Genomic DNA, 57671 nt, shown 5'->3' on the forward strand with positions numbered 1-57671 from the left:
TATTGCCGGGGCTTCCGCACTCAAACAACCATTATCGCTGTCGCTGAATGGGTTGCCTTTGCTTTTTCTGGTTTGGTACCTGATCTGGAAGGGAAGCCAAAGTAAGAGAAAAAGCTGGAAAACTGTCTGGCACGGTTCGGCTTTGGTCTGCGTGTTTTTGATACCCGCAGTTGCCCAGACAGCGGGCATTCTTGTCAAAACAGGCGCAAGCTTGGTGGCTGTGGCCATTTATGGATTCTCGCGGATGTGGCAATACCGCATCCGGCGTGTGCAATTGACGAGTGCATCGGGCCTGCCCAACCTCCTGGCTTTAAGCGCTACCCCAATGCCGGTCGGGCAGGACCTGATTGTCGCGCTCATCGCCCGATATGAAGAAATTCTCGCCACCCTCCCAAAAGATTTACATGGTGAATGTGCCCGGCAAATCGCCCGAAGGCTCAGCGTCGGGTCGGGTGCATCAACCGTTTACAATGGTGAAGGTGGCCATTTCGCATGGGCGGAGGAAGCGCGCCCGTTAGAAATGCAACTTGATCATCTCGAAGGCTTGCGGGCCTTGTTTTCTGCGCCACTAGAGATCGGTCCATATACATTCGACACGAACGTTCATTTCGGCCTTGACCGTAATGAAGGGTTTGATGCTCTCACCCGCGTAAATTCTGCATTGGCTAGCGCCAACGATGCACTCGCCGGTGGCAGGGCGATAGAGCTTTTTGAAGCGGATCGTTTGGCTGATGCCAGCTGGGAGCTTTCTCTGCATGCCCGCATTGACGAGGGATTGCGCAATGGAGAAATCTGGTTGGCCTTCCAGAGCCAATGGGACAGCCGAACTGGTTCGATTTGCGGCGCTGAAGCTCTTATCCGTTGGAACCATCCTACCCGCGGTCCGATCCCGCCGGATGCATTTATTCTGCAAGCGGAACGTGCGGGCCGGATTGACGCACTGACATACTGGACCATGGAAGAAGCGATTACTGCTGCACTTGCGCTCAATGCAGCAGGACAGCGCTTTCAAATGAGCATCAATTTGTCAGCGCAGATGGTTGACAAGCCGGGATTGGTTTCCAGCATCACAGAGATTATCAAGCGACGCGGTATCGATCCGACTTTATTGACAATCGAGATCACCGAGACCTCCAGCGTACGCAATCGACCAGCCGCAGTTGCAAATCTGTCAAAATTGCGGAGCCTTGGGTTTCGCCTGTCAATCGATGATTTCGGAACAGGCGAGGCGAGTCTTGCTTACCTTGCCGATTTGCCAAGTGACGAGTTGAAACTCGACCGGCGATTCATCTCCCGCATCTTGACCCACGAGCGTGAATTGAAAATCGTGCAAAGCACGATTGATCTCGCGCACGCATTGGGACAGGTGGTCGTCGCTGAAGGCATTGAAGATGAAGCTACATGGCGCAAACTGATCAAATTAGGATGTGACATAGGGCAAGGATACCATCTCGGGCGACCGATGCCGTTCGTGGATTTCCAAAAAATAGCAACTCACGCAGGAACGCTAATACGCGAAAGCGGTTAATGCTTGTTAACCACTTAATTCGGTGTTAACCATCCACGGTCTAACCATGGATGGAGGCGTTTATGATGTCGATTTTGGTACGTGGCATTTGGGACTGGCTCTTCCGTTAATCGGAAGCCTTGGTTTTAGTTGAAATTGCCATTTTGCGTTAAAAACGCTGCATATCATTGAGATATGCAGCGTTTTTCATTTTTAGGTGCTTGAAAGTTTTTCAAGTTTTCCGTGGTTTTCAAACCATTTATCGGAACGGAGTTAGACGGTTCGCCATTTTGGGCTAATCAGCTATCAGTCCTCACCATGGCCCAATGCCAGATAATCCTCGCTCTGCATTTCCATTAAACGGCTGACCGTGCGGTCAAACATGAACCGCCCTTCTTCATCGCCCTTACCGCTCCAATCATAGAGTTCAGCCGGTTCCGCAGCAGCTGTGGCGATCAGCTTTACCTTGTTCTCGTAAAGCGCATCAATCAGCGTGATAAACCGGGCAGTCTCGTTGCGCAGATCCGGGCCGAGGCGCGGGATAGCCACGACGATGACTGTGTGGAAATGTCGGGCGATTGCCAGGTAATCCGCCGCACCGCGGGCTTCACCGCACAACCGCTTGAAGCTGAAAACACCCACACCTTTAAGGCTTTTGGGCACGTGCAGCATGCGCCCGCCACCCACATCAAGTTCCGCGCTGGGAACATGCAGACTGTCTTCGGGGGGGTAATCGGTTAAACGGAAGAATGCCTCGCGCACGGCTTCGGTTGACACCGGCCCGATAGGAATGTGCCATGTTCCGACGCCCTGCATGCGTTGCAGACGGTAATCCGTAGGCCCGTTTAACGTCAGCACATCGAGTCGCGCCTCAACCAGTGCGATGAACGGCATGAAGTGTTCGCGGTTGAGGCCATTTCTATAAAGATCGGATGGCGCCCGATTCGACGTCGTTATGATTGTCACACCGCCTTCGACCATGAGGGCTGTAAATAACCGGCTCATGATCATCGCGTCGGCGCTGTTATTGACGACCATTTCGTCAAAACAAAGCACCCGCGTTTCAGATGCGATTGCCGTGGCAACAGGCAGGATCGGATCGCCGCTTTCCTTTTTGCGTTCTTCACGCAGGCGGTCATGAACGTCGAGCATGAATTCATGAAAGTGTGCGCGGCGTTTTGCGGTGATGTTCAGGTTGTCATGAAACAAATCCATCAGCATCGATTTGCCCCGGCCGACACCACCCCACATGTAAACGCCACGCGGCGGCGGTGCGGCTTTGCGGCCAAGCAGCTTTCCGAAGAAACCTGAGGCCGGTGCTGGCGCTTCCAGTTCTTGTTGAAGCGCATCCAGCTTTGCCGCCGCAGCGGCTTGTTCTGGATCGGGCCTTAATTCCTCGGCTGCGACCAGTTCGTTATAGCGATTGAGAACGCTGTTCATCGCTTGGTTGGCTTGCGAATGGTGCCATTAAACGCGGCGATGGTATTGTCCCCTTGCACAACAAGTCCGCGCAGGAACATGAGGCGGCCTGTTTCGCGCAGTATTTCGACCACGGCATCAAGTGGACTGCCAATTTGGCCAGCGCCGATGAACTGCGTTGATAAATCCAGAGTAACTGATCCCGCCGCGTCACCACCGGTTAGCGTGCGCATGGCTGAAAACAGGGAAATATCGATCAGGGCCAAGGTTACCCCGCCGTGGACAGCATCAAGCAAATTTGAATGGCTACGCTCGGGGAACATGCGCAGCCGCGAGGCTCTGCCGCCATTGGGCAGGTCTTCGACACGGGTAAGCATTTTGCCCATTGCCTGGGGGTTGAAGCGGGTCTGATCGATCAGGTCCCATGTGAACCAGCCGGGGTCATCCACGGCTGGTTCATAACGAAATGCTTGATCTGTCACAGAATTAGACGAGGCGCTCAGCCTGCATCTTCTTGATTTCAGCAATGGCGCGGGCAGGCGAGAGGCCCTTGGGGCACACGTTCGCACAGTTCATGATGGTGTGGCAGCGATAGAGGCGGAATGGATCTTCCAGCTCGTCAAGGCGTTCGCCCGTCATTTCGTCGCGGCTATCAGCCAACCAGCGATAGGCCTGAAGCAGGATGGCAGGGCCGAGGAATTTGTCGGAATTCCACCAGTAGCTTGGGCACGAAGTGCTGCAGCATGCACACAGGATGCATTCGTAAAGGCCATCAAGCTGCTCGCGCTGTTCGGGTGATTGCAGGCGTTCCTTGCCTGATGGCGTGGGCGTTACGGTCTGCAACCAAGGCCGAATCGAAGCATATTGCGCATAGAAGTGGGTAAAGTCAGGGACGAGGTCCTTGATCACTTCCATGTGTGGCAGCGGCGTGATGCGCACTTCGCCCGAAAGGTCTTCGATCGCGGTGGTGCAGGCAAGACCGTTGCGGCCATTCATGTTCATGGCGCACGAACCACAGATGCCTTCGCGGCATGAGCGGCGGAAGGTTAGCGTGGGATCCTGTTCGCTCTTCATCTTGATCAGCGCGTCCAGCACCATTGGGCCGCACTGTTCAAGATCGATTTCAAACGTATCGTAGCGCGGGTTCTGGCCGCTGTCGGGATCGTAACGATACACCTTGAACTTGCGGACCTTTCCTTGCGTGGGCGCCGCGTGATGGCGTGCCTTGCCGGTGATCTTGGAGTTCTTCGGAAGCGAAAAGGTCGCCATCGTCATGTCCTGTGTTGCGCGTGCGAAAAATACGTCTGTGAGTCGTCCTTAGCAATTGCAGCGCGTTGGGCAAGGGGTGGCGGCGTGCACATTGGTCGGGGTTGTGACTGTTCAGGTCAGGATTGGCCAAGCTGAGCAAGTTTACGCAGTTTACAGTGTTTAATGAGGATCGTGCGAAGGGAGATTCGCGCGGCGGCTGCGTTGCGTGAAACGTACGGCTCCCAAGTCTTGCGAGCTTTGTTCCGGTAGGGCACTCTTGGCCAACGACAAAGGGGGCCGGGATGGGATTGAAGAATATTTGGGAGGCGCAAGTTGTGCCGCGCATGATCAAGTGCGGATGTGCGTCGCCGGGGATCATGGAACTGCGGGCGGGCGTCGTGCCACGTGCGCAAGGACGTGTTTTCGAAATCGGCTGTGGTGGCGGACTGAATCAACAGTTTTACGATCCGGCCCGCGTCACCACCTTCGCCGGGATCGATCCCTCGGGAAAGTTGCTGGATTATGCGCGGGAAGCAGCGGCACAAAAAGGTTGGAAGGCTGACATCCGCCAAGGTGTAGGAGAGGACATCCCCTTTACCGATGAAAGCTTTGACACGGTGGTATGCACATACACACTGTGTTCTGTGCAAGATCCGGAAAAAGTTCTGGGTGAATTGCGGCGGATTTTGCGGCGTGGCGGGCAGCTGCTGTTTTTGGAACACGGGTTGAGCCCGGATGCGGGCGTCGCCAAGTGGCAGCGGCGGATTGAGCCGATGTGGAAGCCGCTGATGGGTGGGTGCCACTTGGCGCGCATGGTAACGCGACCGGTTCAAGCAGCGGGATTCCACGTTGAGCATACCGGGCACCAGTACATGCCAAAGATGCCGAAGTGGGCGGCGTGGATGGAATGGGGCACGGCAATCAAACCGGTTTAGGCGTTGGGGTGATCCCCTTTGGCAACGCTTGCCGGATTAACGCAGAGACGCAGAGAAGAAGTTGAGACGCGGAGGCCTAAACTTGAGCCGTCAGGCATTTGAGATATCGGACCATGCACGAATTGGCTTCGTCAAGAACAATAAGCGGCTTTGACGTAAGGCAAACCCCTCCGCGTCTCCACTTCTTCTCTGCGCGAAACCCTTTCAACAGCGGGTGCGGTTGAGCAAGTTATGAACGCCACAAAAAAGGCCCCCGCCGGTTGTCCGATGGGGGCCTTTTTGTTGAGCAATCTAGCGGCGGCTATTCGCCGAAGGTGCGCTGCCACCAGCCGCGACGCGGGGAGGCGGTTGGCGTTTCTTCGGCTACCGGTTCCGCCGCAGGAGCTTCAGCACTGACCGTTTCAGCAGGTGCTGCGTCAGAAGCAACAGCGTCAGCCTTTTTCTTGCGCGGAGCACGCTTCGGCTTGGCTGGAGCGGCTTCCGCTTCAGCTTCGGCCTCAGCAGGGGCAGCTTCAGCAACCGGTTCGGCTGCAGGAGCGGCGTCTGCCTCGACGTCAGCTTTCTTTTTGCGCGGCGCGCGCTTCGGCTTGGCCGGGGCGGCTTCCGTTTCGGCTACAGGTTCCGCTGCAACTGGTGCTGGCGCTTCTTCTGCGATCGGCTCTGCTGCGGGGGCTGTATCGGTTACAGCATCAGCCTTTTTGCGACGAACGCGCTTTGGCTTGGCTGGCGCTTCTTCTGCAACGGGTGCAGGCGCAGCCTCGACAACGGCCTCAACGGCAGGTTCGGCCTGAGCTTCGACGGCATCGGCATAAGTGCCTTCGTCGCTTTCAGCCTGATCGGCATCACCCTCAGTGCCTTGGCCTTCTGCACCATCACGTCCACCGCGACGGCGACGACCGCGACGGCGGCGCTTGCGTTGACCGCGTTCGGCTTCGGTTTCAGCGTCTTGACCTGGTTCGCCAGCTTCGACGTTCGTTGCTTCATCCGAAGCTTCGTCATCGCCTTCTTGCGCGCCGTTTTCAGCATCCGAGCCTTGCGGGGCAGCGCCATCGTCATCACGGCGATCACGGCTGCGGCCACGACGGCGCTTGCGACGTTTGCGTCGGCCATCACGATCTGCAGCGTCCTCACCTTCGGGGCGAGGGCCGCGGGCAGGGCGCTCATCACGCTCTTCAACCTCTTCTTCGGCGTCGTAATCGTCCTCGACGATGTCGTCCTCTTCTTCAGGTTCGACAATCGGCTCGAAGCGGGGCACGAATTCAGGACGCGGCCCGCGTGAGGCGACGCGCATTTTCGCGCCTTCGTTTTCACCTTCAGGGATCACTTCGACAGTGACGCCATAGCGTTCTTCGATTTCGCCCAGATCAATACGCTTGGCATTCAGCACATAGATTGCAGCTTCTTGGCTTGCATAGAGCGTAACGATGTTGCCTTTGCCCTTGGCCGCTTCGTCCTCGATCATGCGCAGGGCCGAAAGGCCGGCGGACGATGCGGTGCGGACAAGGCCCGAGCCATCGCAATGCGGGCAGCCACGGGTGGTGGCCTCCAGAACGCCGGTGCGCAGGCGCTGGCGGCTCATTTCCATCAGGCCGAAGCCCGAAATGCGGCCAACCTGGATGCGCGCGCGATCATTGCGCAGCGCGTCCTTCATCGCCTTTTCGACCTTACGGATGTTTGAGCCGTATTCCATGTCGATGAAGTCGATCACGACAAGGCCGGCCATATCGCGCAGGCGCAATTGGCGGGCGATTTCGCGCGCAGCTTCAAGGTTGGTGGAAACCGCCGTCGCTTCGATGCCGTGTTCCTTGGTGGAGCGGCCCGAGTTGATGTCGATCGAGACAAGCGCCTCGGTCGGGTTGATGACGAGGTAACCGCCCGACTTCAACTGCACGACCGGATCATACATCGCGGTCAGTTGGTCTTCGGCACCATAGCGCTGGAACAGCGGCACCGGATCGGCATATTGCTGCACCCGCTTGGCGTGGCTGGGCATCAGCAGTTTCATGAAGTCTTTGGCGGCGCGATAGCCATATTCGCCTTCGACGACGACTTCTTCGATGTCACGGTTGTAGATGTCGCGGATGGCGCGTTTGATCAGGTCACTGTCCGAATGGATCAGGGCAGGGGCGACCGAGCCAATCGTACGTTCGCGAATTTCGTCCCACAAGCGGGCGAGGTAATCGAAGTCACGCTTGATTTCGGGCTTGGTGCGCTGAAGACCCGCAGTGCGCACGATGCAGGACATCGAACGCGGCAGTTCCATTTCGGTGATGATCGATTTCAGGCGCTTGCGGTCAGTTGCCGAGCTGATCTTGCGGCTGATACCACCGCCATGGCTGGAGTTTGGCATGAGCACGCAATAGCGGCCAGCAAGGCTGAGATACGTGGTGAGAGCAGCGCCCTTGTTCCCGCGCTCTTCCTTGACGACCTGGACGAGCAGAACCTGACGGCGCTGGATGACATCCTGGACCTTGTAGCGACGGCGCAGCGCCATACGCTTGGCGCGCAGTTCATCGGCTTCTTTGCCTTGGGCACGCCCGCCCTGACGGCGACCGCGACGCGGGCGACCGTTGTTGGACTGTTCACCGTTTTCGTCTTCGCCTTCGTCACCAGCGTCAGCGGCGTTTTCTTCGCCTTCTTCGCCTTCGTGATCAAAGCCGTTTTCGACGACGCCGCCTTCGATGGTGGCGACCTGGTCTTTTTCCGATGTGTCGACTTCGGTTACGCCGTCCCCGTTTTCATAGCCGTCAGAATCGTAACCCTCACCGTCGCCATATTCATCTTCATCGCCGTCTTCGGCAGCGCGCAACGCTGCTTCCTCTTCGGCGTGGGCGGCTTCTTCAGCCAGAAGAGCCTCACGGTCTTCCTTGGGGATTTGATAGTAATCGGGGTGGATTTCGCTGAACGCGAGGAACCCGTGCCGGTTGCCGCCAAAATCAACAAAAGCCGCCTGAAGCGAGGGCTCTACTCGTGTAACTTTGGCCAGATAGATATTGCCTTTGATCTGCTTGTGATCCGCAGATTCAAAGTCGAATTCCTCAATCCGGTTGCCCTTCAGCACCGCCACCCGGGTTTCTTCCTGGTGGCGCGCATCGATAAGCATGCGCGTTGTCATTATAAATTCTCCAGCCGCGCCGCCGCCGGGTTGCCCCTGCGTCGCTGGCGCGGATCGTTTGAGATAGGCGCGCGCTATTAGGCAGGACCAATGCTGAGATTGGGCGATTGCCATGAATGCGCGCGAATGCGGGTTTGCCGGATCGGAGCGTTGGGACGAGAGGCTTTGCGCCTGTCACGTCTTGTCGCTCGCCGCCCGGCGGCGGTTGGTTTGTGTCTGCTGTGACGATAACTCGCGGCGAAGTGCGCGCGCTGCCCATCGTCCACGCCAATGCTGCCCCGGTGGGGCTGGCAGGCAGGAACGAAACGCAGCTCATCATTACGGCATCAACCTTGTGGCGCGGGGAATGGGCGCGACCGCATCTTCATCCCCACGATAACGAGACTTCGTCAGCAATGTTATTTCTCTGCCCACCATAGCGCAATGAGGCGCTTTTTGGCGGTTTGAGAGGAAAGCACACTGACACTGACGTACCTCGGTAGACCATTGCTAGCACCCCAATTGCAAACCAGCAAATAAAACAATGCCGGACGTTTGCGCCTTGGAATGTGGCAGGCAACCTTCGCACGCAATATATTAGGGAACGGTTAACCATAACGCCGTTTTCGGACTAGACCGGGGCAAGCGTGGCAGGGCATAGGCCATTGAGAATGGTTGACCGGGGTATCTTTGGCACAGCATTGGCGGCACCGATCGTGGCGGCGGCCGCGGTATGGGCTGTTCTTGCCGCAGGCTTGGCACATGTTGAACCGCGTTATGTGGTGAAGCTGGCCATGCCGGATGATGCAGGCGTCATTGGCTTGCCAAAGGTTGAAGGCCCGGCTGATGCAAGCCGCCCGTTGGTCGTTATTGATGCAGGCCATGGTGGTCATGATCCCGGCGCAAGCGGGCAAGACGGTGAACGCGAAAAAGACCTGACATTGATGCTCGCGCAATCCATGCGCGATGCCTTGTTGGCATCCGGGCGTGTTCGCGTGGCTTTGACCCGCGATACCGACCGCTTTCTGGTTTTGGCCGAACGCGCCGATATTGCGCACCGGTTGAACGCAGATTTGTTCATTTCTGTCCATGCTGACGCGGCGAGTTCGGCCGAGGCGCGCGGGGCGACGATTTATACGCTCTCCGACAAGGCATCTGATTCGGTCGCAGAAGCGCTTGCTGCGCGCGAAAACCGGGCGGATGCGGTGAACGGCGTGTCCTTGGCGGGCAAGGGGCAGACGGTCTCGTCGATCCTTGTCGATCTGGCGCGGCGCGAAATGCGCGGCAGTTCACAGCGCTTTGGCGAACTGGTCGTGCGCGAAGGCACAGACGCAATCACCTTTCATACGCAACCACAGCGGGAAGCAGCGTTTGTGGTGCTGAAATCATTGGATTTGCCATCTGCGCTGATCGAGGCCGGATATATCAGCAATTCCGAAGACGCAAAGGCCATGCGTGACCAGACGTGGCGCAAAAGCTTTGCCCGGACAGTGGCGCGGGCCATCGAGATTTTTCTTGCAGAACGCCAGGCGCCTGCTCTGGCTGCACCCAACGATGTGCAGTGATTGGCAAGTTGCTGCGATAGTCCTCTGGCAAGGGGAGGCGTGACCATGCTAGAGGCGCTGCACGATGGCTGACGAGACACCTGAGCAAACCCGGTTCGTAACGCGGCGCGGCGGGGTGACCAACCGTTGGCGCGGAATTTCGCTGTGGTACCGCAGCAAGTGGCGTGACAGCCGCTTGTTCCGCCTTGCTAACTATCTGCTGGGCGCGGTGCTGCTGGGCTGGTTCGTGCTGTGGCTAACCGTTGCGCGGACGCTGCCTTCGGCGGACAAATTGCTGACATACCAACCACCTTTGCCCACCATGGTGCGCGGCAACGATGGCGAGATCGTATCAAGCTATGCCCGCGAACGTCGCGTGCAATTGCGGTTTGTCGATTTCCCCGAGCCGATGATCAACGCGTTTCTGGCAGCCGAGGACAAGACGTTCTGGTCGCATGGCGGCATTGATTATCTTGGTTTTGCAGGCGCTGTCGTCGACTATGCGACCAAGTTCGGATCGGATGAACGCGCGCGCGGCGGGTCCACCATCACGCAGCAGGTGGCCAAGAATATCCTGATCGGCGATGAATATTCGATCACGCGCAAGCTGAAGGAAATGATCCTCGCGCGCAGGATCGAAGGCGTGCTGACCAAGCAACAGATTCTGGAATTGTATCTCAACGAAATCCCGCTGGGGCGGCAAAGCTTTGGCGTTCAGGCAGCCGCGCGGGCCTATTTCGACAAGGATGTGGGCGATCTTGCGCTGCATGAAACCGCGTTTTTGGCGATTCTTCCCAAGGCGCCAGAGCGTTATGGCCGCGCCAAGTTTGAAGGTATGGCGATCACACGGCGCAATTATGTGCTCGATCAAATGGTCAAAAGCGGATGGGCGACGCAGGCCGAGGCCGCCGCTGCCGGCGCGATGCCGCTGGGGCTTCGCCCACGCCGCGCCGAAAGCTATACCGCAGATGCAGGCTATTTCCTTGAAGAAGTGCGCCGCCGCCTGATCGGCAAATTTGGCGAAAAAGCTGAAGATGGTCCGAACAGCATCTATGCGGGCGGATTGTGGGTGCGCACGTCGCTGGACACGCAATTGCAAACGGCGGCGCAAAAGTCCTTGCGCGCGGCCCTGCTGCGCTATGGTGGTGGGCGCGCTTGGCATGGACCCATTGCAAGGATCGATCTGGACGATGGCAATTGGCAAACACAGCTGATAACCAGCAACATCTCGATAAATTACCAGAATTGGCGTGTGGGCGTTCTGCTATCCCGCGATGGTAACAGCGGGAAAATCGGTTTCTCCGACGGCAAGACCGCTGGTTTGATCGGCGTTCCTGACAACATGAAGCCGGGCGATATTACAGCCGTTGCGCCGGTTAATTCGGGCACATTTGCGGTGCGGACCATCCCAGAAGTTTCGGGCGGCATGGTTGTGCAAGATCCGCAAAGCGGACGCGTATTGGCGATGCAGGGCGGATTCGACGCGCGCCTGGGCTCTTTCAACCGTGCGACGCAGGCCAACCGGCAGCCGGGGTCGACGATCAAGCCGTTTGTCTATGCCACCGCGCTCGACAACGGGATGACGCCTGCCTCTATGGTCGTGGACGGAACGTTCTGTGTTTATCAGGGCGCGGCGCTGGGCGAAAAGTGCTTCCGCAACTTCGGTAACGAAGGCGGATCGGGCAGCCACACTATGCGTTGGGGGCTTGAACAATCGCGCAACCTGATGACCGTGCGCGTGGCCAATGACGTGGGCATGGACAAAGTGGTGCGCACGATCAAGGCGGCGGGCGTGGGCGATTATCAGCCCTATTTGTCGATGGCATTGGGCGCGGGCGACACGACCGTGCTGAAGATGGTCAACGCTTATGCAGCGCTTGCCAATCAGGGGCGGCAGCATGATCCGTCGATGATCGACTATGTGCAGGACCGGAACGGCAAAGTGATCTGGCGGGCGGATAACCGGCGTTGCGACGGTTGCAGCATGGCGCAATGGGACGGCAAGCCGATGCCGCGCCTGAACGTCACCGGCAAGCAAGTGATCGATCCGCGCACGGCCTATCAAGTGGTCCACATGCTTGAGGGCGTGGTGGTTCGCGGTACGGCGATTACCCTGCGCGATCTGGGCCTGCCGCTGTTTGGCAAGACGGGCACGACATCCGGCCCGACAAATGTGTGGTTTGTCGGCGGATCACCTGACATTATTGCGGGCGTATATATCGGCTATGACCAGCCGCGCAGCCTTGGCGGTTATGCGCAAGGCGGACGGATTGCCGCGCCCGTGTTCAAGCAATTGGTGCAAGAAACGCGCAGCCGCTGGAAGGACATCCCGTTCCGCGTACCCGAAGGCGTACGCATGGTGAAAGTTGACCGGGTATCGGGCAAGCGCGTGTTTGGCGGAACGCCTGAAAATGACGTGGCCAAAGCATCGATCATCTGGGAAGCCTTCAAGCCTGATACGGAACCCAAGCGTACCGCGCAGCAAGGCGAGGTTAGTGCCAAACAGGCCGTCATTGATGCCTTGCGCAAGGCGCGGGCTGCGCGCGGGATTGCCAACCCGACGACAGAAGAAGCGCCGGTGGAAGAGAGCTTTATCGAAGAGCAAGGCGGGATTTACTAGAGCCCCTGACTGCCCTCAAAGGCATTGGCCGGGTGGCGCGATGTCTGGTAAGTCTTTGATCATGAACTTGCGCAAACTTGCCGCTGCCGGTGCAGCCTTCGCTCTTCTGGCCTCAACCCCGGCATTTGCCGAGCTTAAAAGCGGGGCCACGGCTCCTGACTTTACGGCCAATGGTGCATTGGCGGGCAAGCCGTTTTCGTTCTCGTTAAAGCAAGCCCTGCAAAAGGGACCGGTGGTGCTGTATTTCTACCCCAAGGCGTTCACCAAGGGTTGCACGCTGGAAGCCCATGCCTTTGCCGAAGCTAGCGACGAGTTCAAGGCCGCGGGCGCGACGGTTGTTGGCATGTCGAACGATGATATTGCAACATTGCAAAAGTTTTCGACCGAGGCATGCCGTGATAAGTTTGCTGTGGCCGCAGCAAGTCCTGCGGTGGTCAAGGCCTATGACGTTGCGCTGAAATTGCCTGCGGGAATATCGACAGGACTGACCAAGCGTACAAGCTATGTCATTGCCAAAAACGGCAAGGTGACGATGGTCCATTCGGATATGGATTATCGCGATCATGTAAAGTTGACGCTGGATGCCGTGCGCAAGTTGAAGGGCGCAAAATCCTGAGAATGCGCGCATTGCATCGCTGAGCAATACGCTCGGGGCTTTACATGCCTGTCCGCTGCGCTAAGCGCGGGCAGGCTTTTTTATGTTTTGAATATCGGGAGTGTGTTTGCCATGCGTGCCGAAGGGCAGGCCCATATTGACCGTATCAATGCTGCCTTGGCATTGGTGCGCAAGTTCCTCGACTGGGACCGCGCTGTGCGCCGTCTCGACGAGTTGAACGCCCGCGTCGAAGATCCCAAGCTGTGGGATGATCCGAAGAAGGCCGAAGAAGTGATGCGTGAGCGTCGGCGGTTGGAAGCGTCGATCGGCACGGTCAACGAAATCGGTCAGGAAATGGCCGACGCCATCGAGTTTATCGAGATGGGCGAGGCCGAAGACGACGAGCCGACCATCAACGAAGGTTTGGCCACCTTGGCCGCTTTGGCCGCGCGCGCAGACAATGATAAAGTGCAAGCGCTGCTGGCTGGCGAGGCTGATGCCAACAACGCCTTCCTTGAAGTGCACGCTGGCGCAGGCGGGACCGAAAGCCAGGACTGGGCCGAGATGCTCCAGCGCATGTATACCCGTTGGGGCGAACGGCACGGCTACAAGGTTGAACTGGTCGATTATCACGCAGGTGAAGCTGCCGGAATCAAGAGCGCGACGTTGCTGATCAAGGGCGAGAACGCCTATGGCTATGCCAAAACCGAAAGCGGCGTGCATCGTCTGGTGCGCATCAGCCCCTATGACAGCTCGGCACGGCGGCACACGTCTTTCAGCTCGGTCTGGGTGTACCCTGAAATTGATGACAACATCGAGGTCGAGATCAATCCATCGGACCTCAAGATCGACACGTATCGCGCATCGGGCGCTGGCGGGCAGCACGTGAATACCACCGATTCGGCGGTCCGTATCACGCACGTGCCGACAGGAATCATTGTCGCCAGCCAGAATGACCGCAGCCAGCACAAGAATCGCGCCACCGCGATGGGCATGTTGAAGGCGCGCATCTATGAGGCTGAACTGGCCAAGCGTGAAGCGGCGGCCAGCGGCGAATATCAGGCCAAGACGGAAATCGGTTGGGGCCACCAGATCCGCTCCTACGTGTTGCAGCCCTATCAGCAGATCAAGGATTTGCGCACCGGCGTGGTGTCAACCAACCCCGGCGAAGTGCTGGACGGGGCGCTTGACCCGTTCATGGCAGCCGCGCTTTCGCAAAAAGTGACCGGTGAAAAGGTGACGGTGGAGGACGACGATTGAGCAGGGCTGCGGCCCTTGTCACTCTTGCGCTGGCGGCGCTGGCTTCGTTTGTCGTGTCCGCATGCGATCAAGCGCCTGAAGATAATCGGCCCGAAACATCACGCGGATTTCCCACAGCGGATCGGCCTGTTTCCAAGGTTGTCAGCACCCAGTTTTCGAACGAGGCTGAGCGCGACAATCGTGACGAGGCCAACAAGGTGATGAGCCTTGCCGGGGTCACGCCGGGGATGAGCGTGGCCGACATTGGCGCGGGCGAAGGCTATTATACGGTGCGCCTTGCTGAACGTGTCGGGGCCAAAGGCCGCGTTTTGGCGCAGGATATTGACGGCGATGCGTTGCGCAGGCTGGGCGAACGCGTTGAAAAGGACCGGCTTGATAACGTATCAATCAAGCCGGGCGCTGCGGATGATCCGCGCCTTCCCGAACGCAGTTTTGACCGCGTATTCCTTGTCCACATGTACCACGAAGTTGCTGAGCCATATGCGTTTTTGTGGCGGCTTTGGCCATCGCTGAAGCCGGGTGGGCGCGTGGTGGTGGTGGATGTGGACAAATCCACAGCAAGCCACGGTATTCCGCCCGCATTGCTGTTTTGCGAGATGGAAGCGGCGGGCTTTCGTTTGGATCAATTTCACCGTAAGCCCGAGTTGGCAGGGTACTATGCGCAATTTGTGGTAGCACCGGTCAGGCCGGAGCCGAAGAAGATCAAGTCGTGCCGGTTGGCACCGGCGAAAGTGTGAGTGCGCAGAGGCGCTGAAAGGGAATTAATGTCTGCGTTCAAGGGGTTGAAGCCGATTCTCTATGGTGGCCGTGAAGTTTGGCCATTGGTTGAGGGCGGCAAGGGTGTTGCTGCAACGAACCACATGAGTTCAGGCGCATGGGCCGCCGCCGGGGGAATTGGCACGGTCAGCGCGGTTAACGCCGATAGCTATGACGCCGAAGGCAAGATCGTACCGCAAGTGTACGATGCCCTGACGCGGCGCGAACGCCACGAACAGTTGATCCAATATGCGATTGACGGTGCAGTCGAACAGGTAAAGCGCGCGCATGAGATTTCTGGCGGAAACGGCGCGATCAACATCAACGTGCTGTGGGAAATGGGCGGCGCGCAGGCCGTTCTGGAAGGCGTACTTGAGCAGACCAAGGGTCTGATTACCGGCGTTACTTGTGGCGCGGGTATGCCTTACAAGCTTTCCGAAATCGCGGCGCGGTTCAACGTGCACTATTTGCCCATCGTATCATCGGGCCGTGCGTTTCGTGCGCTATGGAAGCGGGCGTATCACAAAGTGCCCGAATTGCTGGGCGCGGTGGTTTATGAAGATCCGTGGCTGGCGGGCGGGCACAATGGTCTGTCCAACGCTGAAGACCCCAGGAAGCCCGAAGACCCCTATCCGCGCGTGAAGGCGCTACGCGATGTCATGCGCGCCGAAGGTATTGCCGATACCGTGCCGATCGTGATGGCAGGCGGCGTATGGGCTTTGCGCGAATGGGACAACTGGATTGATAACCCGGAATTGGGGTCAATTGCGTTCCAGTTCGGCACGCGTCCGTTGCTGACCGAAGAAAGCCCGATCCCGCAGGGGTGGAAAGACCACTTGCGCGAATTGGAGCCGGGCGATGTGCTTCTGCACCGTTTTTCGCCGACGGGCTTCTACTCTTCAGCCGTGCGCAACCCCTTCCTGCGTTCGCTCGAAGCGCGGTCTGAACGGCAAATTCCCTATTCAAAGGTTGAAGCAGGCGAACACACCGTCCAGCTTGATGTGGGCGTGAAGGGTAAGAACTTCTGGGTGACGGCCAAGGATCTTGATCGCGCTCGGGCGTGGTTCAGTGCCGGTTATACCCATGCGTTGCGCACGCCCGATGACACTGTTGTGTTTGTAACGCCGGACGAGCGCGCGGAAATCCAGCAGGACCAGAAAGATTGCATGGGCTGCCTTTCGCACTGCGGGTTCTCATCGTGGAAAGACCATGACGATTATACGACCGGACGTTTGGCTGATCCGCGCAGCTTCTGCATTCAGAAGACCTTGCAGGATATCGCGCACGGCGGCGACCTCGACAAGAACCTGATGTTCGCAGGCCATGCTGCATACCGTTTCAAGCAGGACCCGTTTTATTCGAACAACTTTACCCCGACGGTGAAGCAATTGGTGGAACGGATTTTGACAGGCGATTGAACAGGGCTTGGGTCAGCGCTGGAAACAGCAGCAGGCCCACACCCAACCTATCCCCCTTGCGAGAGGGGGCAAAGAAAAAGGCGGGTCCGGTTTGTCCGAACCCGCCTTTTCTATGCCTCCAGAGGCAAATCGATCAATCAAATTCCCAGGCGCGTTCGCCGTGGCTGGTGATGTCGAGGCCTTCGCGCTCTTCGTCTTCGGTCACGCGCATCGGGATGACTAAAGATACCATCAAGGCGCAAACGACGGTGGCAAAAGCGCTCCACAATGCGACCACGCCGACCCCTGCAAATTGGGCAATCACTTGGCGCGTCATATCCATACCTTCGGCATAGCCTGTGCCGCCGAACGAGGGTGCGATGAACACCGCAAGGAGGATTGATCCGATCATCCCACCAACGCCATGGACCGCGAAAACGTCGAGCGAATCGTCGATGTGAAGACGTTGTTTGACCAGTTGGATCATCGGGTAACAAAGAATGGCTGCCAGCGCACCGAGCACCATGGCAGCACCCGGAGCGATGAAACCGGCAGCAGGCGTGACTGTCGCAAGACCGGCAATGGCCCCTGTTGCAAAGCCGACAGAGGTGGGTTTGCCAACGGTGAACTTTTCAATGATCAACCAGACGAGCGCCGCAACACACGCCGCCGCGTGCGTATTGATGATGGCCGATGCGGCGTCATCGTTGGCAGCAAGTGCCGAGCCGCCATTGAAGCCAAACCAGCCAACCCACAAAAGCGCAGCACCCGCCATGGTGAGCGACGGGCTGTGGGGCATCATCAGTGTTTTGGGAAAACCAGCGCGCTTGCCGAGCAAAAGTGCGACCACAAGCGCCGAGATACCGGCAGTGGTGTGAACGACGATACCACCTGCGAAATCAAGCGTGCCGAACTGTGATGACAGCCAGCCGCCGCCCCATACCCAGTGGGCCGCGGGGGCATAGACGATCAAGCCCCAAAGCGCGCAGAACCCGATGACCCAGCCAAACCGTGCGCGATCAACCCATGCGCCAACCATCAGCGCAGGCGTGATCAGGGCAAAGCACATCTGGTAAAGCGCAAAGGCGCTTTCGGGGATCGCGGTATTGGCGCGGACATTGCCGAGGTTTAGCAGCATCCATGCATTACCGCTGCCAATCCAGCCACCGCTGACATCACCAAAGGCGAGTGTGTAACCCACCATGATCCACAGAATTGAAGCGACCGCCGCAATGGCGCCGACTTGCACCAACACCGCAAGGAAGCCCTTGGCACGGACCAGGCCGCCATAGAACAGGGTGAGGCCCGGCATGGCCATGAGCAAAACGAAAGCCGAGGAGACAAGGATCCATGCGGTATCACCGGTATCGGCGACATCTTCGACGCTGACTGGCGCATCGACCTGCGCAAAAGCCAGCATCGGCACAAGCGTTGCGGCAGCGGCTACCGCGCCCGCCAACATTTTTCGCATTAAAAACCTCCCCCTCACACAGGGTGAACCTGTGCCAGACCTCTCTCCTGAGGCCTTATGGCAATATAACTGCTGCGCACAAGCGCGGTTGCGATTGATTATTGTGCCAAACAGGGGCTGGCCTCTTAAACGAGACCGTCAAGCACTTGATCAGGGGGGCGGTGACCGTCCGCCCAGACGCGGACGTTGGCGATGACTTTATCACCCGAGGCCTGCCGCCCTTCGAACGTGGCGCTGCCCATGCGGGGCAGGATGGCGACGTTGTGATGGGCCGTAAGGCGTGGATCGACTTGCGGTTCGTGTTCGAACACATCCAGCCCGGCGCCGCCAATGCGCCCTTCGACCAATGCCGCGATCAATGCTTCTTCTTCGATCAACTGGCCGCGCGCGGTGTTAACAAGATAGGCCTCGGGCTTCATCAGGGCGATGCGCCGCGCATCGATAATGTGGTGCGTTTCCGGGCTGGCCGGGCAGTGCAGCGTGAGAATGTCAGATTCGGCGACGAGTTTGTCGAGGTCGGGTTCAAACTGTGCGCCGAACATGCTTTCCTGCGCCAAAGGCAGGCGGTGGCGGCTATTGTAAATCACATTCAGGCCAAAGGCGCGGGCACGCCAAGCTACGGCTTGGCCAATCCGGCCCATGCCAAGGATGCCCAGCGTCTTTCCGGACAAGCGGTGGCCAAGCATCGTGGAAGGGGCCCAGCCTTCCCATTTGCCGGCGCGCAATATGCGACCGCCGTAATTAAGTCGGCGGGTGACCGAAATGATCAGCGCAATCGCCATGTCGGCGGTATCATCGGTAAATACGCCGGGGGTGTTGGTCACGATAATCTTGCGGGCACGGGCGGCGCTCAGGGCAATGTGATCCGTGCCTGCACCGAAATTTGCGATCAGGCCAAGTTGTGGGCCAGCCTGACCGATCAGGTCGGCATCAATCACGTCAGTTACCGTGGGGACGAGCACGTGCGCGGTTTGCATGGCGGCAACCAATGCATCGCGCGACATGGGCCGATCATCAGCGCTGAGCGTAACGTCGAACAATTCGCGCATGCGCGCTTCGGTTTCGGGCAGAAGTTTGCGCGTGACGGTTACGCGGGGGGTGCCTTCGACGCGGCGCGTTGGGCGATAGTCGGCTGAGCTGGTCATAATGGCGCAAGGCTAGGCGCTGGCAGGGGAGGTGGTCAAGCGTCGGAACGCGTTGTGGTGGTGGACATCCTTGGGCATAGTGTTGCCCTTGGCTGATAATTTTGCGACGGCTGTGACATGACTGTATTATCTGCGCTTAGATCTTCTGCCGCCTTTGCCGCAGCTGCGGCGCTGATGCTTGGACTCGCCCAGCCGCTTATGGCGCAAAGTGAAGGCGCTTATTGGGTTTCCACCAGCAAGGCCAAGGCGAATATGCGCGTGGGGCCGGGGCGTGATTACCGGATCAGCTGGACTTATGTGCGCAAGGGCGTGCCGCTTAAAGTGCTGCGTGTGATGGGCGGTTGGCGCCTTGTCGAGGACAAGGATGGATCACGCGGGTGGATCCTTCAGCAATTCCTCAACCGCGAACGATCGGGCATTGTCACCGGCAGGGTTTCCGAGATTCGCGCTGGTAAAGATGGCAGTGGAACCGTGCTGTGGCGTGTGGAGCCCGGCGTGATTGGCAAGCTTGGCGAATGCGAGGCCCAGTGGTGCGCATTTGATATCGACGGACGCAAAGGTTTCATCCGCGCCGATAGCGTATGGGGCGCGCAGACGCCCTGAACGACCTGTCCCCGGCCTTGCGACCGGGGACATTCAGCGATCAGATAAGTTCGATAGCCAGCGCAGTGGCTTCACCGCCACCAATGCACAGGCTGGCGACGCCCTTTTTCAGACCATGCTTTTTGAGCGCGGCGATCAGCGTGGTGACAATGCGCGTGCCCGAAGCGCCGATCGGATGGCCAAGCGCTGTGGCACCGCCGTTGACGTTGATCTTGGCATGATCGATGCCGAGATCGTGCATGGCGAACATGGCGACGCAGGCGAAGGCTTCGTTGACTTCGAACAGATCGACATCGGCGATTGACCAGCCCGCTTTTTCCAGAACCTTGTTGATTGCGCCGACAGGAGCAACTGTGAAATCCTTTGGTTCTTGCGCGTGGGCGGCAAGCGCCACGATCCGCGCAACGGGTGTCAGGCCAGCAGCTGTCGCGACACTGGCGCGGGTAAGCGTGACCGCAGCCGCACCATCCGAGATGGATGATGACGTGGCAGCAGTGATGGTGCCGTCTTTGGCGAAGGCAGCCTTGAGTGACGGAATCTTGTCTGGGCGGCCTTTGCCGGGGGCTTCGTCGGTGGAAACAACTGTTTCACCGGCGCGGCTTTTGACTGTGACGGGCGCGATTTCATCCTCAAAACTGCCATCGGAGACCGCAGTTTGCGCGCGGCGAAGCGATTCAATGGCGTATGAATCCTGCTGTTCGCGGGTCAGTTGATAAGCATTGGCGGTGTCTTGTGCGAAAGTGCCCATGGCGCGGCCCGCGTCATAAGCGTCTTCTAGACCATCAAGGAACATGTGGTCATAGGCCGTATCATGGCCGATGCGCGCACCCGACCGGTGCTTTTTGAGCAGGTAAGGCGCGTTGGTCATGCTTTCCATGCCGCCCGCAACGATCAGATCGACGCTGCCCGAAGCGAGCGCTTCAGCACCCATGATGATGGTTTGCATGCCAGAGCCGCACACTTTGTTGACAGTGGTGGCCTGGACTGACTTTGGCAGGCCAGCCTTGATTGCGGCTTGGCGGGCAGGGGCCTGGCCAAGACCGGCTGGCAAGACGCAGCCCATATAAATGCGTTCGATGGCATCGGGTGAAACACCTGCGCGCTCGACCGCGGCTTTGACTGCTGTGGCGCCCAGATCCGTAGCGGAAACGTCGGCCAGCGCGCCTTGCATCGCGCCCATCGGGGTGCGCGCATAAGACAGAATGACGACAGGATCGGACGATGAGAATTGTGCCATGGCTTGACGGCCTCTGCTGATTACGTGCTGTGATGCACTGGAATGTTGCTATCAATGTAGTGTGCAGCGCAACAAAAGCAAATGGACATGGCACGGAGGGGCGCGTGAATACTGATCTGATCGTGACGCTGCCTTGGGGTGCAATACTGGCCGGAGCGGCAGTGTTGGGCGCGGTAATTGGCAGCTTTTTGGGGGCCGTGCTGATCCGGTTGCCAGAGGGGCGATCCGTGGTGCGTGGCCGATCAGCATGCGATGGCTGTGGCAAGGCGCTGACGATTGGCGAACTGGTGCCGGTGCTGTCGTGGGCCATCCAGCGTGGCAAATGCAGGGCGTGCGGGGTGTCGATCGGCACTGCGCAATTCGTGTGCGAACTTGGCGGCGCGGCGATCGGCATTGGCGCGGTGTTATGGGCGCGTAACAATCTGGCGCTCGCGGCGATGATTTTCGGGTGGCAATTGCTGCTTCTGGGCTTGCTGGATTTGCGCCATTTATGGCTGCCTCGCGTGTTGGTTGGCTGGTTGGCCATAACCGGCGCGGTTGTGGTCCTCGCGCGGACGATTGCTGTCGGGACGCTTGATCCGGCTATTGTGTCGTTGACCGGCGGGGCGCTGGGATATCTGTTGTTCTGGCTGATAGCGCGGTTCTATTTAAAGGCGCGCGGGAATGAGGGCATGGGTTCTGGCGATCCGCCGCTGATGGGGGCGATCGGCTTGTGGCTGGGACCGTTGGGTGTGGTTGAGGTGATGCTGGGGGCAAGCATTGTCGGCATTCTGGCAGCTATTGTCATGCTTGTAAGCAAGCGTAGTATCGCAGCCGATACGGCCCTGCCGCTGGGAACCTGCCTTGCCGCTACGGCATGGCCGATCTTCCTGCTGCAAGGGCTGGGATAAGCTGATTCGGCGGGGGAGCCTGAGGCGCATGGACGAAACGACACGCGATGCCATGTTGGCAATGCTGGAGCGCCAGAAAGCAGCATTCATTGCAGCGCGGCCCGAACCATTGGCCACACGATACGACCGGCTTGAACGTTGCGCGCGCATTCTGCTCGACCACGGTGATGCGCTGGCCAAAACGATGAGCGCCGACTTTGGCCACCGCAGCCATGAACAATCGATGCTGACCGATGTGATGCCGGCGCTCAGCCTGATCCGCTATTCGCAAAAGCGGATGAAGGCGTGGTCCAAGCCGGAAAAGCGGCATGTGAACTTCCCGCTTGGGCTGTTCGGGGCCAAGGCAGAAGTCCGCTATGAACCCAAAGGCGTGATCGGCATTGTCGCGCCGTGGAATTTCCCGGTGGGCCTCACTTTTGGGCCGCTCGCCCAAGCCTTGGCGGCAGGTAACCGGGCGATGCTCAAGCCCAGCGAGTTTACCGGGCGGACATCGCAGTTGATGGCTGATCTGTTCGCCAAGGCCTTCGCGGCGGATGAAGTGGCCGTAGTGCTTGGCGGGCCGCAAACAGGGCAGGATTTCTGTTCGCTGGCGTTTGATCACCTGCTGTTTACGGGCGCCACATCGATCGGCAAACATGTGTTGCATGCCGCTGCCGACAATCTGGTGCCGGTTACGCTGGAGCTTGGCGGAAAATCGCCGACGGTCTTGGGCAAGGGCGTTGATGTGGCCAAGGCGGCAGACCGCATCGCGCTGGGCAAGATGATGAACGCTGGCCAGATCTGCCTTGCGCCTGATTACCTGCTCGTGCCCGAAGCGCTGGAAATGCAGACCATCGGCGCGCTGCAAGCCAGTGTCGCCAAAATGTACCCGACAATGCTGGCCAATGATGACTATACCTCGGTCATCAACCGCCGTCACCGTGACCGCTTGGTGGGCCTGGTTGACGATGCCGTGTCCAAGGGGGCCGAAGCTATTGTCGTCAATCCCGGCAGCGAGACGTTCGAGGGTTCGAACGGCAACAAGCTGCCCTTGACGATCCTGCGCAACGTCAATGATGACATGAAGGTGATGCAGGATGAAATCTTCGGACCGGTACTGCCGGTGAAAACCTATCGCCACATCGATCAGGCGATTGATTACATCAACGCGCACGACCGTCCGCTAGGGCTGTATTACTTCGGCGACGATACTGAAGAGCGTGAGGCGGTGCTGAACCGGACGATCTCTGGCGGCGTAACCATAAACGATGTAATTTTTCATGTCTCGGCAGATGATTTGCCGTTCGGCGGCATCGGTCCTTCAGGGATGGGCGGCTATCACGGAATCGAGGGTTTCCGCAGCTTCAGCCACGGACGGGCGGTCTATACCCAGCCGAAAATCAACGTGGCAGGGCTGGCCGGGTTGATGCCGCCTTATGGCAAGGCAACCGCGCGCACGCTCAAGATGCAGCTGAAGTAAGTAGTGCATACGAGTTCATCATGGCAAATCGCCGTCGATACGGCTGAATGGGCGCGAAAAGGTGGGTGGAAACCGTGCTTATTGCGGTGCACACCACTTGCGCGATGGCGGTGGCGGGACTAGGGCGCAGACAAACCTGCTAGCAAGGCGAGTCAGCCCTTTGGTCGAACAATCCAGCTATTTGGCGCAATACCTGCCAATCCTCATATTCCTCGGGATTGCCTTGGCACTTTCGTCGGCATTCGTATTTCTGCCGATGGGCGTTGCCCGTCTGACCGGCACACACAATCCGAATGCCGAGAAGAACAGCGAGTATGAATGCGGCTTCCCCGCATTCGAAGACCCGCGCAGCCAGTTTGACGTGCGGTTCTATCTCGTCGCCATCCTGTTCATCATCTTCGACCTTGAAGCTGCTTTCCTGTTTCCTTGGGCTGTCAGCCTTGGTGAAACGGGGTGGGCAGGTTGGATCACGATGATGGTGTTCCTTGCCGAACTGGTGATTGGCTTCATTTACGCCTGGAAAAAAGGCGCTTTGGACTGGGAATGAGCAACATGGCCACATCTTCGCTCATCACTGCCGATCAGGTCGGTGGCAATCAGGGCGCGGTTGCCGCACCCGATCAGGCATTCTTCGATAGCTTGAACGCCGAAGTCTCGGACAAGGGCTTCCTCGTCACGTCGACCGAGGAACTGTTCCAATGGGCGCGCACCGGCTCGCTTTGGTGGATGACCTTCGGCCTTGCCTGCTGCGCGGTCGAGATGATCCACGTGAACATGCCGCGTTACGATATGGAGCGCTTCGGCGTTGCCCCGCGCGCATCCCCGCGCCAGTCCGACGTGATGATCGTGGCAGGCACGCTATGCAACAAGATGGCCCCTGCGCTGCGCAAGGTCTATGACCAGATGTCCGATCCGAAGTACGTGATCTCGATGGGATCATGCGCCAACGGCGGCGGCTATTATCACTACAGCTACAGCGTTGTGCGCGGGTGTGACCGGATCGTGCCTGTGGATATCTACATCCCCGGCTGCCCTCCCACGGCTGAGGCATTGCTTTACGGTGTGATGCAGTTGCAGCGGAAAATCCGCCGCGCCGGCACGCTTGAGCGTTGAGGGGCGGGCACATGGCAGTACTCCACTCCGCCCCGCGCTGGACCTCGAACGAGGGCGTCCATGATGCGCTCGTCGCCGCTCTCGGTGATATGGTCGTTTCTTCCAAGGAAGAGCATGGCGAAATCGTGATCGAAGTGGCCCGTGAAAGCGCCGAAGACGCGCTGCGCAGTTTGCGCGACAATCACGAATACCAGCAGTTGATGGACATCGCGGGCGTCGATTACCCGAGCCGGGTGAACCGCTTCGAGGTGTGCTACTGCCTGCTCTCGCTGACGAAGAACCACCGCATCGTGGTCAAGGTATCCACCGATGAAGCCACGCCGGTGCCGACCGTCACCACGCTTTGGCCCAACGCCGGTTGGTATGAGCGTGAAGTTTACGACATGTTCGGCGTGCTGTTTGCCGGCAACCCCGATCTTCGCCGTATCCTCACCGACTATGGCTTCCAGGGCCATCCGTTCCGCAAGGACTTCCCGCTCACCGGCTATGTAGAACTGCGCTATTCCGAAGAGGACAAGCGCGTTGTCTATGAACCGGTGCAACTGGCCCAAGACCTGCGGCAGTTTGATTTCATGAGCCCATGGGAAGGCGCTGATTACGTCCTTCCGGGCGATGAAAAGGCTACACCTGCACCAGCGGCGGCGACACCCAAGACCACCGAAAAGCCTGCCGATACCGGCGCTGGCGCGAAGGCCAATGCCGAGGCTGCCAAGGCAACGCCTCCTGCAGATTCGACCAAAGATGCGCCCGCAGCACCTGCGCCGACGGAATCCCGTCCGGACAAGAAGGAGGATGGCAAGTGACCGGCTTCTCCATTCTTCGTCACCCTGAACTTGTGTCAGGGTCTATCCATCCGCAAGCATGGTTTTCGCCTGCTCACGCAGCGTCAGCCGCACGTTGGACCCCGGATCAAGTCCGGGGTGACGACGCTGGTATGAAGGGTCTGGTCGCATGACTCTGCAACTTGAACAATCGCCCACCACCGGCGATGAAGTCATCAGCAATTACACGATCAACTTCGGCCCGCAGCACCCTGCGGCGCACGGCGTGTTGCGCATGGTCATGGAACTGGATGGCGAAATCATCGAGCGCGTTGATCCGCACGTCGGCCTGCTGCATCGCGGCACCGAAAAGCTGATCGAGCACAAGACCTATCTTCAGGCGCTGCCCTATTTTGACCGGCTTGATTATTGCTCGCCGCTCGCGATGGAGCACTCTTATGTGCTGGCGGTTGAAAAGCTGCTGAACATCGAAGTGCCGCTGCGTGCGCAATATCTGCGCGTGTTGTTCGCCGAACTGACACGCATCTGCAATCACATGCTGAACTTAGGGTCTCATGTGATGGACGTCGGCGCGATGACGCCGAACTTGTGGATGTTCGAAATCCGTGAGGACTGCCTCAACTTCTTCGAACGCGCTTCGGGCGCGCGCATGCATGCGGCATGGTTCCGCCCCGGCGGCGTGCATCAGGACGTGCCGCTCAAGCTGCTGGCCGACATCGCCGACTGGATCGACACGCGCCTGCACCCGCTGTTCAACGACGCGATGAGCCTCGTCGTCGACAACCGCATCTTCAAGCAGCGGAATGTCGATATCGGCATCGTTTCGAAAGAAGACGCCGTGCGCTGGGGCTTCTCCGGCCCGATGATCCGTGGTTCGGGCATCGCGTGGGACTTGCGCAAGAGCCAGCCCTACGATGTGTATGACCGCATGGACTTCGCCGTTCCGGTGGGCACCAATGGCGATTGCTATGACCGCTTCATGGTCCGCGTCGAAGAAGTGCGCCAATCGGCCCGCATCATCCAGCAGTGCATCGCCGACATGCCCGAAGGCCCGATTGCCAGCACCGACCGCAAGGTTGTGCCGCCCAAGCGCGCCGAGATGAAGCAGTCGATGGAAGCGTTGATCCATCACTTCAAGCTCTACACCGAAGGCTTCCACGTTCCGGCGGGCGAAGTCTATGTGGCAACCGAAAGCCCCAAGGGCGAATTCGGCGTCTATCTCGTGTCGGACGGAAGCAACAAGCCCTACCGCTGCAAGATCCGCCCGACCGCGTTCTCGCACCTTCAGGCGATGGACTTCATGAGCGTCGGCCACATGCTGCCAGACGTGACCGCGATCATCGGCGCCATCGACGTGGTGTTCGGGGAGTGCGACCGGTGAGTGGCCTTTCACTTCCTCATTTGATCATCATCTTTGTTGTGTTGCCTCTGTCTTTTTTGCCGAGCATCATAGCATTCAAGCGGTCCCATGTTCAGAAGTGGTTCGTCCTCCTTCTAAACGTGCTTACGGGCTGGACTGGAATCGGCTGGATTGCGGCCTTTATCTGGGCTTGCGTAGGAAAGCCTGAACCTAAAGAACTGCGTTCATGAGCAATCTCGAAACCGCCAAGGCGATGATCGCCGCCTATAACGCGCAGGACGTGGACACTTACGTCTCGTACATGACCGACGACGCCTGCGAGGCGAACTATCGCGGCGATGTGGTGCGGGAAGGCAAGGAAGGCACGCGCTCCGGCCTTGCCGTCGCATTCGCGCGCTGGCCGCAGAACCATGCCGAGATCGTCGAGGCGCAGGCCATCGGCAATTATGTTTTGATGCGCGAACACGTCACGCGCGGCCCCGCCACCGATGGTTCGGCGCTGGTCGAGCCGTTTGACGTGATCGCAGTCTATTCTTTCGAGGGCGACAAGTGCTCTCGGGTGGAGTTCATCCGATGAACGCCACAAACACCAACCTCTCCGGTTCCGTCACCCTGAACTTGTTTCAGGGTCCATCGGGCCACACGCACGGTCTTCTCCGGAGAGGCAACCAGCCCGCAGCATGGTGCGCGAAGGCGCGCTCTGCACTGGCGGCGAAATGGACCCTGAAACAAGTTCAGGGTGACGATTTTGGAAAGGGAGCCGTTCGTGGCTGATCGTCACATCGAACCTGACAGCCCCGAATTGCGCGCGCGCTGGGGCAACTTTGAATGGACGGCGGCGAACGCCGAACAGGCCAAAGTCATCGTCGGACGCTATCCCGAAGGGCGTCAGCGCTCGGCGGTGATGCCGCTGCTCGATCTGGCGCAGCGTCAGGTTGGCGCAGAAGAGAACACGCAAGGCTGGCTGCCGATTCCGGTGATGGAATACGTGGCCAAGTACCTCGACATGCCGGTGATCCGCGTGGTCGAAGTGGCGACGTTCTATACGATGTACAACATCGCGCCGATTGGCCGCTTCCACGTGCAAGTCTGCGGCACCACGCCGTGCATGCTGCGCGGGTCGGACGACATCATGGCCGCCTGCAAGGGCAAGGGTCTGAAGAAGGGCCACACCACGCCGGACGGTCTGTTCACGCTGACCGAAGTCGAGTGCATGGGCAACTGCGCCTCGGCTCCGATGGTCCAGATCAACGACGACAATTACGAAGACCTGACCGCCGCCGACATGGACCGCATCCTTGACGAACTGGCAGCGGGCAAACAGCCGAAAACCGGTACGCAGCTTGCGGGCCGCCACACAGTGGAACCGGCGGGTGCGCTCAGTAACCTGACCGCGATGGTTGACGCCAATCACGATTATCGGGGGGAGTGGTAAGCCATGAACCTTGTGCAACAACATCCGTTCGTGTCGAGCGAAGTCGAGACACTGTGCGCGCGGCTTCTCGACTTCGCTCGAAGCGAACGGGGAGGGTTTGACCTGTGAGTCTCGCTGATAAAGACCGCATTTTCACCAACGTCTATGGTTTCCAGCCCTGGAACCTGAAAGCTGCGCAAATGCGTGGCGATTGGGACAACACCAAGGCCCTGATGGAACGCGGACAAGACGCGATCATCGAGGAAATCAAGGCTTCGGGCCTGCGCGGGCGTGGCGGTGCGGGCTTCCCCACGGGCATGAAATGGTCGTTCATGCCCAAGGAAAGCAAGGATGGTCGTCCTTCTTTCCTCGTGATCAACGCCGACGAATCCGAGCCGGGTTCGTGCAAGGACCGCGAAATCATCCGCCACGATCCGCACAAGCTGATCGAGGGCGCGCTGGTTGCGGGCTATGCGATGCGCGCGCGGGCAGCATACATCTACATTCGCGGCGAATATATCCGTGAGGCTGAGACGCTGTTTGCCGCCGTGCAGGAGGCCTATGACGCAGGCCTGATCGGCAAGAACGCCTGCGGTTCGGGCTACGATTTCGACGTCTTCGTCCATCGCGGCGCGGGCGCTTACATCTGCGGCGAAGAAACCGCGATGATCGAAAGCCTTGAAGGCAAGAAGGGTCAGCCCCGCCTCAAGCCGCCATTCCCGGCAGGCGCAGGCCTCTATGGCTGCCCGACCACGGTCAACAATGTTGAATCCATCGCAGTTGCACCAACGATCCTGCGTCGAGGCGCGTCGTGGTTCTCCTCGTTCGGGCGTGACAACAACAAGGGCACCAAGCTCTTCCAGATCAGCGGGCACGTAAACCGTCCCTGCGTGGTCGAAGAAGAGATGAGCATTCCGTTCAGCGAACTGATCGAAAAGCACTGCGGCGGCATTCGCGGCGGGCGTGACAATCTGCTGGCGGTGATCCCCGGCGGATCGTCAGTCCCGCTGGTCCCCGCGTCCGAAATCTGGGACGCGCCGATGGACTTTGACGGCCTCAAGGCGGTCGGCTCGGGCCTTGGCACCGCCGCCGTGATCGTCATGGACAAGTCCACCGACATCGTCCGCGCAATCGCCCGCCTGTCCTACTTCTACAAGCACGAGAGTTGCGGCCAGTGCACGCCCTGCCGCGAAGGCACAGGCTGGATGTGGCGCGTGATGGAACGCCTGCGCACCGGCGATGCCGACATCAGCGAAATCGACATGCTCCACAACGTGACCAAGCAAGTCGAAGGCCACACGATCTGCGCTCTGGGTGACGCCGCCGCATGGCCGATCCAGGGCCTGATCAAGCACTTCCGCCCGGAGATCGAACGCCGGATTGCCGAGAACGTGCGGCCAGAACTGTCGGAGGCGGCGGAGTAATGGGCCTCGTCTATCAGCGGATCAGGATTGCCAACGCGGCAAGGCCGGAGCTTGAGGAGGTGGATGCCAAGGCGCTCGTCGATTCACGTGCTATCGATCTGTGCATCCCCAAGCACGTTGTCAATCAGCTCAAGCTGCAAGTGCTTGAGCAGCGCGAAGTGACGACAGCGGACGGCAACAAGCAGGTTGTTGATTACGTTGGGCCAATCCTCGTAGAAGTGTTTGGCCGGAAAGCCTATACCGGCGCGCTGGTCATGGGCGACACGGTTCTGCTGGGAGCAATCCCGATGGAATCAATGGACCTTCTGATTGACCCGCGTCGGCAGGTGCTGATCCCTAATCCTGAAAATCCGAACATTCCCGGTGCGATGGCCATGGGTGTGCGTCATGCACGAAAGGCAGCAGAGTAATGCCTAAAGTCAAAGTCGATGGCGTAGAACTCGAAGTCCCTGCAGGCGCTACTGTCCTGCAGGCGTGCGAGTTGGCCGGCAAGGAAATTCCACGCTTCTGCTATCACGAGCGGCTGTCCATTGCGGGCAATTGCCGCATGTGTCTGGTCGAGGTGAAGCCGGGGCCGCCAAAGCCGCAGGCAAGCTGCGCGCTGCCCGCCACCGAAGGGCAGGAAATCCGCACGGATTCCGAGATGGTCAAGAAGGCGCGCGAGGGGGTGATGGAGTTTCTCCTGATCAACCACCCGCTCGACTGCCCGATCTGCGATCAGGGCGGCGAGTGCGATCTGCAGGACCAGTCGGTTGCTTATGGCCGCGGTGCCTCGCGTTATCACGAGCACAAGCGCGCCGTGACCGAGAAGTACATGGGCCCGCTCATCAAGACGACGATGACGCGCTGCATCCACTGCACCCGCTGCGTCCGCTTCAGTGAAGAAGTGGCGGGCGTGGACGAAATCGGCGCGCTCTATCGCGGCGAGACGATGCAGATTTCGACCTATCTCGAAAAGGCTGCGGCGCACGAATTGTCGGCCAATGTGATCGACTTGTGCCCGGTCGGTGCGCTCACCAGCGCACCTTACGCCTTTGAAGCGCGTCCGTGGGAATTGAAGAAGACGCTGTCGATCGACGTGTCGGACGCCGTGGGGTCGAACATCCGGCTCGACAGCCGTGGCCGCGAAGTGATGCGCGCCTTGCCACGCGTCAACGATGACGTGAACGAGGAATGGCTGTCTGACCGCGCACGCTATGTGGTCGATGGCCTGACCCGTCGCCGCCTCGACAAGCCGTGGCTGCGCCGAGATGGCAAGCTGGTTGCCGCAACTTGGGCCGAGGCTTTCGAGGCTGTTGCAAAGATCAATCCCGGCTCATCGGTCGCCGTGGTGGCCGGTGATCTGGTCGATTGCGAAACGATGTTTGCGGCCAAGAAGCTGGCAGGGGCCTTGGGCTCCACGCTGCTCGAAGGCCGCCAGACCGGTTTGGCCTATGACACGTCGAACCTTGCCGCGGTAAACTTCAACTCTACGCTTGCCGGGATTGAAGAAGCCGACGCGATCCTGATCGTCGGCTCAATGGTCCGCGATGAAGCGCCGCTGCTCAACACCCGCATCCGCAAGGCTGTGAAGAAGGGCGCCAAAGTGTTCATCGTCGGCCCGCAATGGGACCCGACGTATGCGGCCACTTTCATCGGTGATGATCTGGCGGTCATGGGCAATCTGCCTGCTTCCGTCAGCGAAGCATTCGGCGCGGCGCAGAAGCCTGCTATCATCCTTGGCGGCGCTGCGCTGGGCAAGGGGGCGCTGGGAGCAGGGCTGGCCTTCGCTGAAAAGTTCAATCTGGTTCGTGAGGGCTGGAACGGCTTCAACGTCGTCCACATGGCCGCTGCCCGCATGGGCGGGCTGATGCTGGGCTATGCGCAAAAGGGCGGCCTTGCCGATCTGGTTGCTGCTGCGCCCAAGATGGTGATTTCGTTAGGCGCTGATGAGGTGGACTTCGCCAAGTTTGCCGGGTCCATGATCGTCCACATCGGCCACCACGGTGACAAGGCGGCGCATGCTGCCGACGTGATCCTGCCCGCCGCTGCGTTCAGCGAAAAGGACGGCACTTACGTCAACACCGAAGGCCGCGTGCAATATGCCGAACAGGCCGTGTTCGCGCCGGGTGACGCTCGGCAGGATTGGACGATCCTGCGCGCCATGGCCGATGCGCTTGGCGTTTCGGTCGGGTTTGACAGCTTCGAACAGCTTCGCGCCGCGATGATTGCCGAAGTTCCTGCACTGGGCACAGAAGGTCTGGCCGATTACGGCGCGGTTCCTGCCGCTCCTGCTGGCGCGAAAGCTGAAGGCGTGATCGCGGGCTATCCGATCAAGGATCGCTACCTGACCAACGCCATCGCGCGCTCCAGCCCGACGTTGCAGCGCTGCTCGGCAGAATTGCTCCACGGAGAAAGCTTTGCGGAGGCCGCGGAATGATGACGAATAACACCTTCGTCATTGCGAGCGTAGCGACGCAATCCAGTGCGCCGCGCTGGTCGGCTCTGGATTGCCGCGCGGCTTTGCCGCTCGCAATGACGAATGAAGGGGTCGCATTGTGACAGAATTCTTCATGGGTCTTGGCCTCTCCTACGAGATGGCCTGGGGGCTCTCCACCATCTGCGGCATTCTGCTGATCGCGTTCCCGCTGATGCTGGGCGTTGCGATGATCATTTATGCCGACCGCAAGATCTGGGCGGCGATGGCGCTGCGCAAGGGGCCGAATGTGGTGGGGCCGCTGGGCCTGCTGCAATCCTTCGCCGATGGTTTGAAAGTTTTCTTGCAGGAAACCATCATCCCGACAGCGGCGAACAAGGGCCTGTTCCTCATCGCGCCGATCATCACCTTCACCGTCGCGCTGTTGGCCTGGGCGGTGATCCCGTTCAATTCGGGCGCGGTGCTGGCCGATATCAACGTCGGGCTGTTGTACGTTCTCGCGATCTCCTCGCTCGGCGTTTATGGCGTGGTGATCGCGGGCTGGTCGTCCAACTCGAAGTATCCGTTCTTCTCGGCCATGCGCGCTTCGGCGCAGATGATTTCCTATGAAGTCTCGATCGGATTTATCCTGATCTGCGTCGTTTTGTGGGCTGGCACGTTCAACTTGAACGACATCGTCAAGGCGCAGCAATCGCACGTCTGGATCATCAACGGCTTCGTCGCGAACCCGCTGCTGTTCCCGATGTGGGTGATGTTCCTGATTTCGGGCATGGCCGAAACCGCGCGCGCACCGTTCGACCTTACCGAGGCGGAATCAGAGCTGGTTGCCGGGTATCAGACCGAATACTCCTCGATGGCCTTCGCGCTCTACTGGCTGGGCGAATATGCCAACGTGCTGCTGATGTGCGCGCTGAACGCCGTGCTGTTCTGGGGCGGATACCTGCCGCCGCTCGACATTCCGGTGCTCTATCTGGTGCCGGGCTTTGTGTGGCTCCTGCTCAAGATCCTGTTTTTCTTCTTCATCTTCAGCTGGGTAAAGGCGACGGTCCCGCGCTATCGCTATGACCAGCTGATGCGCCTTGGCTGGAAGATTTTCCTGCCCACCTCGCTGCTGTTCGTGGTTCTCGTCAGCGGCTACCTTATGGCTACCGGACACTTCGCATGAGCGTCTCGCAACTCATCAAAAGCTTCACGCTTTGGGAATTCCTCAAGGCGCACTGGCTGACCTTGAAGTATCTCTTCAAGCCCAAGGCGACGATCAATTACCCGTTCGAGAAGAACCCGCTTTCCCCGCGCTTTCGTGGTGAACATGCGCTGCGCCGTTATCCCAACGGTGAGGAACGCTGCATCGCGTGCAAGCTGTGCGAGGCGGTGTGTCCGGCGCAGGCCATCACCATCGAGGCCGAGCCGCGCGATGATGGCAGCCGCCGCACCACGCGTTATGACATCGACATGACCAAGTGCATCTTCTGCGGCTTTTGCCAGGAAGCCTGCCCGGTCGATGCCATCGTCGAAGGTCCGAACTTCGAATACGCGACAGAAACGCGCGAGGAGCTGCTTTACGACAAGGCCAAGCTGCTCAGCAACGGGGACAAGTGGGAGCGGGCACTGGCCGCGAACCTTGAAGCCGATGCGCCGTATCGCTAGGGGGCCGCGATCATGATGTTTTCAATCGACATAATCCTCCCCGGAACGGGGAGGGGGACCGTCCGCAGGATGGTGGAGGGGTCGGCACCAGTCGATCAAGCTGGGCGTTTGCGGACAGGCTTCGGCCCCTCCGTCAGCCTTTCGGCTGCCACCTCCCCGTTCCGGGGAGGATTTTGAGATGATCCAGGTAATCGCCTTCTATCTCTTCGCCACGCTGTGCATCTTCAGTGGTGCCGTGACGATCCTCGCGCGCAATCCGGTGCATTCGGTGCTCTGGCTGATCCTCGCGTTCTTCAACGCTGCCGGCCTGATGGTGCTGGTGGGGGCAGAATTCATCGCGATGCTGCTGGTCATCGTCTATGTCGGCGCGGTTGCTGTGCTGTTCCTCTTCGTGGTGATGATGCTCGACATCGATTTTGCCGAATTGCGGGCAGGGTTCATCAAGAACTTCCCGCTGGGCCTCGCGCTGGCACTGGTATTGTTCGTTGAACTGTTCATCGGTCTGGTCGTTCATGGCGCAGGCGGGGTGCAATTGGGCAAGGCCAGCGGCGCTGCGGCGCAAGCGGCTGATATGTCGAACATTCAGGCCATCGGCGCGCTGCTTTACAGCAAGTATCTGTTCTTGTTCGAAGCGGCAGGGCTTGTCCTGCTGGTCGCCATGATCGGCGCGATTGTACTGACACATCGTGAGCGGAGCGGGACCAAGGGCCAGAACATCGCCAAGCAGAACGCACGCCGTCCGCAGGACGCCACGATCAACATGCAGCCTGAAACGGGCAAGGGAGTTCAGCTGTGATCGGCATTCCAGCCGTTATGACTGCGGCAACTCACGATAATTCCGTCACCCTGAACTCGTTTCAGGGTACATCTCTCATCACGCGCCGAAGGGGTGATCGTCAGCATGGCGGCACAATCACACCTTTAAATGCGCCACTTGCGTTAAGGGCACAATGGATCCTGAAACAAGTTCAGGATGACGTGGCTGCGGTTTCGAATGGCGGTGGGTTTTGGGGCATGAAATCATGATCGGCATCGAACACTATCTCGTCGTCAGCTCGATCCTGTTCGTGCTGGGCGTGTTGGGGATTTTCCTCAACCGCAAGAACGTGATCATCATCCTGATGGCGATCGAATTGATCCTGCTGTCGGTGAACATCAACTTCGTCGCTTTCAGCGCCTTCCTGGGCGATCTGGTGGGGCAGGTTTTTGCGATGTTTGTGCTGACCGTGGCGGCGGGTGAAGCGGCCATCGGTCTTGCTATCCTCGTCATCTACTTCCGTGGTCGCGGCACGATTGCCGTTGACGATGTCAACCGGATGAAAGGCTGAGTTGGGCGCAATGTCTTCCATCCTGATCATAGTTTTCCTGCCGCTTCTGGCAGCGATCATCGCAGGGCTTGGCAACAAGCAACTGGGCATGGTGCCCGCAAAGGTCATCACCACCGGCGCGCTGTTCATCTCGTGCGCGCTGTCATGGCCGATCTTCATCGGCTTCCTTGGCGGCCATGCCGAGGCTAGCGTCACGCCAGTGCTCGACTGGGTAAAGTCGGGTAACCTCGACTTCACTTGGGCATTGCGCGTCGACACACTTACTGCTGTCATGTTGGTGGTTATCACCAGCGTCTCGGCACTCGTCCACCTGTACTCATGGGGGTACATGAGCGAAGAGCCGGATCAACCGCGCTTCTTTGCCTACCTCTCGCTGTTCACCTTCGCGATGTTGATGCTGGTGACGGCGGACAACCTCGTGCAGATGTTCTTCGGTTGGGAAGGGGTGGGCCTTGCCTCTTATCTGCTGATCGGTTTCTGGTTCAAAAAGCCATCGGCCAATGCCGCTGCGATGAAGGCCTTTGTGGTCAACCGCGTGGGCGACCTTGGCTTCATGATGGGCATTTTCGGCACGTTCCTCGTGTTCGGCACCGTTTCGATCCCCGCGATCCTTGAAGCAGCCCCCGGCATGGCCGGATCGACAATCGGCTTCCTTGGCGGCCGGTTCGATACGATGACCGTGCTGTGCATCCTGCTGTTCATCGGCGCGATGGGCAAATCGGCCCAGCTTGGCCTGCACACCTGGTTGCCGGACGCGATGGAAGGCCCGACGCCGGTGTCGGCGCTGATCCATGCGGCTACGATGGTTACCGCTGGCGTGTTCATGGTCTGCCGCCTGTCGCCGATGTTCGAAGTCAGCCCGACCGCTCTGGCGATGGTCACTTTCGTCGGCGCGATGACCTGCATCTTTGCGGCAACCGTTGGCACGACGCAGACCGACATCAAGCGCGTGATCGCCTATTCGACCTGTTCGCAGCTTGGCTACATGTTCTTTGCGGCGGGCGTGGGCGCTTATGGCGCTTCGATGTTCCACCTGTTCACGCACGCCTTCTTCAAGGCGCTGCTGTTCCTCGGCGCAGGCAGCGTGATCCATGCGATGCACCATGAACAGGACATGCGGTATTACGGAGGCCTGCGGAAAAGCATCCCGCTCACGTACTGGGCGATGATGATGGGCACGCTGGCGATTACCGGCGTCGGCATTGTCGATGTATTCGGTTTTGCAGGCTTCTATTCGAAGGATGCGATCCTTGAAGCAGCTTATGCCAAGGGTACGGAACTGGGCTATTTTGCCTTCTTCCTTGGTATCTTTGCAGCACTTCTGACCAGCTTCTATTCGTGGCGGCTGATCTTCCTGACTTTCTTCGGCAAGCCGCGCTGGGAACAGTCCGAGCATATTCAGCACGCGGTCCACGATGCACATGGTCATGACGATCATGCTCACGGGCATGAAGAACACGCCCACGCGCATCACGATGAGCACAGCGACGGCACGGCGGGCTATCACCCGCACGAAAGCCCGCTCAACATGCTTATCCCGCTCGGCGTCCTGTCGGTTGGCGCGGTTCTGGCAGGTTCCGTGTTCCACCATTCCTTCGTCAGCGAAGGCACCGGTCACTTCTGGAAGGGCTCGCTGATCTTTGCCGAACACACCATTCACGCGATGCACGACGTGCCGCTGTGGGTGAAGTGGGCACCGTTTGCGGTGATGGCGACCGGTCTGCTGATCGCCTGGTATGCCTACATCAAGAACACGAAGTTCCCGGCGGCGTTCGTCGATCAGTTCGGGTTCCTCTACAAGTTCCTGCTCAACAAGTGGTATTTCGACGAGCTTTACCGCGCCGTGTTCATCGTGCCTGCCATGTGGCTGGGCCGCGTGTTCTGGAAGGTGATGGATCAGGGCGTGATTGACCGGTTCGGCCCCAACGGTGCCGCCTGGGTCGTTGCCCAGGGCAGCCGCGCCGCCGCCAAGCTCCAGTCGGGGTATCTCTATAGCTATGCGCTGGTCATGCTCGTCGGACTTGTCGGCGCGATCAGCTGGGTGATCGCACAATGAACGGGTTTCCGATCCTCTCCCTGATGCTGCTGGTGCCGCTGGTGGCAGCCGTCGCCTGTCTTGTCGTGCCGCGTGAACAGGCGCGCAGCGTTGCCTTGTTGGCAACCTTCGTGGATTTCGCGCTCGGCATGGTGCTGTGGGCAAATTACGATATTGGCGGTGCGCAGTGGCAGTTCACCGAAAGCGCCGCGTTGTTTGCAGGCTTCTCGTGGAAGCTGGGCATTGATGGCATCGCATTGATGCTGATCGCGCTCACGGTGTTCCTGATGCCGGTGTGCATCGGCGCCAGCTGGCTGTCGATCGACAAGCGTCAGGGTGAATATTACGCGGCGTTCCTGCTCATGGAAACGCTGATGATCGGCGTGTTCGCGGCGCAGGATCTGTTCCTGTTCTACATCATGTTCGAAGCCGGCCTCATCCCGATGTACCTGATCATCGGCGTGTGGGGCGGGGCTGATCGCATTTATGCCAGCTACAAGTTCTTCCTCTACACGCTGCTCGGCTCGGTGCTGATGCTGATCGCGATGTTCTGGATGGTCAACGAGGCTGGCACCACCGATATCCCGACGCTGATGGCCTACAACTTCCCGGCCCACGCTCAGACGTGGCTGTGGCTGGCTTTCTTTGCCAGCTTTGCGGTGAAGATGCCGATGTGGCCGGTCCACACCTGGCTGCCCGATGCGCACGTTCAGGCACCCACCGGCGGTTCGGTGATCCTTGCAGGCGTCTTGCTCAAGATGGGTGGCTACGGCTTCATCCGCTTCTCCTTGCCGATGTTCCCCGAAGCCTCGGCACAATTCGCGCCCTTGATCTTCGGTATGTCGATGGCGGCCGTCGTCATCACCTCGCTGATCGCGCTGGTGCAGACCGATATGAAGAAGCTGATCGCTTATTCATCAGTCGCGCACATGGCGATTGTCACGGTCGGTCTGTTTGCGTTCAACATTCAGGGCCTCGAAGGCTCGATGATCGTGATGCTAAGCCACGGCCTCGTTGCAGGCGCATTGTTCCTCTGCGTCGGCGTCATTTATGATCGCCTGCACACCCGCGAGATTGACCGTTACGGCGGCCTTTCCACCAACATGCCACGCTACGCCATTTTCTTCCTGCTGTTCACGATGGCCTCCATCGGCCTGCCGGGGACAAGTGGCTTCGTCGGCGAATTCCTGTCGTTGCTGGGTATTTATGAAATGTCGAGCTGGGTTGCGCTGGTCTGCACCACCGGGATCATCCTTGGCGCAGCCTACATGCTCTACCTCTATCGCCGCGTCGCTTATGGTGAACAGAAAAACGCCGATGCCGCTGCCATGCTCGATCTGGATAAGCGCGAGTGGGCGATGATGGTGCCGCTGGCTGCTGTCGTGCTGTGGATGGGCGTCTATCCTGAAAGCTTCCTCGCGCCGATGCGCAAAGATATCGCAACGCTTGACGCCCGTCTCGCTCACGCAAAGCCGCATGGCGATGCCGATGTGAAGGCCGGAACCGGAAAGCCCGCTGCTGAAGAACATTCCGCCCATGGGGGGGCGCACTGATGGATTTCGCCCGCTCACTCGCGCTCGTCGCCCCAGAAACGCTGCTTTCGGTATCGGGACTGATCCTGCTGCTGGTCGCCGCATGGGCCGGTGACAAGGCCTCCCGCGCCATCTCCATCGCTGCTGTCGCCGTGCTGACGGCCTGCGCCATCATCGCCGCTCCCGCATTGTGGGGCGGGGCGATGGGGCCGCAAACCGAAGCGTTCGGTGGTCAGTTCCGCGCCGATGCTTTCGCCGCCTATGGCAAGCTCCTGATCTATGCCAGCGCGGGCGTCACCCTGATGGTTGCCCCAGCGTTCTTTGATCGCGTCAAGGCGATGCGCGCAGAATTCCCGCTGCTTATCATGTTCGCCTCAATCGGCATGGGCATGATGGTTTCGGCGGCGGATCTACTCACGCTCTATATCGGCCTCGAATTGACCAGCCTTGCTTCGTATGTGCTGGCCTCGTTCCTGCGCGTCGATGAACGCTCGGCCGAAGCGGGCCTCAAGTACTTCGTGCTGGGTTCGCTGGCATCGGGCATCCTGCTGTTCGGCATGAGCCTGCTTTACGGTTTCACCGGCTCCACCAGCTTTGCCGCCATCCACGATGCGATGACTGGCGAAATGGCAACCGGCGCGCTGTTCGGCGTGATCTTCGTGCTCGCCGGTTTGGCGTTCAAGATCAGCGCCGCGCCGTTCCACATGTGGACGCCTGACGTTTACGAAGGCGCACCGACGCCCGTCACCACCTTCTTCTCGACCGCGCCAAAGGTTGCCGCGCTCGGCCTGATGATGCGCGTCACGCTGGAGGCTTTCGGCAATCAGGTTTTCGCCTGGCAGCAAGTCGTGATCTTTGCCTCGCTGCTCTCGATCGTGATCGGGGCGCTGGGTGCCATCGGCCAGAACAACATCAAGCGTCTGATGGCCTATTCGTCGATCAACAACGTTGGCTTCATCCTGATCGGCCTCGCCACTGCAACGCAGGCAGGTGCCTCGGCAATGCTCGTCTACCTGGCAATCTATGTCGCGATGTCGGTCGCAGGCTTTGTCGTAATCCTGCTGCTGCGTGATGAAAATGGTGATGCGGTCGAAGCGATTTCCGATCTGGCCGGTTTGTCCAAAACCCGCCCATGGCTTGCGCTGTCGCTGGCCATGGTGATGTTCAGCCTTGCCGGCATACCGCCGCTGTTCGGCTTCTGGGGCAAGTTCGTTGTGTTCCAGGCTGCGGTTCAGGCTGATCTCATCATCCTTGCCGCCATCGGTATTGCCGCCTCGGTTATCGGCGCGTTCTATTATCTCAAAGTCGTCAAGGTCATGTATTTTGACGAGGCGGTGGACAAAGTGAAGGGCACAGGCGAATTGTCGCACACCGTCATCCTTGTGCTTGCCCTGCTGGTCAATTCGCCGCTTGGCTATCTCTTGACCAAGTGCCTTGATACGCTGGCGGGCAATGCCGCTGCGGCGCTGTTCTTCGCTTACTGATACGCCGCGCGACTTGATTGAAACCATTGCTGATATTCCCTCGACCAACGGTGAGCTTTTAGCCCGCCTTGGTCGGGGTGAGCCTGTTGCCGAAGGCCAGTGGCTCGTTGCTGACCGCCAGAGCGCGGGGCGGGGTCGTGCGGGCCGCGTCTGGTCCGATGGTTACGGCAATTTCATGGGGTCCACCGTGGTGCGCTTGCGCGCCTCTGATCCCTTGCCGCAAACTCTGGCGCTTGTTGCAGGTGTCGCGGTGTATGAAGCTGTGTCCGAGGTTTGCAGCGGGCTTGAAGGCCTGATGCTCAAATGGCCGAATGACTTGCTGGTGGGCGATGCCAAACTGGCCGGTATCCTGCTTGAGCGACAAGGCGATTGCGTGGTTGTGGGCATCGGTGTGAACCTTGCCCAAGCCCCGCAGGTTGAGGGGCGATCCACCGCTTCATTATCCGCGCTGGGTCAGTTCATTGCGCGCGATAGTTTCGCCGCGACCCTTGCCGAACGCTTTGCCGATGCACTGATCCGCTGGCATCTTGGCGAATGGTCGGTTTTGCGCATGCAGTGGCTTTCGCGCGCATTGCCCACCGGTACGCTTGTTTCGGTCAAAGATCGCGACCATGGCGAGATTATGGGTGCGTTTGCCGGCATTGACGATGACGGCGTGGCCCTTCTGCGCTTGGCGAATGGTGCAGTCCATGCCATCCACGCAGGCGATATAGAAATGGTGGGTTCTCATGCTTCTGGCGGTTGACGTCGGCAATACCAACATCGTCTTTGCCTTGTTTCAGGGCCGGGCGATCAAATCGCGTTGGCGCGTTGCTACCGATCCGCGCCGGACGGCAGATGAATATGCCGTGTGGCTTTTGCAATTGATGCAATTACAAGGGTTTGATCCGAAATCTGTGAAGCAGATCCTGATCTCCACGGTGGTTCCGCGCGCATTGCATAACCTGACGGTGCTCTCGCAAAAGTATTTCGGCCTCGATCCGCTCGTAGCGGGCCAAGCACCCGTAGAATGGGGTTTCGAAGCCGATATTGACGATCCGCGCTCACTCGGTGCTGATCGTGCGGTCAACGCGATTGCCGCCCACGCACGCTATCCCGGCGATCTGATTGTGGTAGATTTCGGCACGGCGACCACGTTCGACGTGGTTGATTTCAACGGCGCTTATAAAGGCGGCATTATCGCTCCGGGCATCAATCTGTCGCTTGATGCATTGGTCAACGCCGCCGCGAAACTCCCCCGCATCGCCATTGAAGCGCCAACCCGCAACAAAAGCGTAATTGGCCGCAACACCGAGGACCAGATGCACATTGGCGTGTTCTGGGGCTATGTTGCGATGATGGAAGGCCTGATCATGCGTATGCGTGCCGAAATCGGACGGCCTGCCAAAGTGGTCGCAACAGGCGGCCTCGCTGTGCTATTTGGCGAACACACCAATATTTTCGACCATGTCGATACCGACCTGACGCTGGATGGCCTTGCCATTCTGGCCGAGCGGGTCGCGCTCAAGCAAGGCTTTACCCAGTGAAATCACCCAAGGAATTGTTGTTCATCGCCCTTGGCGGGTCGGGCGAAATTGGCATGAACGTCAACCTCTATTGCTGTGACGGCAAATGGTTGATGGTTGATCTGGGCATGACCTTTGCCGATCCGCATTATCCGGGGATTGATCTGGTCTTTGCCGACCTTGAATTTATCGAAGACCGGCTCGACAATCTGATTGGCGTTGTGCTCACGCATGCCCACGAAGACCACATCGGCGCAGTGCCCTATTTCGCACAAGACCTTGGCGTGCCGCTTTATGCTACACCCTTCACCGCAAAACTGGTGCATGAAAAGCTGGTTGAGGCAGGGATCGAGAAAGAGGTTGAACTCAACGTCATTGATCATCTTGACCGGTTCGAGCTTGGCCCGTTCGGCATCCGCTATGTGCCGCTGGCGCACTCGATTGCCGAAGGCAACGCGCTGTTGATCGATACGCCGCATGGCAAAATCTTCCACACCGGCGATTGGAAGCTGGATGATGAACCGCGCATCGGCACGCCTGCCACCGAGGAAGAACTCACCGCGATTGGCGATGAAGGTATTCTTGCGCTGGTTTGCGATTCCACCAACGTCTTCAATCCCAAAGCGTCCGGGTCAGAAGGAGAAGTGCGGGCAGGGCTGATGGAAGCCGTCGCGGCGCAAAAGGGCCGCCGCGTTGTCGTTACCACCTTTGCGTCCAACGTGGCACGCTTGCAGACTTTGGGTGAGGTCGCGCAAGCAACCGGAAGGCAGCTTTGTGTGGCAGGGCGCTCGCTCGACCGGATCATCCGCGTGGCCAAATCATGCGGCTATCTCAAAGACTTGCCCGATCTTGTTCATATCGATGATGCGATGGATGTGCCGCGCGGTGAATTGCTGGTGCTGGCCACCGGCGGGCAGGGTGAGGCGCGCGCGGCGCTGGGACGCATCGCTTCGGAACAGCATCCCATCCGGCTTGAAAAGGGCGATGTCGTGTTGTTTTCCAGCCGCCAGATCCCGGGCAATGAACTGGCAATCGGCCGCATCCAGAATGCGCTGGCAGACAAGGGCATCCGCATCGTGACGGACCGCCAGTCCATGATCCACGTTTCAGGTCATCCCGGACGTCCTGAACTTGTGGCGCTATACGATTGGATTCGGCCGGAAATATTGGTGCCGGTGCATGGCGAAATCCGCCATATGGCCGAACAGGCGCAATTGGGGCTGGACGAAGGTATTCCCAAGGCCATCGTCCAGAAAAACGGCGATCTGATCCGGCTTGCGCCTGATGGCCCTAAAAAGCTGTCCGAGGAACGCGCTGGAAGGCTTATCCTTGATGGCGACATCATCGCGCCCGCCAACGGCGAGGCGATCATCGCGCGCCGCAAGATTGCCGAAAACGGCTTGATCAGCGTGGCTTTGGCCGTGCGGAGCGACGGGTTGCTGGTTTCCGACGTCGATATCGGCTCGATGGGCATTCCGCTTGACGAGGATATGGAAGCGTTTGTCGCCGATGCCAAAGTTGAAGCGGCAGAGGCAATTAGCAAGCTCCGTGGTGATCGCAAGCGTGACCGCGTCGCCGTGGCTGAAGCTGTGCGGCTTGCCGTGCGCCGCTGTGGCCAGCGCTGGTCGGGCAAGAAGCCTGTTGTCCAAGTGCTGTTGCGGGAAGGCTGACGGGGATGAAGTGGACGTCAATCCTTGCGATCTATGGCCTGTTCTGGGTCATGGCGGGCTTCATCGTCTTGCCGTTCGGCGTGCGCACCAGTGACGAGTTGGGCACTGCAAAAGTCGAAGGTCAGGCTGACAGCGCACCGGCCAATTTCTCTGCACGCAAGCTTGTCGTCCGCACAACGATCCTGTCGGCGGTCATGTTCGCATTCTTCTATGCCAACTATTTCAACGAATGGATCACTGTCGCGGATCTCGATCTGACCACTTACATCGGTCACTGACAGGCGCGCGGGGGGGTGCGCCAATGGTTCCGACGCTCAGGATTCGATCCTGCTCTGCTTGCGTTATTGGCGCTGGCATTAGCGGTACGCGCACCCATCGCCTTGCTAACCGTCTATCACCACGCCGATGAGGTGTGGCAATATGTCGAACCTGCTTACGGCTTGGTCACTGGAGACTGGATCAGGACGTGGGACATCCGGCTCGGTATTCGCAGCTGGTTGATCCCGCTGATCCTGTTGCCGTCTGTCTGGTCCGGCCATCTGGTTGACCCTGCGGGCGAATTGCACCTGATACTGCCGCGCCTGGCGATGGCAGTCGCCTCGCTTGGCTCGGTCTGGGCAGGGTGGGCGCTGGGGCTGAGGATCAGCCGGAGCCATGCAATCGTCGCAGGCTTTGTCGCCGCCGTCTGGATCGACTTTGCCTATTTCGCCCCGCGCACATCCAGCGATACTTTGTCAGTGCTGGCGGTTCTGCCGGGTTTGGCGCTGCTGTATCGCTTTCGTGACACGGGACTTGCGCGGTTGGCCTGGGGGGCGGGGTTTCTCCTCGGCCTCGGTTTCATTGCGCGGTTTCCGTCGGGGCCGGCCTTGGCTATACCGTTCCTGTGGGCAGGACGGGGCGATTTCCGCAAGGCTTGGCCAGCGCTGTTGGGCGGCGCATCGTTGGCGGTGCTCTGCGATGTTCTGGCCAATGCCGTGATGGGGCAAGCGCCGCTGCTGTGGATCATGCGCAATGTCTTTGCCAATGTGGTGGAGAACCGCAGCCACGCTTACGGTATTGAAACGCCTGATTGGTATCTTCGTGTGCTGGCATGGCAATGGCAGTTCATCGCTATCATATTGATTCCATGTGTATATCTTGGTGCAAAGCGGTATCCGATGTTGGTGATTTCCGCCTTGGCGGTGATCGCGGTACATTCGGCAATCGGGCACAAAGAGTACCGCTTCATCCTGCTCGGCGTCTCTTTGCTGGTGCTTGTCGCGGCGATCGGCTCGGTCGATTTGTTGAATTGGTGGGTTACGCGCCGCGCATGTGTTTCATCAACTAAAGCACAGGCAGCCATCATGGCGCTCTGGCTTGCAGCATCAGTGCAAGTCGCAGCGACAGAGCCGTTCCGCATCAACTGGACAGTAGGCAAAGCGCCGTTGCGGGCGTTCCAGACGGTGCGCAATCAACCCGGACTATGCGGTTTGGCGACTTACCGGATCCGCGATGTGCCGTTCGTTTCACGCGCGATGCTGAACCGCGATGTGCCGGTGATGCTGATCAATTCGCAAGCGGCGATGAATGTCACGACCCGGCGCTACAACGTGGTGATCACACCGGCGGAGCATATGTCCGAACTGCCCAACGACTTTCGCTTCAAAGGCTGCATGACGCCCGAAAAGCCGCTGTTCGAAGAGCATTATTGCGTGATGGCGCGGCCAGGGCCATGTAGTGAAGGCCCCGGCATCCTTGATTATAACATCGCGCTTAAACGGATGGACCGTTAAACGCCTTCAAGCGCATACCCGGCAGAGCGGACGGTCCGCACCGGATCAGGAACGCCAGGGATTGCAACGGCTTGGCGCAGACGACGGATGTGAACATCGACCGTACGCAGTTCAATGTCGCTGCCGCTGCCCCATACGGCATCAAGCAATTGCCCGCGCGAAAACACGCGGCCCGGATGCTCCATGAAGTGGCGCAGCAGGCGGAATTCAGTAGGTCCGACTTTCATCGGCGTACCCCGGCGCATCACGCGGTGTGCGGTGGGATCGAGTGCGAGATCACCAACCGTGATCGTCTCCCCCGCCAGAGCGGGGCGCACACGCCGTAGAACCGCGCCAACACGGGCAATCAGTTCACGTGGAGAGAACGGCTTCGTCACATAATCGTCTGCGCCGATTTCAAGCCCGCGAATACGGTCGTCTTCATCAGACCGCGCGGTAAGCATGATGATGGGGACGTGCGCGGTTTCCTTGTTGCGGCGCAGGCGGCGGCACACTTCGATGCCGCTGGTGCCGCCGATCATCCAATCAAGCAGCACAAGGTCAGGCGCTTCTTCGGCAGCCAGAAGCAATGCTTCATCACCGTCATCTGTGGTGCGAACGTCATAGCCCTCACCACGAAAGCGGTATTCAACCAATTCGGCAAGTGCCGTATCGTCTTCAACTAGAAGTAGTTTCGGAGCAGGCACGCAAACCTCCATGACAGTCAGTTTGCTGAAGCACGACAGATGTTACCCCAGTATGACAAAACACTCGCATGTTATTTCGGGCAAGTCAGCGCATGCCATCAAGCTGGCGGGATGACTTCCTCACGCTCGGGCAGCTTTGCCCCGGTTGCCGCGTAATAGACCATTTCCGCGATGTTCGTGGCGTGATCGCCGATCCGTTCAATGTTGCGTGCAACAAACAGAAGCTGTGCAGCCGTGCTGATCGTGGCGGGGTCTTCGACCATGAACGAAATCAGATTCCGGAAGATCGAATCGTAGAACGCATCGACTTTGGCGTCGCGTTGAACGATCTCGGTTGCGGCAATAGGATCGCGCGCAGCAAAGGCGGTCAACACGTCATGAACCATCTCGGCGGCGAGTTCATTCATCGCGGGGATCAGCGTCAGCGGCTCAAACCGGCGGCGGCCTTCGATAATGCCGACGCGCTTGGCGATATTCTTGGCATAATCACCGATGCGTTCGATGACGCCGGCGATTTTAAGCGCGGCGACAACTTCACGCAGGTCGTCTGCCATAGGCGCGCGCAATGCAAGCACGCGGATGGCCAGTTTGTCGACCTCTGCTTCAAGCTGATCAATCCGCTTGTCGCGGGCGATTACGCCTGCGGCCATCTCATGGTCCGCCCGGATGAGAGCATCCATGGCCTCGGACACGGAAAGCTCGGCCAGGCCGCCCATCTCTGCAACAAGGCCGCGCAGCCGGGTGATGTCGTCGTCGAAAGCCTTGACGGTATGTTCAGCCACGTTTCAATCCTTGTCCCAGTCGCTCAACCATAGCGTCCAGTGATGTAATCCTTGGTACGTTCTTCGCGCGGATTGGTGAATATATCGGAAGTTTTGCCGTATTCGACGACTTTTCCGAGGTGGAAAAATGCCGTTCTTTGCGACACGCGCGCGGCTTGCTGCATCGAGTGGGTGACGATGACGATGGCGTAGCGCCCGCGCAATTCGTCGATCAGTTCTTCGATGCGTGCAGTAGCGATGGGATCAAGTGCCGAGCAAGGTTCGTCCATCAAGATCACTTCTGGATCGACCGCAATGGCGCGTGCGATGCACAAGCGTTGCTGCTGGCCGCCCGAGAGTGCGGTGCCGCTGTCGTTCAGGCGGTCCTTTACTTCGTCCCACAGACCCGCACGGCGCAGAGACTGCTCGACGATTTCGTCAAGTTCCGCCTTCGAGCCGGTGATGCCGTGAATCCGAGGGCCGTAAGCGATGTTTTCATAGATCGACTTGGGGAACGGGTTCGGCTTCTGGAATACCATGCCAACGCGGGCGCGCAGTTGCACCACGTCCATTCCGGAACGATAAATATCATCGCCATCGAGCATGATCTCACCCTCAACGCGGGCGTTGGCGATGGTGTCGTTCATGCGGTTGAGTGAGCGCAGGAATGTCGATTTGCCGCAGCCCGATGGGCCGATGAAAGCGGTGACGTAACGCTGGGGGATTTCGATGGAGACATCATCGATGGCGCGCTTATCACCATAGAACACCGAAACGTTCTTTGCGCTCATTTTCAAGGGCGCGTCGAAGTAGGGCGTGTCATCCGCCTTTACTTGAGTGTGAACCACGGCCGGGGTCGCTTCAGTGTTCATTTTACCACCGTTTTTCGAAGCGGTTGCGCAAGTAAATGGCGAGACCGTTCATCAGGAGCAGGAAGACAAGCAATACGACAATTGCAGCGCTGGTGCGCTCGACAAAGCCGCGGTCGATTTCATCGGACCAAAGGAAGATTTGTACTGGCAAGACGCTCGATGGCGAAGTGAAGCCGGATGGCGCCGTGGCGACGAACGCGCGCATGCCAATCATCAAGAGCGGAGCGGTTTCACCCAGTGCGCGGGCCATGCCGATGATCGTTCCAGTAAGGATGCCGGGCAGGGCGAGCGGAAGGACGTGATTGAACACGACCTGCACCTTGCTTGCACCGATTGCCAGCGCCGCATCACGGATCGACGGAGGCACAGCCTTGATGGCGTTGCGGCCCGAGATTACGATAACCGGCATGGTCATCAAAGCCAGCGTCATCCCGCCGATCAGCGGGGCTGAGCGCAAGTTCGGGAAGATCACGAGGAACACCGCAAGGCCGAGCAGGCCGAAGATGATCGAAGGAACCGCCGCCAGATTGTTGATCGATATTTCGATGATTTCGGTCCAGCGATTCTTGGGCGCATACTCCTCAAGATAGAGCGCGGACAAAACGCCGACCGGGAAGGCGAGGATCAGCGTGACAAACATCGTCAGCATCGACCCTTTCAGCGCCCCCCATATGCCCACCGATTGGGGGCTGGTGGCATCTGAGCGGCTGAGGAAGCCCTTATCAAAAGCGCGAACCAGCTTTCCTTCGGCGACGAGTTTGCGCGCGACTTCCTGCATAACAGGATCACGTACACCGCGCTGGGCCGAAGCCAAAGCATCGCTGGCGGGAAGGGAAACCTTGATGGTGCCGCCAAGTTTGGACGGGTCTGCAATCAGCGTCTCGGCGACTTCGCGCCATGCACCGTCGGCCAACATGTTGCCTGCATCAGCTCCGAAGGCTGAAATCGCAGCGTTTTCGACGACTTTGGGCAGGCCGACCAGTTCTAGGCCGCCAAGTGGATCGGGTTGGGTCAGTCGCTCGGCATCGATCTGCATGGCGCCTGCCAAGGGTATGTCGAACCGGATTTCGCTTCGCTGAAAACCGCCAATACCGGCAGATGTCATGTTGATCAGCAAGAGCAACAGCATCAACCCCGAGAAAGCAACGGCGACAAAGCCGAGCAAACGGAAGTTGCGATCAGCTGCTTTGCGGCGCGCAAGGCCGCGGTTCATCATGGCGATCCTGCGGGCCTGCACAGCGGCAGAATCTGTTTGGGGAGCGGCGCTCATCGACGGGGCCTCACTCATATGCTTCTCGGTAGCGTTTGACCACGCGCAGGGCGATGAAGTTCAAGGCTAGTGTGACGAGGAAAAGGACCATGCCCAGTGCGAATGCGGACAGCGTTGCGGGATGATCAAAGCTGCCTTCGCCGGTTAACATGGCCACAATCTGAAAGGTGACCGTGGTCATGCTTTCAAACGGGTTGGCGGTAAGGTTGGCTGAGGCGCCTGCGGCCATGACGACGATCATCGTCTCGCCAATCGCACGGCTGATGGCCAGCATCACGCCTGCAACAATGCCGGGAAGGGCGGCGGGAACCAGCACTTTCCGGATAGTTTCAGCTGTCGTTGCGCCCATTGCCAAGCTGCCATCGCGCATGGCTTGGGGCACGGCGGCGATGCTATCATCGGCCATCGACGATACGAACGGGATAATCATCACACCCATCACCAGACCGGCGGCAACCGCGCTCTCGGTAGAAGCGCTTGATATACCAATTGCCTGGGCGACATCACGCACCATCGGCGCAACGGTGAGTGCGGCGAAATAGCCATAAACGACGGTGGGGACGCCTGCGAGAATCTCAAGCAGCGGCTTCATCACCTTGCGCACACCGCTGCTAGCGTATTGCGTCAGGAAGATCGCGCTCATCAAACCGAGCGGAATGGCAACTATCATGGCGATGATCGCGCCGATGTAGATCGTGCCCCAGAACAAAGGGATCGCGCCGTAGTCTTTGCCATCGGGCGCGCCGCCACTCATCGGATCAGGTGACCAATGGGTGCCGAACAGGAAGTCGATTGGTGAGACCATGCCGAAGAAGCGCACGGTTTCGAAGACCAGGCTGGCGATGATGCCGATCGTGGTCAACACGGCAACCAGTGATGCGATCAGCAGGGCGGCCATGACAGCGCGTTCAACGCGGGTGCGGGCGGTGAAATTTGGCTTGAGCCGGGTGAACGCGAATGCGCCGCCGGCAAAGGCGACGATCAGCGTCACAACCAAGCCAATGGAATCGTAGAAGTTTATCGCGGTGCGGAATGGTTCAACCAGCGCCTGAGCATCTTCGTTGAACACGCCGAATGCGCGGCCTTCAGCGACTGCACGCGCTTCGGCAAGAAGCGTCTGGCGTTCAAATCCGAAGGTTGGCAGCAGCGATGCGGCAGGGTCGGCCAGGACATGTGCGGTGATCAGCATCGGGCCGATCACGTTCCACAGGCCCGCAAACAGCACAGCCGGTACAGCCACCCAAAGAGCGACATACCAGCCATGGAAATTGGGCAGCGAATGAAGGCGGACCCCCGGCGCGGAACGCCGGAAGGCCCATGCGCGGGACCGCGCCGCCAGCCAACCAAAAAGGCCCAGCCCGAAGGCTAGTAATAACAGGATGGCAGACGACATGAGCCCCGGAATTCCCTTACTTCAACTGCGAACCGTCAAGAACCGGAAGGTCGTTAACAGTCTTGGCGCTGGCGGCAAGCACATCATCAGGTGCAATCACCATTCCGAGCTTTGCAAGCGTGCCATCCTTGCCCCAAAGCTTTGACCATTCCGTGACAAATGATTGAAGTCCCGGAATTGCTTTGAGATGGGCCTTTTTCACATAAATGTAGAGCGGGCGCGCGCCGGGATAGCTGAAATCCGAGATCGATGCGTACGTTGGCGTGACGCCGGACATCGTCAGACCTTTGATTCGGCCGGAATTTTCTTCGAGATATGAAAAGCCGAAGATGCCGATGGCCTTGGGATTGGCCTCGATTTTCTGGACGATCAGGTTGTCATTTTCGCCTGCGTCAACATAGGCACCGTCATCACGAACTTCGGTGCAGATCTTTTCGTGCGAATCTTTGTTGCTGTCCTTGAGCGCCTTCATTTCGGCGTTTTCGTCGCAGCCTTTGGCGAGGATCAGTTCCTTGAGCGCGTCGCGCGTGCCCGAAGTTGACGGTGGGCCGTAAACAAGGATGGGAAGGGCAGGCAGCGCTGGATTGACGTCTTGCCATGTCTTGGCCGTCTGAGGTTTGCCATAAGGATTCTTGGCCAGTGCCTTGTAAACGTCCTCGGGCGTAAGCGCGATGCCCGGGCCGTTTTCGGCTTCGGCAAAGGCGACGCCATCAAGACCGACTTGAATTTCAACGATTTCTTTGACGCCATTTTTTTGGCAGTCATCGAATTCGGATTTCTTCATCCGGCGTGAGGCATTTTCAATGTCGGGCGATTGTGCGCCAACGCCTGCGCAAAACAGCTTCATTCCAGCGCCGGTGCCGGTCGATTCGATGATTGGCGATTTGAGCGTCGCGTCAGATTTGGCAAGCGATTCGGCAACGGCTTTGGCGAAAGGATAGACCGTCGACGAGCCAACGGCGCGGACCTGATCACGTGTACCGCCATCTTGCGATCCGCACCCTGCGAGCGAAAGTGCACCAAGCGCGGCGGCGGAGAGCGAAATGTTACGAATCATCGACATGGTTTAGACCCTATCCCTATTGGCTTGGCGGCCAATGCGACGGTAGCGTGACAGCTTTATGACAGTGATGATGCGGCAGGTGAAGCGCTTGTGGCCACAGCCGGTCCCGCAAGAGGGATGCGAACCGATACAGTTGTCCCTACGCCCAGCGTACTGGCGATATCAAGCTTGCCACGGTGGCGTTCCACAATGTGTTTGACGATGGCAAGGCCAAGGCCGGTGCCCCCTGCCGTACGGCTACGGCCAGGGTCTGTGCGATAGAACCTGCGGGTGAGGTAAGGCAGATGGTCAGGATGAATGCCTTCACCCTTGTCAATCACGGTCAATTGCGCCTCGCCTGCACTGACAACAAGTCTGACCTTCACCGGCGCGGTTTGGTCGCCGTACTTGAAGGCATTGTCGATCAGATTGCGTACCAGTTGATCAAGCTGCTGGCGATCACCGCCGACAATGGCCTCGGTCGTGTCGACTTCGATCCGTTCATCGCCCGCCGTCATGGCGACTTCGCTACCAATGCTGCCGACGAGCTGCCCAAGGTCGATGCGATCACGCGGGACTTCGTGCTTTTCGGCTTCAATACGTGACAGCGACATCAGATCTTCGACAAGGCTTTGGAGACGACGCGATTCGCGCAGGACTGTTGCGTGGAAACGTGCTGCCGTGACTTCGTCGACTTTCGCGTCGGGGTCGGCCAGCGTTTCAACATAGCCGATGATCGAGGCGAGCGGCGTGCGCAACTCGTGACTGGCATTGGCGACGAAATCCGTGTGCGCGCGGCTGATGTCGGCTTCGGCTGTGCGGTTGACCATCTCGATCAGGGAAAACCGCTCATCAATCGGGACACGGCTGACCTGCCAGATGCTGCGAGCACCTGTCAGGCCACGCACAATTGCGCGGCCTTCCGGTTTTGCCAGCAATCGTATGGCTTCGGGGTGGCGCAAGGCGACACGTGCATCCTGCCCTACAAGGTGTGTACCCAATTCCTCGCGCGCGGCTGCATTGGCAGCGGCGATGCGCTGTCCATCAAGCATGAGCACCGGCAGGCCGAATGGCTCAACCAGTTCGATCATGGTTTGGCGCGAAACGCTGCCATCGTCGCGCGTCAGCGTTTCAACCGTGGGTTCAGGGCGGGCCAGCCACAAGGTTGCCAGCCATACCAACAGGATTGAAAGCGACAGCCAGAACCCGGCGCCGACGAAATACATGACGACCGCCGCGCAAAGCGCAACTACAATGCTGGGGATGGGCAACGACAAGCCAGTCATCGAATCACGCCGTTTAGTTTGCCCGCAACTTGCGAATCGCCAACCGGAGCGGTCAGCATCGTGGCGCGGAGATAGGCGAGCGCCACAACCCTGCGCAAGCGCAGTGCGATGCTGTCAAAAACAAGCATTGTGCAGAAGTTTGGGCGAAGAGTGAAAAACCTGGTGACCCCTACGGGAATCGAACCCGTGTTTCAGCCGTGAAAGGGCCGCGTCCTAACCGCTAGACGAAGGGGCCGATGGGGAAGCCCCAAGGCATGTGCTGCTGCTGCTATCCTGCGTTAGCCGGAATAGATGGTGACCCCTACGGGAATCGAACCCGTGTTTCAGCCGTGAAAGGGCCGCGTCCTAACCGCTAGACGAAGGGGCCACTGGGCTTGCACCGCTGGGCAGGTCCGCGCCTCTAAGGGGCGGATGGCGGGGCGTCAAGCAGCATGTTGCGAAAAAAGTCAGTCTGCAAAGGCAGCATCCTCAACATGGAGTTCTGCGGCAGGCCGACTGGCCCAGTCATCAATCTTTGCGCGCCCGGCCAACCACAAGTGGCGACCACGCGATCCGTGGAGCAAAGCCTGACCCATGTCACTTTGCGCAGCACGAAATGCGATGGCTTTGAACGAGCGACCATCAGCGCCGCTTGCCACCATACGCACGTGATCTGCGCCAACAAGATCGCACTTGACCAATCGCACCGGCCCTACTGCTATGCGAGGGCCGGGCCAGCCGATGCCGAACGGGCCTGCAGTCTCCAGTGTCTCGACCAGTTCAGGAGTGAGGCCACCGGGGCTGAGCGACAAATCGAGGAGCAGCGATTGCGATGCACGCGCTCCCGATATCTCGCGGGCCAATCGCTCGTCCAGCCAATCACCCAATTCCAAAAGGCGTTCTGGATTGATGGTGAGGCCGCATGCCATTGCATGCCCGCCGCCTGCGATTAACATTCCCGCTTCCCGTGCGGCCATGATCGCCGAGCCCAGGTCCACCCCGGCTATCGAGCGGCCCGAGCCTTTGCCATTGCCGGCCTCGTCTGCATCAAGCGCGATAACCAGTGCGGGCTTGCCGGTCTTTTCCTTGATGCGCCCGGCCACGATGCCGATCACACCCGGATGCCAGCCATGGCCTGCAAGGACCAGTACGGCACGGTTATGCTGCGCGGCGACTTGTGCTTCGGCGGCCTCCTGCACTTCCTGTTCAATTCCGCGACGTTCTTCATTCAGGAGCGAAAGCTGTGCGGCGATCGAGCGCGCTTCGTCGGGGTCTTGTGTGGTCAGCAGGCGTACGCCCAGCGTCGCCTCGCCCACTCGGCCCCCTGCATTGATGCGTGGCCCCAGCGCAAAGCCCAGATCGCTGCAAGTGGGCGCGCGGGTAAGGCGACTTGCATCGATCAGCGCGGATAGACCCACATTCTCGCGCCGCGCCATGATCTTGAGGCCTTGCGATACCAGCGCGCGGTTAAGGCCTTTGAGTTGCGCGACGTCTGCCACGGTACCAAGCGCCACCAGATCAAGCAGGCGCATCAGATCAGGTGCTTTACGCTTTTCAAAATGTCCACGCCCGCGCAATTCGCGCACTGTGGCGATGGCGAGCAGGAACGCGACGCCGACTGCCGCCAAATGCCCGTAAGATGCCGCCTCATCGCATTCGTCCAAGCGGTTGGGGTTGACGAGTGCAACGGTGAGCGGAAGCTCTGACGAGCACTTGTGGTGATCCACGACGATGACATCAACGCCAACTTCGTGCGCCGCAGCCAGCGCTTCGTGTGCCATAGCCCCGCAATCGACTGTGACGATCAGGCTGGAGCCTTCACCGGCCAACCGCACCAGCGCTTCTCCGGATGGTCCATAGCCTTCGAGCAAGCGATCAGGAATGTAATGCCGCGCCTGTACACCAAGATCACGCAGCAGCAAAATGAGAAGCGCCGCGCTGGTTGCACCATCAACGTCATAATCGCCGTAAATCGTGATTTGTTCGTTAGAAAGGATTGCATCGGACAGCCGGCATGCCGCGCTGTCCATATCGCGGAAGATTGACGGGTCTGGCAGGAACTCACGCAAGGTTGGGCGGCGGTGACGTTCAAGATCTTCGCGGGCTACCCCGCGTGACATGAGCAGTTGTGTCACAAGGTCATCACCGGGCGCGCCATCTGTGCTGCCCATGTCCATATTGCCGCCACGCCAGCGCCACGCTTGGCCGGATAGGGATCGGGTTATCGCAGTGACTGGTATCATCATCCCGCGCTATACCATGCCCATAGCGCGGGAAAGAGCAAAGCCTGTGAAGAACGGTTCAGAGGTTTGCAGGTTAGGCCTATGAGCGATGTAGACCGCTCTAATCGGGCAGGGGGCTGTTGAAGCAATGCTGTTGATCATCTGGCATAGCCGCACGGGCGCGGCAGAGGCGATGGCCCTTGCGGCTCATCAGGGAGCCTTGATCGAAGGGCCGTGTGTTCTGATGCGCGCTGAAGATGCGACAACGTCCCATATGTTGAATGCCTCGGCATATCTGTTTTGCTGCCCGGAGAATCTGGCAGGAATGACAGGGTTGATGAAGGAGTTCTTCGACCGGAACTATTATCCGCTGCTGGGCCAGATTGAGGGCCGCGCCTATGCCACCATGATTGCTGCGGGAACGGATGGAAGCGGAGCGCAGCGGCAGATAGACCGCATCGCCACCGGATGGCGATTGAAGCGCGTGGCTGAGCCCTTAATTGTCCAAACTGGTGCACAAACCCCGGCAGAGATACTTGCGCGAAAAACGCTCTCCGATGAAACATTGCAAATGTGTTGCGATTTGGGACAGGCTTTAACCGGAGGGGTCGGGCTAGGGGTTTTCTAGAATTGTTACTCTATAAGCACGTAGGAGCTTCCCCGTTTGCTTGGCGGACTCGACTGTAAGGGGACGGTTGTGCCAATCCGGAGGAAATTGAAGCGGGGTCTTTGTGGACGAAATTGACCAGACTCCTGACTGCGCACCGCTTGCTTCACTTCTCTATGATACCGGTTCAGTCCCCGGCATCACTGGCTTGATGGGTGCGGCAACGGATTGCGGTGATTTCACGGTGAGCCATGCTCCGCCAGAAGATGAAGGCTGGGCAGAGGTGCTCCGCGATGGCCTGACCTTTGATTTGCGCGGGCTTGCTGGCGGCAAATCCCAGCCCGTTCCTGTCATTGATCACGCGGTCGGGTTTAATCTTGGCCAAAGTCAGGGCTTATCGGCGCTGCAAATATGCCCCGGCCCTCACATTGCAGGAGCGCAGCGGCTTTTGCCCGTAATCCGGGTAGCGGCAGCATTGGCGGTCAGCTTGGCAAAGATTGGTCAACCGCGCGCAATTTGCTGGATTCCCGCACAAAATGCGGTTGCGCCTGAACTTTTCAGTCAGGCCGTCCAGCCTTGGTTTGAAGGTGGGCCGTTTCCCGCCATTGCGCTTGCATCGCTGCAACGGTCCACTGATGGTAGGATTGCGACGACCGGCCTCAAATTTCTGATCGGACAGGAATTTTCATTGGCTGGAGAGGCAGGAACAAGCCCCGAACAGTTGGCCCGCGTGGCGGTGCGGTTGGTCGATTGGCTTGTGGCCCATGGACCTGTGACGCAGCCTACGCATGCAATTCTTGCCGGAACGGGAGCAGTCTTTCTTGAGGCGCGGGATGCCACAACTATTCTTGCAAGGTGTTCCTGAGTCGCAAATCCGGATCTGGCGAAAGAAAAGCCCTGCCATTTGGCAGCGTGAATGTTGCCGGACAGCCGGGCTACGCGCCGGGGTTGCAACGGCACCACCTTATTCCCCGCCAATTGCTTGGATCTAAAGCGTTAGCCACGATAATATTCAGACTTGGCACTGACCGGCTGGGGTTTCACGATTTCCGCCGAAATGGCCTGCTGCTACCGGCCTGCGAAGTCACTGCACGACGGATCGGGCTTCCGCTCCACCGTGGTCCACACCGCAGCTACAACGAACTGGTAATGGAGCGTGCTGGCCAGATCGAGGCGGGGTGGGCACGGAAACGTGCTGCTGGTTCCGTTAATGCCGATTTTGAAGCGCTGATGCGATTTGATCTGTTGCAACGGGCTTTGCGCCGCAAGCTGCTCGATCCGCGCTCATGGTCGCGAAAACCGCTGAATGCGCACGATCCTGCGTTGGAATTTGGCCACCTTGATACAATGGCTGACCTGTTGTGGTCAGCCACCAGCGATGTTTCAAAAGTGGCCTGAGTATTACTTCAGAAAAGGCGCGCTGTTGGCGTTCAAGGCTGCCGAGGCTTCGCGGTATTCCTGCTCCAACCGAGCAACTCGCGATGCGACCGGCTCAATCGCTGTGACTGCGCCAATGCCTTGGCCAGAGCCCCAAATGTCTTTCCACGCCTTCACCCCGGTATTTCCGCCAGACCCGAAGTTCATTTTGCTCGGGTCGCTTTCGGGGAGGTTATCCGGATCAAGCCCTGCGTTGATGATTGAAGACCGCAGATAATTGCCATGCACGCCGGTAAAGAGGCTGGAATAGACGATGTCTTCAGCGCCGGAATCAACGATGGCGTTTTTGTACGAGTCTTCAGCCCGCGCTTCCTGCGTCGCAATCCAAGCCGAGCCGATGTAGGCAAAGTCTGCGCCCAACGCTTGTGCGGCCAGAACTGATCGGCCGTGGGCAATGGCCCCTGATAGCGCCACAAGCCCGTCAAACCACTGCCGAATTTCCTGCATCAAGGCAAAGGGTGACTGAGAACCCGCGTGGCCGCCTGCGCCTGCCGCGACAGGAACGAGGCCATCGGCGCCTTTCTCGATAGCTTTTCGTGCAAAGCGATTGTTGATCACATCATGCAGCACGATCCCGCCCCAGCGATGCGCGGCGGCGTAAACATCTTCTCGCGCGCCGAGCGAGGTAATCAGCATGGGGACTTGCCATTTTTCACACATCGCCATGTCGTCATCGAGACGGTTGTTGGTCTTGTGGACGATTTGGTTGACTGCGAAAGGTGCCGCCGGACTATCTGGATTGGCGCGGTTGTGGGCAGCCAGTTCTTCGGTGATCTGGTGCAGCCATTCATCAAGCTGGCTTACGGGCCGGGCGTTTAGGGAAGGGAAAGAGCCCACAATACCGGCCTTGCATTGCGCAATTACCAGTTCCGGTCCTGAAATGATGAACAGAGGGGACGCAATAACGGGCAGGCGCAAATTGGCGAATAGCGCTGGCAAAGGCATGCGGCTCGTTCCTCGCAAGAAAGGTTAATTGTTTGATTAAACCCTAAGCGGGGAAAGGTCGCTTGTCAAAGGTGCCCAGATTGACAAACGGGCGACCGCAGCCGCCCGTCATCACACATCAGGACGCCGCGTTGGCGGCGCTAAGCACTGCGCGGACGCTGGCGGTTGCCACGTCTTCGTCAATGCCAACGCCCCATACGGTACGACCATCTGGCATTTTGCATTCCACATATGCTGCTGCGCGGGCGTTGCTGCCTGCACCCATCGCGTGTTCCGAATAATCGGTAATGTCGATCTCCAGGCCGAAGCCATCTTTGATTGTGGCGACAACGGATGAAATCAGGCCATTTCCGCGTCCAGAGACCGATTGCACTTTGCCGTCGACATCGATCTTTCCGGCAAAAATCCGCGTGCCATCAGCGCCGCGTGCTTCTTCGTAATCGACCAACTGGAAATGTTGGGGTGCATCAAGTCGATAGGCCTTGCGGAATACGCCCCAGATATCAGAC

General features: G+C 59.0%; 56 protein-coding genes and 2 tRNA genes (2 of these 58 only partly in view). 38 read left to right on the plus strand and 20 right to left on the minus strand.

What is annotated here, in order from left to right:
- On the plus strand, positions 1 to 1528 hold the 3' portion of the coding sequence (locus B7Y89_RS01005) for an EAL domain-containing protein (protein ID WP_292934883.1). The gene continues 758 nt to the left of window position 1, outside the view; only the last 1528 of its 2286 coding nucleotides appear in the window; its start codon lies off the left edge, out of view; it ends in the stop codon at positions 1526 to 1528.
- Between the two features lie 285 nt (positions 1529 to 1813).
- Here the strand turns inward: B7Y89_RS01005 and zapE are convergent, their stop codons facing one another.
- From zapE to B7Y89_RS01020, 3 genes are read right to left on the minus strand one after another with little or no spacing between them, the layout of a single operon-like run.
- Entirely contained in the window at positions 1814 to 2947 is a 1134-nt protein-coding gene (gene zapE, locus B7Y89_RS01010; RefSeq protein WP_292934885.1) for a cell division protein ZapE, read from the minus strand.
- Positions 2944 to 3408: a PaaI family thioesterase gene (locus B7Y89_RS01015; protein ID WP_292934887.1), complete on the minus strand. Its 465-nt coding sequence runs from the start codon at positions 3406 to 3408 to the stop codon at positions 2944 to 2946. Before B7Y89_RS01015 ends, zapE begins: the two co-directional genes overlap by 4 nt.
- 4 nt (positions 3409 to 3412) lie before the next feature.
- Positions 3413 to 4195 (minus strand): succinate dehydrogenase iron-sulfur subunit, encoded by a 783-nt coding sequence (locus tag B7Y89_RS01020; protein ID WP_292934889.1) that lies wholly within the window; start codon positions 4193 to 4195, stop codon positions 3413 to 3415.
- A 281-nt stretch (positions 4196 to 4476) separates the two neighbouring features.
- Between B7Y89_RS01020 and B7Y89_RS01025 the strand changes: the two genes are divergently transcribed.
- Entirely contained in the window at positions 4477 to 5109 is a 633-nt protein-coding gene (locus B7Y89_RS01025) for a class I SAM-dependent methyltransferase (protein ID WP_292934891.1), read from the plus strand.
- Positions 5110 to 5410: 301 nt separating this feature from the next.
- Here the strand turns inward: B7Y89_RS01025 and B7Y89_RS01030 are convergent, their stop codons facing one another.
- On the minus strand, positions 5411 to 8224 hold the full coding sequence (locus tag B7Y89_RS01030; protein WP_292934893.1) for a ribonuclease E/G: 2814 nt from the start codon (positions 8222 to 8224) through the stop codon (positions 5411 to 5413).
- Positions 8225 to 8904: 680 nt separating this feature from the next.
- On the opposite strand from B7Y89_RS01030, the gene B7Y89_RS01035 reads away from it, so the two are divergent.
- The 6 genes from B7Y89_RS01035 to B7Y89_RS01060 all read left to right on the plus strand — a co-directional run bounded on the left by B7Y89_RS01035 (position 8905) and on the right by B7Y89_RS01060 (position 16396).
- Positions 8905 to 9768 carry an N-acetylmuramoyl-L-alanine amidase gene (locus B7Y89_RS01035; protein ID WP_292934895.1) on the plus strand — a complete coding sequence of 288 codons (864 nt, stop codon included), beginning with the start codon at positions 8905 to 8907 and terminating at the stop codon, positions 9766 to 9768.
- A 64-nt stretch (positions 9769 to 9832) separates the two neighbouring features.
- Positions 9833 to 12367, plus strand: a complete 2535-nt coding sequence (locus B7Y89_RS01040) for a transglycosylase domain-containing protein (protein ID WP_292934897.1) — start codon at positions 9833 to 9835, stop codon at positions 12365 to 12367.
- Positions 12368 to 12428: 61 nt separating this feature from the next.
- Complete coding sequence (locus B7Y89_RS01045) at positions 12429 to 12983, plus strand: peroxiredoxin (RefSeq protein WP_292934900.1); 555 nt, start codon at positions 12429 to 12431, stop codon at positions 12981 to 12983.
- Between the two features lie 111 nt (positions 12984 to 13094).
- The gene (prfB, locus tag B7Y89_RS01050; protein ID WP_292934902.1) at positions 13095 to 14222 is read left to right on the plus strand and encodes a peptide chain release factor 2; all 1128 of its coding nucleotides are present in this window, start codon (positions 13095 to 13097) and stop codon (positions 14220 to 14222) included.
- A complete protein-coding gene (locus B7Y89_RS01055; protein WP_292934903.1) occupies positions 14219 to 14959 on the plus strand; it encodes a class I SAM-dependent methyltransferase in 741 nt (246 codons plus the stop codon). Before prfB ends, B7Y89_RS01055 begins: the two co-directional genes overlap by 4 nt.
- 27 nt (positions 14960 to 14986) lie before the next feature.
- Positions 14987 to 16396 carry a nitronate monooxygenase gene (locus tag B7Y89_RS01060; protein WP_292934905.1) on the plus strand — a complete coding sequence of 470 codons (1410 nt, stop codon included), beginning with the start codon at positions 14987 to 14989 and terminating at the stop codon, positions 16394 to 16396.
- 133 nt (positions 16397 to 16529) lie between these two features.
- On the opposite strand, the gene B7Y89_RS01065 is transcribed toward B7Y89_RS01060, so the two are convergent.
- Positions 16530 to 17846 carry an ammonium transporter gene (locus B7Y89_RS01065; protein WP_292934907.1) on the minus strand — a complete coding sequence of 439 codons (1317 nt, stop codon included), beginning with the start codon at positions 17844 to 17846 and terminating at the stop codon, positions 16530 to 16532.
- 125 nt (positions 17847 to 17971) lie between these two features.
- Positions 17972 to 18991: a D-glycerate dehydrogenase gene (locus B7Y89_RS01070; RefSeq protein WP_292934908.1), complete on the minus strand. Its 1020-nt coding sequence runs from the start codon at positions 18989 to 18991 to the stop codon at positions 17972 to 17974.
- Positions 18992 to 19108: 117 nt separating this feature from the next.
- On the opposite strand from B7Y89_RS01070, the gene B7Y89_RS01075 reads away from it, so the two are divergent.
- On the plus strand, positions 19109 to 19594 hold the full coding sequence (locus B7Y89_RS01075) for an SH3 domain-containing protein (protein ID WP_292934910.1): 486 nt from the start codon (positions 19109 to 19111) through the stop codon (positions 19592 to 19594).
- A 40-nt stretch (positions 19595 to 19634) separates the two neighbouring features.
- On the opposite strand, the gene B7Y89_RS01080 is transcribed toward B7Y89_RS01075, so the two are convergent.
- Positions 19635 to 20831: an acetyl-CoA C-acyltransferase gene (locus tag B7Y89_RS01080; RefSeq protein ID WP_292934912.1), complete on the minus strand. Its 1197-nt coding sequence runs from the start codon at positions 20829 to 20831 to the stop codon at positions 19635 to 19637.
- A gap of 104 nt (positions 20832 to 20935) precedes the next feature.
- Here B7Y89_RS01080 and B7Y89_RS01085 point away from each other — a divergent pair, with 104 nt between their 5' ends.
- The 26 genes from B7Y89_RS01085 (at position 20936) to B7Y89_RS01205 (ending at position 44662) form a co-directional block, all read left to right on the plus strand.
- Positions 20936 to 21721 (plus strand): A24 family peptidase, encoded by a 786-nt coding sequence (locus B7Y89_RS01085; RefSeq protein ID WP_292934914.1) that lies wholly within the window; start codon positions 20936 to 20938, stop codon positions 21719 to 21721.
- Positions 21722 to 21749: 28 nt separating this feature from the next.
- Positions 21750 to 23180 (plus strand): coniferyl aldehyde dehydrogenase, encoded by a 1431-nt coding sequence (locus B7Y89_RS01090; RefSeq protein ID WP_292934915.1) that lies wholly within the window; start codon positions 21750 to 21752, stop codon positions 23178 to 23180.
- Between the two features lie 160 nt (positions 23181 to 23340).
- Positions 23341 to 23727, plus strand: coding sequence for an NADH-quinone oxidoreductase subunit A (locus tag B7Y89_RS01095; RefSeq protein ID WP_292934917.1), 387 nt, complete (start codon positions 23341 to 23343; stop codon positions 23725 to 23727).
- 5 nt (positions 23728 to 23732) lie between these two features.
- Positions 23733 to 24293 carry an NADH-quinone oxidoreductase subunit B gene (locus B7Y89_RS01100; protein ID WP_292934918.1) on the plus strand — a complete coding sequence of 187 codons (561 nt, stop codon included), beginning with the start codon at positions 23733 to 23735 and terminating at the stop codon, positions 24291 to 24293.
- Positions 24294 to 24304: 11 nt separating this feature from the next.
- Positions 24305 to 25096 (plus strand): NADH-quinone oxidoreductase subunit C, encoded by a 792-nt coding sequence (locus B7Y89_RS01105; protein ID WP_292934919.1) that lies wholly within the window; start codon positions 24305 to 24307, stop codon positions 25094 to 25096.
- A gap of 148 nt (positions 25097 to 25244) precedes the next feature.
- Entirely contained in the window at positions 25245 to 26456 is a 1212-nt protein-coding gene (locus tag B7Y89_RS01110; RefSeq protein WP_292934920.1) for an NADH-quinone oxidoreductase subunit D, read from the plus strand.
- A gap of 38 nt (positions 26457 to 26494) precedes the next feature.
- Positions 26495 to 26665, plus strand: coding sequence for a superinfection immunity protein (locus tag B7Y89_RS18260; RefSeq protein ID WP_366415448.1), 171 nt, complete (start codon positions 26495 to 26497; stop codon positions 26663 to 26665).
- Complete coding sequence (locus B7Y89_RS01115) at positions 26662 to 27012, plus strand: nuclear transport factor 2 family protein (protein ID WP_292934921.1); 351 nt, start codon at positions 26662 to 26664, stop codon at positions 27010 to 27012. The genes B7Y89_RS18260 and B7Y89_RS01115 overlap by 4 nt, the downstream gene beginning before the upstream one ends.
- A gap of 189 nt (positions 27013 to 27201) precedes the next feature.
- Entirely contained in the window at positions 27202 to 27870 is a 669-nt protein-coding gene (locus B7Y89_RS01120) for an NAD(P)H-dependent oxidoreductase subunit E (RefSeq protein WP_292934923.1), read from the plus strand.
- A 104-nt stretch (positions 27871 to 27974) separates the two neighbouring features.
- Entirely contained in the window at positions 27975 to 29273 is a 1299-nt protein-coding gene (nuoF, locus tag B7Y89_RS01125) for an NADH-quinone oxidoreductase subunit NuoF (protein WP_292934925.1), read from the plus strand.
- Positions 29273 to 29683: a clan AA aspartic protease gene (locus tag B7Y89_RS01130; RefSeq protein ID WP_292934926.1), complete on the plus strand. Its 411-nt coding sequence runs from the start codon at positions 29273 to 29275 to the stop codon at positions 29681 to 29683. Before nuoF ends, B7Y89_RS01130 begins: the two co-directional genes overlap by 1 nt.
- A complete protein-coding gene (gene nuoG / locus B7Y89_RS01135; RefSeq protein ID WP_292934927.1) occupies positions 29683 to 31692 on the plus strand; it encodes an NADH-quinone oxidoreductase subunit NuoG in 2010 nt (669 codons plus the stop codon). Before B7Y89_RS01130 ends, nuoG begins: the two co-directional genes overlap by 1 nt.
- Positions 31689 to 31814 (plus strand): hypothetical protein, encoded by a 126-nt coding sequence (locus B7Y89_RS01140; protein ID WP_292934929.1) that lies wholly within the window; start codon positions 31689 to 31691, stop codon positions 31812 to 31814. The genes nuoG and B7Y89_RS01140 overlap by 4 nt, the downstream gene beginning before the upstream one ends.
- The gene (nuoH, locus tag B7Y89_RS01145; protein ID WP_292934931.1) at positions 31811 to 32854 is read left to right on the plus strand and encodes an NADH-quinone oxidoreductase subunit NuoH; all 1044 of its coding nucleotides are present in this window, start codon (positions 31811 to 31813) and stop codon (positions 32852 to 32854) included. The genes B7Y89_RS01140 and nuoH overlap by 4 nt, the downstream gene beginning before the upstream one ends.
- Complete coding sequence (gene nuoI / locus B7Y89_RS01150) at positions 32851 to 33336, plus strand: NADH-quinone oxidoreductase subunit NuoI (RefSeq protein WP_292934933.1); 486 nt, start codon at positions 32851 to 32853, stop codon at positions 33334 to 33336. Before nuoH ends, nuoI begins: the two co-directional genes overlap by 4 nt.
- Before the next feature lie 178 nt (positions 33337 to 33514).
- Positions 33515 to 34132 (plus strand): NADH-quinone oxidoreductase subunit J, encoded by a 618-nt coding sequence (locus B7Y89_RS01155; protein WP_292934934.1) that lies wholly within the window; start codon positions 33515 to 33517, stop codon positions 34130 to 34132.
- The gene (locus tag B7Y89_RS01160) at positions 34129 to 34362 is read left to right on the plus strand and encodes a hypothetical protein (protein WP_292934936.1); all 234 of its coding nucleotides are present in this window, start codon (positions 34129 to 34131) and stop codon (positions 34360 to 34362) included. The genes B7Y89_RS01155 and B7Y89_RS01160 overlap by 4 nt, the downstream gene beginning before the upstream one ends.
- Positions 34359 to 34664 carry an NADH-quinone oxidoreductase subunit NuoK gene (gene nuoK / locus B7Y89_RS01165; protein ID WP_054106279.1) on the plus strand — a complete coding sequence of 102 codons (306 nt, stop codon included), beginning with the start codon at positions 34359 to 34361 and terminating at the stop codon, positions 34662 to 34664. The genes B7Y89_RS01160 and nuoK overlap by 4 nt, the downstream gene beginning before the upstream one ends.
- 10 nt (positions 34665 to 34674) lie before the next feature.
- Positions 34675 to 36720 (plus strand): NADH-quinone oxidoreductase subunit L, encoded by a 2046-nt coding sequence (gene nuoL / locus B7Y89_RS01170; protein WP_292934940.1) that lies wholly within the window; start codon positions 34675 to 34677, stop codon positions 36718 to 36720.
- Positions 36717 to 38252, plus strand: coding sequence for an NADH-quinone oxidoreductase subunit M (locus B7Y89_RS01175; protein WP_292934941.1), 1536 nt, complete (start codon positions 36717 to 36719; stop codon positions 38250 to 38252). The genes nuoL and B7Y89_RS01175 overlap by 4 nt, the downstream gene beginning before the upstream one ends.
- Entirely contained in the window at positions 38252 to 39715 is a 1464-nt protein-coding gene (gene nuoN, locus B7Y89_RS01180; RefSeq protein WP_292934942.1) for an NADH-quinone oxidoreductase subunit NuoN, read from the plus strand. The genes B7Y89_RS01175 and nuoN overlap by 1 nt, the downstream gene beginning before the upstream one ends.
- Before the next feature lie 13 nt (positions 39716 to 39728).
- Positions 39729 to 40460 (plus strand): biotin--[acetyl-CoA-carboxylase] ligase, encoded by a 732-nt coding sequence (locus tag B7Y89_RS01185; RefSeq protein WP_292934943.1) that lies wholly within the window; start codon positions 39729 to 39731, stop codon positions 40458 to 40460.
- The gene (locus tag B7Y89_RS01190) at positions 40444 to 41241 is read left to right on the plus strand and encodes a type III pantothenate kinase (protein WP_292934944.1); all 798 of its coding nucleotides are present in this window, start codon (positions 40444 to 40446) and stop codon (positions 41239 to 41241) included. The genes B7Y89_RS01185 and B7Y89_RS01190 overlap by 17 nt, the downstream gene beginning before the upstream one ends.
- Positions 41238 to 42890 (plus strand): ribonuclease J, encoded by a 1653-nt coding sequence (locus B7Y89_RS01195; RefSeq protein ID WP_292934946.1) that lies wholly within the window; start codon positions 41238 to 41240, stop codon positions 42888 to 42890. Before B7Y89_RS01190 ends, B7Y89_RS01195 begins: the two co-directional genes overlap by 4 nt.
- Positions 42891 to 42895: 5 nt before the next feature.
- A complete protein-coding gene (locus B7Y89_RS01200) occupies positions 42896 to 43168 on the plus strand; it encodes a DUF1467 family protein (RefSeq protein ID WP_292934947.1) in 273 nt (90 codons plus the stop codon).
- Between the two features lie 15 nt (positions 43169 to 43183).
- Positions 43184 to 44662 carry a mannosyltransferase gene (locus tag B7Y89_RS01205; protein WP_292934948.1) on the plus strand — a complete coding sequence of 493 codons (1479 nt, stop codon included), beginning with the start codon at positions 43184 to 43186 and terminating at the stop codon, positions 44660 to 44662.
- Here B7Y89_RS01205 and phoB read toward each other — a convergent pair.
- The 11 genes from phoB to recJ form a co-directional block, all read right to left on the minus strand.
- Entirely contained in the window at positions 44659 to 45348 is a 690-nt protein-coding gene (gene phoB / locus B7Y89_RS01210) for a phosphate regulon transcriptional regulator PhoB (RefSeq protein WP_292934950.1), read from the minus strand. The two genes, B7Y89_RS01205 and phoB, sit on opposite strands and share 4 nt — an antisense overlap.
- Before the next feature lie 98 nt (positions 45349 to 45446).
- Positions 45447 to 46130, minus strand: a complete 684-nt coding sequence (gene phoU / locus B7Y89_RS01215) for a phosphate signaling complex protein PhoU (RefSeq protein WP_292934951.1) — start codon at positions 46128 to 46130, stop codon at positions 45447 to 45449.
- 23 nt (positions 46131 to 46153) lie between these two features.
- Positions 46154 to 46900, minus strand: coding sequence for a phosphate ABC transporter ATP-binding protein PstB (pstB, locus tag B7Y89_RS01220; protein WP_292935057.1), 747 nt, complete (start codon positions 46898 to 46900; stop codon positions 46154 to 46156).
- 82 nt (positions 46901 to 46982) lie between these two features.
- Complete coding sequence (gene pstA / locus B7Y89_RS01225) at positions 46983 to 48269, minus strand: phosphate ABC transporter permease PstA (protein ID WP_292934954.1); 1287 nt, start codon at positions 48267 to 48269, stop codon at positions 46983 to 46985.
- Positions 48262 to 49644, minus strand: a complete 1383-nt coding sequence (pstC, locus tag B7Y89_RS01230; RefSeq protein ID WP_292934956.1) for a phosphate ABC transporter permease subunit PstC — start codon at positions 49642 to 49644, stop codon at positions 48262 to 48264. Before pstC ends, pstA begins: the two co-directional genes overlap by 8 nt.
- Positions 49645 to 49660: 16 nt before the next feature.
- A complete protein-coding gene (locus tag B7Y89_RS01235) occupies positions 49661 to 50707 on the minus strand; it encodes a substrate-binding domain-containing protein (protein ID WP_292934958.1) in 1047 nt (348 codons plus the stop codon).
- 56 nt (positions 50708 to 50763) lie between these two features.
- Complete coding sequence (locus B7Y89_RS01240) at positions 50764 to 51972, minus strand: ATP-binding protein (RefSeq protein WP_292934960.1); 1209 nt, start codon at positions 51970 to 51972, stop codon at positions 50764 to 50766.
- Complete coding sequence (locus B7Y89_RS01245; RefSeq protein ID WP_292934961.1) at positions 51969 to 52100, minus strand: hypothetical protein; 132 nt, start codon at positions 52098 to 52100, stop codon at positions 51969 to 51971. The genes B7Y89_RS01240 and B7Y89_RS01245 overlap by 4 nt, the downstream gene beginning before the upstream one ends.
- Before the next feature lie 32 nt (positions 52101 to 52132).
- Positions 52133 to 52207, minus strand: a tRNA-Glu gene (locus tag B7Y89_RS01250).
- A gap of 57 nt (positions 52208 to 52264) precedes the next feature.
- A tRNA-Glu gene (locus B7Y89_RS01255) sits at positions 52265 to 52339 on the minus strand.
- A gap of 79 nt (positions 52340 to 52418) precedes the next feature.
- Positions 52419 to 54194: a single-stranded-DNA-specific exonuclease RecJ gene (recJ, locus tag B7Y89_RS01260; protein ID WP_292935059.1), complete on the minus strand. Its 1776-nt coding sequence runs from the start codon at positions 54192 to 54194 to the stop codon at positions 52419 to 52421.
- A 127-nt stretch (positions 54195 to 54321) separates the two neighbouring features.
- Here recJ and B7Y89_RS01265 point away from each other — a divergent pair, with 127 nt between their 5' ends.
- The 3 genes from B7Y89_RS01265 (at position 54322) to B7Y89_RS01275 (ending at position 56178) form a co-directional block, all read left to right on the plus strand.
- Positions 54322 to 54801 carry a flavodoxin family protein gene (locus tag B7Y89_RS01265; protein ID WP_292934962.1) on the plus strand — a complete coding sequence of 160 codons (480 nt, stop codon included), beginning with the start codon at positions 54322 to 54324 and terminating at the stop codon, positions 54799 to 54801.
- 103 nt (positions 54802 to 54904) lie between these two features.
- Positions 54905 to 55645, plus strand: coding sequence for a hypothetical protein (locus B7Y89_RS01270; protein ID WP_292934963.1), 741 nt, complete (start codon positions 54905 to 54907; stop codon positions 55643 to 55645).
- Between the two features lie 47 nt (positions 55646 to 55692).
- Complete coding sequence (locus B7Y89_RS01275) at positions 55693 to 56178, plus strand: AHH domain-containing protein (protein WP_292934965.1); 486 nt, start codon at positions 55693 to 55695, stop codon at positions 56176 to 56178.
- A 3-nt stretch (positions 56179 to 56181) separates the two neighbouring features.
- Here the strand turns inward: B7Y89_RS01275 and B7Y89_RS01280 are convergent, their stop codons facing one another.
- Together B7Y89_RS01280 and leuA are read right to left on the minus strand one after the other, a co-directional pair.
- Positions 56182 to 57162 (minus strand): nitronate monooxygenase family protein, encoded by a 981-nt coding sequence (locus tag B7Y89_RS01280; RefSeq protein WP_292934966.1) that lies wholly within the window; start codon positions 57160 to 57162, stop codon positions 56182 to 56184.
- Positions 57163 to 57280: 118 nt separating this feature from the next.
- Positions 57281 to 57671 carry the 3' end of a 2-isopropylmalate synthase gene (gene leuA, locus B7Y89_RS01285; RefSeq protein ID WP_292934968.1) on the minus strand. The gene runs 1280 nt beyond the window's last position, so 391 of the gene's 1671 nt are visible here — the last part of the coding sequence; its start codon lies off the right edge, out of view; it ends in the stop codon at positions 57281 to 57283.

This window comes from Novosphingobium sp. 32-60-15, from assembly GCF_002280675.1.
Lineage (GTDB): Bacteria > Pseudomonadota > Alphaproteobacteria > Sphingomonadales > Sphingomonadaceae > Novosphingobium.

Bases quoted from the DNA above. Each gene is read 5' to 3' on its own strand.
- B7Y89_RS01280 (WP_292934966.1), bottom strand. From the start codon at position 57,162: ATGCCTTTGCCAGCGCTATTCGCCAATTTGCGCCTGCCCGTTATTGCG.
- B7Y89_RS01115 (WP_292934921.1), top strand. From the start codon at position 26,662: ATGAGCAATCTCGAAACCGCCAAGGCGATGATCGCCGCCTATAACGCG.
- pstC (WP_292934956.1), bottom strand. From the start codon at position 49,644: ATGTCGTCTGCCATCCTGTTATTACTAGCCTTCGGGCTGGGCCTTTTT.
- recJ (WP_292935059.1), bottom strand. From the start codon at position 54,194: ATGATACCAGTCACTGCGATAACCCGATCCCTATCCGGCCAAGCGTGG.
- B7Y89_RS01140 (WP_292934929.1), top strand. From the start codon at position 31,689: ATGATGACGAATAACACCTTCGTCATTGCGAGCGTAGCGACGCAATCC.
- B7Y89_RS01105 (WP_292934919.1), top strand. From the start codon at position 24,305: ATGGCAGTACTCCACTCCGCCCCGCGCTGGACCTCGAACGAGGGCGTC.
- B7Y89_RS01045 (WP_292934900.1), top strand. From the start codon at position 12,429: ATGAACTTGCGCAAACTTGCCGCTGCCGGTGCAGCCTTCGCTCTTCTG.
- B7Y89_RS01090 (WP_292934915.1), top strand. From the start codon at position 21,750: ATGGACGAAACGACACGCGATGCCATGTTGGCAATGCTGGAGCGCCAG.
- B7Y89_RS01065 (WP_292934907.1), bottom strand. From the start codon at position 17,846: ATGCGAAAAATGTTGGCGGGCGCGGTAGCCGCTGCCGCAACGCTTGTG.
- B7Y89_RS01030 (WP_292934893.1), bottom strand. From the start codon at position 8,224: ATGACAACGCGCATGCTTATCGATGCGCGCCACCAGGAAGAAACCCGG.
- zapE (WP_292934885.1), bottom strand. From the start codon at position 2,947: ATGAACAGCGTTCTCAATCGCTATAACGAACTGGTCGCAGCCGAGGAA.
- prfB (WP_292934902.1), top strand. From the start codon at position 13,095: ATGCGTGCCGAAGGGCAGGCCCATATTGACCGTATCAATGCTGCCTTG.
- B7Y89_RS01175 (WP_292934941.1), top strand. From the start codon at position 36,717: ATGAACGGGTTTCCGATCCTCTCCCTGATGCTGCTGGTGCCGCTGGTG.
- nuoN (WP_292934942.1), top strand. From the start codon at position 38,252: ATGGATTTCGCCCGCTCACTCGCGCTCGTCGCCCCAGAAACGCTGCTT.
- pstA (WP_292934954.1), bottom strand. From the start codon at position 48,269: ATGAGTGAGGCCCCGTCGATGAGCGCCGCTCCCCAAACAGATTCTGCC.
- B7Y89_RS01235 (WP_292934958.1), bottom strand. From the start codon at position 50,707: ATGTCGATGATTCGTAACATTTCGCTCTCCGCCGCCGCGCTTGGTGCA.
- B7Y89_RS01110 (WP_292934920.1), top strand. From the start codon at position 25,245: ATGACTCTGCAACTTGAACAATCGCCCACCACCGGCGATGAAGTCATC.
- B7Y89_RS01020 (WP_292934889.1), bottom strand. From the start codon at position 4,195: ATGGCGACCTTTTCGCTTCCGAAGAACTCCAAGATCACCGGCAAGGCA.
- pstB (WP_292935057.1), bottom strand. From the start codon at position 46,900: ATGAGCGCAAAGAACGTTTCGGTGTTCTATGGTGATAAGCGCGCCATC.
- B7Y89_RS01100 (WP_292934918.1), top strand. From the start codon at position 23,733: ATGGCCACATCTTCGCTCATCACTGCCGATCAGGTCGGTGGCAATCAG.
- B7Y89_RS01080 (WP_292934912.1), bottom strand. From the start codon at position 20,831: ATGGCACAATTCTCATCGTCCGATCCTGTCGTCATTCTGTCTTATGCG.
- B7Y89_RS01060 (WP_292934905.1), top strand. From the start codon at position 14,987: ATGTCTGCGTTCAAGGGGTTGAAGCCGATTCTCTATGGTGGCCGTGAA.
- B7Y89_RS01130 (WP_292934926.1), top strand. From the start codon at position 29,273: ATGGGCCTCGTCTATCAGCGGATCAGGATTGCCAACGCGGCAAGGCCG.
- nuoK (WP_054106279.1), top strand. From the start codon at position 34,359: ATGATCGGCATCGAACACTATCTCGTCGTCAGCTCGATCCTGTTCGTG.
- B7Y89_RS01265 (WP_292934962.1), top strand. From the start codon at position 54,322: ATGCTGTTGATCATCTGGCATAGCCGCACGGGCGCGGCAGAGGCGATG.
- B7Y89_RS01040 (WP_292934897.1), top strand. From the start codon at position 9,833: ATGGCTGACGAGACACCTGAGCAAACCCGGTTCGTAACGCGGCGCGGC.
- nuoL (WP_292934940.1), top strand. From the start codon at position 34,675: ATGTCTTCCATCCTGATCATAGTTTTCCTGCCGCTTCTGGCAGCGATC.
- B7Y89_RS01190 (WP_292934944.1), top strand. From the start codon at position 40,444: ATGCTTCTGGCGGTTGACGTCGGCAATACCAACATCGTCTTTGCCTTG.
- B7Y89_RS01075 (WP_292934910.1), top strand. From the start codon at position 19,109: ATGACTGTATTATCTGCGCTTAGATCTTCTGCCGCCTTTGCCGCAGCT.
- B7Y89_RS01200 (WP_292934947.1), top strand. From the start codon at position 42,896: ATGAAGTGGACGTCAATCCTTGCGATCTATGGCCTGTTCTGGGTCATG.
- B7Y89_RS01025 (WP_292934891.1), top strand. From the start codon at position 4,477: ATGGGATTGAAGAATATTTGGGAGGCGCAAGTTGTGCCGCGCATGATC.
- B7Y89_RS01155 (WP_292934934.1), top strand. From the start codon at position 33,515: ATGATCCAGGTAATCGCCTTCTATCTCTTCGCCACGCTGTGCATCTTC.
- nuoG (WP_292934927.1), top strand. From the start codon at position 29,683: ATGCCTAAAGTCAAAGTCGATGGCGTAGAACTCGAAGTCCCTGCAGGC.
- B7Y89_RS01240 (WP_292934960.1), bottom strand. From the start codon at position 51,972: ATGACTGGCTTGTCGTTGCCCATCCCCAGCATTGTAGTTGCGCTTTGC.
- B7Y89_RS01070 (WP_292934908.1), bottom strand. From the start codon at position 18,991: ATGACCAGCTCAGCCGACTATCGCCCAACGCGCCGCGTCGAAGGCACC.
- B7Y89_RS01245 (WP_292934961.1), bottom strand. From the start codon at position 52,100: ATGCTTGTTTTTGACAGCATCGCACTGCGCTTGCGCAGGGTTGTGGCG.
- nuoI (WP_292934933.1), top strand. From the start codon at position 32,851: ATGAGCGTCTCGCAACTCATCAAAAGCTTCACGCTTTGGGAATTCCTC.